35 protein-coding genes, 2 pseudogenes and 1 riboswitch are annotated in these 52,046 nt (G+C 70.0%); of the genes and pseudogenes, 23 read left to right on the forward strand and 14 right to left on the reverse strand.

Going from position 1 to position 52,046, the window contains the following annotated elements; genetic code table 11:
• The 5 genes from CLM62_RS33255 to CLM62_RS53240 all read left to right on the forward strand — a co-directional run.
• The coding region (locus CLM62_RS33255) for a serine/threonine protein kinase (protein WP_107483838.1) at nucleotides 1-1,158 on the forward strand (1,158 nt) is incomplete at its 5' end.
• A gap of 159 nt (nucleotides 1,159-1,317) precedes the next feature.
• The gene (locus CLM62_RS33260; protein ID WP_095753612.1) at nucleotides 1,318-2,997 is read left to right on the forward strand and encodes a serine/threonine-protein kinase; all 1,680 of its coding nucleotides are present in this window, start codon (nucleotides 1,318-1,320) and stop codon (nucleotides 2,995-2,997) included.
• 10 nt (nucleotides 2,998-3,007) lie between these two features.
• Nucleotides 3,008-3,301, forward strand: a complete 294-nt coding sequence (locus tag CLM62_RS33265; RefSeq protein WP_095753613.1) for a hypothetical protein — start codon at nucleotides 3,008-3,010, stop codon at nucleotides 3,299-3,301.
• A gap of 8 nt (nucleotides 3,302-3,309) precedes the next feature.
• Nucleotides 3,310-4,491 (forward strand): serine/threonine-protein kinase, encoded by a 1,182-nt coding sequence (locus CLM62_RS33270; RefSeq protein WP_095753614.1) that lies wholly within the window; start codon nucleotides 3,310-3,312, stop codon nucleotides 4,489-4,491.
• 92 nt (nucleotides 4,492-4,583) lie between these two features.
• Complete coding sequence (locus CLM62_RS53240; protein ID WP_373559212.1) at nucleotides 4,584-4,715, forward strand: hypothetical protein; 132 nt, start codon at nucleotides 4,584-4,586, stop codon at nucleotides 4,713-4,715.
• Between the two features lie 156 nt (nucleotides 4,716-4,871).
• Here CLM62_RS53240 and CLM62_RS33280 read toward each other — a convergent pair whose 3' ends face one another.
• Nucleotides 4,872-6,875 (reverse strand): glycosyltransferase family 2 protein, encoded by a 2,004-nt coding sequence (locus CLM62_RS33280; protein ID WP_095753615.1) that lies wholly within the window; start codon nucleotides 6,873-6,875, stop codon nucleotides 4,872-4,874.
• Nucleotides 6,876-7,155: 280 nt separating this feature from the next.
• On the opposite strand from CLM62_RS33280, the pseudogene CLM62_RS53245 reads away from it, so the two are divergent.
• The 3 genes and pseudogenes from CLM62_RS53245 to CLM62_RS33295 all read left to right on the forward strand — a co-directional run.
• A pseudogene (locus CLM62_RS53245) lies at nucleotides 7,156-7,965 on the forward strand (serine/threonine-protein kinase); the annotation flags it as partial.
• 954 nt (nucleotides 7,966-8,919) lie between these two features.
• Complete coding sequence (locus CLM62_RS33290; RefSeq protein ID WP_095753617.1) at nucleotides 8,920-10,533, forward strand: succinic semialdehyde dehydrogenase; 1,614 nt, start codon at nucleotides 8,920-8,922, stop codon at nucleotides 10,531-10,533.
• Between the two features lie 83 nt (nucleotides 10,534-10,616).
• Nucleotides 10,617-12,395: a GMC family oxidoreductase N-terminal domain-containing protein gene (locus tag CLM62_RS33295; RefSeq protein WP_095753618.1), complete on the forward strand. Its 1,779-nt coding sequence runs from the start codon at nucleotides 10,617-10,619 to the stop codon at nucleotides 12,393-12,395.
• Nucleotides 12,396-12,498: 103 nt separating this feature from the next.
• Here CLM62_RS33295 and CLM62_RS33300 read toward each other — a convergent pair whose 3' ends face one another.
• Nucleotides 12,499-13,563 carry an LPXTG cell wall anchor domain-containing protein gene (locus CLM62_RS33300; RefSeq protein WP_095753619.1) on the reverse strand — a complete coding sequence of 355 codons (1,065 nt, stop codon included), beginning with the start codon at nucleotides 13,561-13,563 and terminating at the stop codon, nucleotides 12,499-12,501.
• A 301-nt stretch (nucleotides 13,564-13,864) separates the two neighbouring features.
• Between CLM62_RS33300 and CLM62_RS33305 the strand changes: the two genes are divergently transcribed.
• Nucleotides 13,865-24,490, forward strand: a complete 10,626-nt coding sequence (locus CLM62_RS33305; RefSeq protein ID WP_095753620.1) for a LamG-like jellyroll fold domain-containing protein — start codon at nucleotides 13,865-13,867, stop codon at nucleotides 24,488-24,490.
• Nucleotides 24,491-24,500: 10 nt separating this feature from the next.
• Nucleotides 24,501-25,118: an SMI1/KNR4 family protein gene (locus CLM62_RS33310; RefSeq protein WP_095753621.1), complete on the forward strand. Its 618-nt coding sequence runs from the start codon at nucleotides 24,501-24,503 to the stop codon at nucleotides 25,116-25,118.
• Nucleotides 25,119-25,591: 473 nt separating this feature from the next.
• On the opposite strand, the gene CLM62_RS33315 is transcribed toward CLM62_RS33310, so the two are convergent.
• Together CLM62_RS33315 and CLM62_RS33320 are read right to left on the reverse strand one after the other, a co-directional pair.
• The gene (locus tag CLM62_RS33315; RefSeq protein WP_095753622.1) at nucleotides 25,592-25,807 is read right to left on the reverse strand and encodes a DUF397 domain-containing protein; all 216 of its coding nucleotides are present in this window, start codon (nucleotides 25,805-25,807) and stop codon (nucleotides 25,592-25,594) included.
• Nucleotides 25,804-26,682 carry a helix-turn-helix transcriptional regulator gene (locus CLM62_RS33320; RefSeq protein WP_095753623.1) on the reverse strand — a complete coding sequence of 293 codons (879 nt, stop codon included), beginning with the start codon at nucleotides 26,680-26,682 and terminating at the stop codon, nucleotides 25,804-25,806. Before CLM62_RS33320 ends, CLM62_RS33315 begins: the two co-directional genes overlap by 4 nt.
• A 198-nt stretch (nucleotides 26,683-26,880) precedes the next feature.
• Here CLM62_RS33320 and CLM62_RS33325 point away from each other — a divergent pair.
• From CLM62_RS33325 to CLM62_RS33335, 3 genes and pseudogenes are all read left to right on the forward strand, one after another.
• Nucleotides 26,881-27,323: pseudogene (locus CLM62_RS33325) on the forward strand (ATP-binding protein).
• A 205-nt stretch (nucleotides 27,324-27,528) separates the two neighbouring features.
• On the forward strand, nucleotides 27,529-28,416 hold the full coding sequence (locus CLM62_RS33330) for a helix-turn-helix domain-containing protein (RefSeq protein WP_179382336.1): 888 nt from the start codon (nucleotides 27,529-27,531) through the stop codon (nucleotides 28,414-28,416).
• A 26-nt stretch (nucleotides 28,417-28,442) separates the two neighbouring features.
• Complete coding sequence (locus CLM62_RS33335) at nucleotides 28,443-29,342, forward strand: hypothetical protein (RefSeq protein WP_095753625.1); 900 nt, start codon at nucleotides 28,443-28,445, stop codon at nucleotides 29,340-29,342.
• Nucleotides 29,343-29,992: 650 nt separating this feature from the next.
• Here CLM62_RS33335 and CLM62_RS33340 read toward each other — a convergent pair.
• Entirely contained in the window at nucleotides 29,993-30,274 is a 282-nt protein-coding gene (locus CLM62_RS33340; protein ID WP_095753626.1) for a chorismate mutase, read from the reverse strand.
• A gap of 315 nt (nucleotides 30,275-30,589) precedes the next feature.
• On the opposite strand from CLM62_RS33340, the gene guaA reads away from it, so the two are divergent.
• A complete protein-coding gene (guaA, locus tag CLM62_RS33345) occupies nucleotides 30,590-32,170 on the forward strand; it encodes a glutamine-hydrolyzing GMP synthase (protein WP_095753627.1) in 1,581 nt (526 codons plus the stop codon).
• A 12-nt stretch (nucleotides 32,171-32,182) separates the two neighbouring features.
• Here guaA and CLM62_RS33350 read toward each other — a convergent pair whose 3' ends face one another.
• Nucleotides 32,183-32,692, reverse strand: coding sequence for a pyridoxamine 5'-phosphate oxidase family protein (locus CLM62_RS33350; protein ID WP_095753628.1), 510 nt, complete (start codon nucleotides 32,690-32,692; stop codon nucleotides 32,183-32,185).
• A 171-nt stretch (nucleotides 32,693-32,863) separates the two neighbouring features.
• Between CLM62_RS33350 and CLM62_RS33355 the strand changes: the two genes are divergently transcribed.
• Nucleotides 32,864-33,673 (forward strand): class II aldolase/adducin family protein, encoded by an 810-nt coding sequence (locus CLM62_RS33355; RefSeq protein WP_095753629.1) that lies wholly within the window; start codon nucleotides 32,864-32,866, stop codon nucleotides 33,671-33,673.
• Between the two features lie 7 nt (nucleotides 33,674-33,680).
• Here the strand turns inward: CLM62_RS33355 and CLM62_RS33360 are convergent, their stop codons facing one another.
• Nucleotides 33,681-34,577: a DUF4429 domain-containing protein gene (locus CLM62_RS33360; RefSeq protein ID WP_095753630.1), complete on the reverse strand. Its 897-nt coding sequence runs from the start codon at nucleotides 34,575-34,577 to the stop codon at nucleotides 33,681-33,683.
• 164 nt (nucleotides 34,578-34,741) lie between these two features.
• Here CLM62_RS33360 and CLM62_RS33365 point away from each other — a divergent pair, with 164 nt between their 5' ends.
• Nucleotides 34,742-36,091, forward strand: coding sequence for a hypothetical protein (locus CLM62_RS33365; RefSeq protein ID WP_373559213.1), 1,350 nt, complete (start codon nucleotides 34,742-34,744; stop codon nucleotides 36,089-36,091).
• Between the two features lie 148 nt (nucleotides 36,092-36,239).
• Nucleotides 36,240-36,770 carry a DoxX family protein gene (locus CLM62_RS33370; protein ID WP_095753632.1) on the forward strand — a complete coding sequence of 177 codons (531 nt, stop codon included), beginning with the start codon at nucleotides 36,240-36,242 and terminating at the stop codon, nucleotides 36,768-36,770.
• A 17-nt stretch (nucleotides 36,771-36,787) separates the two neighbouring features.
• Here the strand turns inward: CLM62_RS33370 and CLM62_RS33375 are convergent, their stop codons facing one another.
• Entirely contained in the window at nucleotides 36,788-37,051 is a 264-nt protein-coding gene (locus CLM62_RS33375; RefSeq protein WP_095753633.1) for a hypothetical protein, read from the reverse strand.
• Nucleotides 37,038-38,474, reverse strand: a complete 1,437-nt coding sequence (locus tag CLM62_RS33380) for a PspC domain-containing protein (RefSeq protein ID WP_095753634.1) — start codon at nucleotides 38,472-38,474, stop codon at nucleotides 37,038-37,040. The genes CLM62_RS33375 and CLM62_RS33380 overlap by 14 nt, the downstream gene beginning before the upstream one ends.
• Before the next feature lie 179 nt (nucleotides 38,475-38,653).
• Between CLM62_RS33380 and CLM62_RS33385 the strand changes: the two genes are divergently transcribed.
• Both CLM62_RS33385 and CLM62_RS33390 read left to right on the forward strand, forming a co-directional pair.
• On the forward strand, nucleotides 38,654-39,946 hold the full coding sequence (locus CLM62_RS33385; protein ID WP_095753644.1) for an ATP-binding protein: 1,293 nt from the start codon (nucleotides 38,654-38,656) through the stop codon (nucleotides 39,944-39,946).
• Nucleotides 39,943-40,668 (forward strand): response regulator transcription factor, encoded by a 726-nt coding sequence (locus CLM62_RS33390; RefSeq protein ID WP_095753635.1) that lies wholly within the window; start codon nucleotides 39,943-39,945, stop codon nucleotides 40,666-40,668. The genes CLM62_RS33385 and CLM62_RS33390 overlap by 4 nt, the downstream gene beginning before the upstream one ends.
• A 54-nt stretch (nucleotides 40,669-40,722) precedes the next feature.
• On the opposite strand, the gene CLM62_RS33395 is transcribed toward CLM62_RS33390, so the two are convergent.
• Nucleotides 40,723-41,790 carry an NlpC/P60 family protein gene (locus CLM62_RS33395; RefSeq protein ID WP_095753636.1) on the reverse strand — a complete coding sequence of 356 codons (1,068 nt, stop codon included), beginning with the start codon at nucleotides 41,788-41,790 and terminating at the stop codon, nucleotides 40,723-40,725.
• Between the two features lie 457 nt (nucleotides 41,791-42,247).
• Here CLM62_RS33395 and CLM62_RS33400 point away from each other — a divergent pair, with 457 nt between their 5' ends.
• Nucleotides 42,248-42,601: a hypothetical protein gene (locus CLM62_RS33400; RefSeq protein WP_095753637.1), complete on the forward strand. Its 354-nt coding sequence runs from the start codon at nucleotides 42,248-42,250 to the stop codon at nucleotides 42,599-42,601.
• Nucleotides 42,602-42,623: 22 nt separating this feature from the next.
• Here the strand turns inward: CLM62_RS33400 and CLM62_RS33405 are convergent, their stop codons facing one another.
• A complete protein-coding gene (locus tag CLM62_RS33405) occupies nucleotides 42,624-43,784 on the reverse strand; it encodes an NlpC/P60 family protein (RefSeq protein ID WP_095753638.1) in 1,161 nt (386 codons plus the stop codon).
• An 8-nt stretch (nucleotides 43,785-43,792) separates the two neighbouring features.
• Nucleotides 43,793-43,962: riboswitch (cyclic di-AMP (ydaO/yuaA leader) on the reverse strand.
• A 245-nt stretch (nucleotides 43,963-44,207) separates the two neighbouring features.
• On the opposite strand from CLM62_RS33405, the gene CLM62_RS33410 reads away from it, so the two are divergent.
• Together CLM62_RS33410 and pcrA are read left to right on the forward strand one after the other, a co-directional pair.
• Nucleotides 44,208-44,411 carry a hypothetical protein gene (locus tag CLM62_RS33410; RefSeq protein WP_095753639.1) on the forward strand — a complete coding sequence of 68 codons (204 nt, stop codon included), beginning with the start codon at nucleotides 44,208-44,210 and terminating at the stop codon, nucleotides 44,409-44,411.
• A 53-nt stretch (nucleotides 44,412-44,464) separates the two neighbouring features.
• Nucleotides 44,465-46,951, forward strand: coding sequence for a DNA helicase PcrA (pcrA, locus tag CLM62_RS33415; RefSeq protein ID WP_095753640.1), 2,487 nt, complete (start codon nucleotides 44,465-44,467; stop codon nucleotides 46,949-46,951).
• A gap of 59 nt (nucleotides 46,952-47,010) precedes the next feature.
• Here pcrA and CLM62_RS33420 read toward each other — a convergent pair whose 3' ends face one another.
• Both CLM62_RS33420 and CLM62_RS33425 read right to left on the reverse strand, forming a co-directional pair.
• Nucleotides 47,011-48,531 carry a M23 family metallopeptidase gene (locus CLM62_RS33420; protein WP_095753641.1) on the reverse strand — a complete coding sequence of 507 codons (1,521 nt, stop codon included), beginning with the start codon at nucleotides 48,529-48,531 and terminating at the stop codon, nucleotides 47,011-47,013.
• 208 nt (nucleotides 48,532-48,739) lie between these two features.
• Nucleotides 48,740-49,618: an alpha/beta fold hydrolase gene (locus CLM62_RS33425; protein WP_095753642.1), complete on the reverse strand. Its 879-nt coding sequence runs from the start codon at nucleotides 49,616-49,618 to the stop codon at nucleotides 48,740-48,742.
• 435 nt (nucleotides 49,619-50,053) lie between these two features.
• Between CLM62_RS33425 and CLM62_RS33430 the strand changes: the two genes are divergently transcribed.
• Nucleotides 50,054-50,470 carry a cobalamin B12-binding domain-containing protein gene (locus tag CLM62_RS33430; RefSeq protein WP_095753645.1) on the forward strand — a complete coding sequence of 139 codons (417 nt, stop codon included), beginning with the start codon at nucleotides 50,054-50,056 and terminating at the stop codon, nucleotides 50,468-50,470.
• A 149-nt stretch (nucleotides 50,471-50,619) separates the two neighbouring features.
• Here the strand turns inward: CLM62_RS33430 and CLM62_RS33435 are convergent.
• On the reverse strand, nucleotides 50,620-52,046 hold a 1,427-nt coding region (locus tag CLM62_RS33435), incomplete at its 5' end, for a DUF5691 domain-containing protein (protein ID WP_095753643.1).

A 52,046-nucleotide genomic window follows, 5' to 3' on the forward strand; every position in this document is an offset into this window, starting at 1 on the left:
GTGCACGAGAACTGGCAGTTGGCGGCGCCGATCGGGCCCGCGTCCGACCTGTGGGCGTTGGGCGCGCTGCTCTTCCGGGCCGTACAGGGGCATGCGCCGTATCCGGAGGAGTCGACGGCCGAGCTGGTGCAGATGGTGTGTGCCGAGCCGCCCGCCTTCGCCGAGGAGTGCGGGCCGCTGCGGCCGGTCGTGGAGTCGCTGCTGCGCCAGGACCCCACCGAGCGGCTCGACTTCGAGGAGTTGCGCGGCTGGCTGCGTTCGCTGGTGCGCTCGGCCCCCGAGCCCGAGGCCGGCGCGCATGTCGTCGCGGCTCCGCCCGCCGACACGAGCCGGCTGCCGATCGTACGGCGGCGGGGCGAGCTGGTACGACGGCGGCGTGCCGGGCTGCCCGCGCACCACGGGCGGCACAAGCGGGCCCGGGAGGAGGTCCGTTCGCCGCGCAGACTCGGCCGGAACCTGCTTGTGCTGATCCTGCTCGCACTGGCCGCCGCGATCGTGTACGCCATGTACTTCATGCCGAAGACGGAGCCCGCCGCGGAGGGCGGCACGGACCGGACCGGTGCCGCAGGTGAGGTCAGCCCGGCGCCCGAGCCGTCCTCGGAGGCGAACAGCGAGCCCCGGCCCGACCAGACCTCGCCCGGGACCGACGACAGCCCCTCGTCGTCCGCCGATGCCGGCGAGACGCAGGCCACCGGCCCCGAGGTCGCCGACGGCTTCACCCTGCGCAAGGACGCGGAGGGCTTCCAGGTCGCCGTAGCCAACGGCTGGGACCGCACCCCGGTGAACGGGCGCGGTCAGGTCGTGTACACGCACGGGAACTTCGAGCTCATCGTCGTACCGGGACGGGACACCGCCGACGAGGACGGCAGCGATCCCATGGTGTACCAGCGGGAGAAGGAGCCGGAGCTGCAGCCGTACCGCGACTCCAGCTGGGCCACCGCCACCGGACTGAAGACGATCCAGGTGGGCGGACGGACCATGGCCGAGGGGCAGTTCACCTGGACCGGCGACGACGGGCGCGAGTTGTTCGTGCGTAATCTCGCGATGCTGATCGACGGGAAGTACCACGTGGTGCAGGTGCGCGGCCCGGAGGCCGAACGGGACGAGGTGACCCGGCTGTACGAGCAGGCGTCGGCGACGTATCAGGTCACCGGCTGACGCCGGACGGGACGCCGGTGGCGGCCCCTGGGTTCACTTGTGTCGCTGGAAGCGACAACCGTCACAGTGCGGTCACCTTGGCGTCTCCGTGGTTCCCCTCAGTACGGCAAGGTCCTTAATCTGACCCTGTCAAGAACATTGCGGGGCAACGTGAATCAGATGCAGGGCCTGCTCCTCGCGGGGCGCTACCGGCTCGCCGACCCGATAGGCAAGGGCGGCATGGGCCGGGTGTGGCGTGCCCACGACGAGGTGCTGCACCGGGCCGTAGCGATCAAGGAGTTGACCGCCGCGCTCTATGTGTCCGAGAGCGACCAGGCCGTCCTGCTCGCCCGCACCCGGGCCGAGGCGCGGGCGGCCGCCCGGATCAACCACTCCGCCGTCGTCACCGTGCACGACGTGCTGGACCACGACGGCCGGCCGTGGATCGTGATGGAGCTGGTCGAGGGCCAATCGCTGGCCGACGCGGTCAAGGAGGAGGGGCGCGTCGAGCCGACGGAGGCCGCGCGCATCGGGCTGTGGGTGCTGCGGGCGCTGCGCGCCGCGCACGCGGCCGGCGTGCTGCACCGGGACGTGAAGCCTGGCAACGTTCTCCTCTCCCGGGACCGGCGGGTCCTGCTCACCGACTTCGGCATCGCGCAGGTCGAGGGCGACACCGCCATCACCCGTACGGGAGAGATCGTCGGCTCGGTCGACTACCTCGCTCCCGAGCGGATCCGCGGCCACGACCCGGGAGCGTCCTCCGACCTGTGGGCGCTGGGCGCCACGCTCTACACGGCGGTCGAGGGCAGGTCGCCCTTCCGCCGCACCACGCCCCTGAACACCATGCAGGCGGTCGTCGACGAGGAACCCGCCGAGCCGCGGTACGCCGGTCCGCTCGGGCCGGTCATCACCGCACTGCTCGAAAAGGATCCGGCCAGGCGGCCCGACGCGTCCGAGGCCGAGCAGATGCTCGCCGAGGCGGCGGAGGGGCGGCGGCCGAGCGCGGCGCAGGCGTATGTGGTGACACAGCATGTGGGACAGCTGGGTTCGCACCATGAGACGGAGGCCCGCACCGGGCCGAACGCAGGGGCGCACACTCCCGTGACCGGCACGCCGTACCACCACGGCACGGGGCCAATGGGGCCGACGGGTCCGGTGGGTCCGACCGGGACCGGTCCGGCGTACGCCCCCTCCGGCCGCCCCCCGTCCAAGCGCCGCCGCCTGCGCACGCTGGCCCTCGTCGTCGCCCTCGCGGCGATCATCGGCGGGGGCACGGCCGTGGCGCTGCAACAGTGGGACGAGTCGCGGCAGAAGGAGTCCGGCGCGTCCGTCGCGCCGAGCCCCATGCCGACGAGCGGGAACACGCAGAGCGCCGGGGGCGCCATTCCGGCCGAGTGGGAGCGCCGCGACGACCCCGTGGGCTTCAGCCTCTACCTGCCCAAGGGTTGGAAGCGGGAGGTCTACGGCGTCGAGGGCGACCTCACCCAGATCGACTACACACCGGACGGCGGCAAGCACTTCGTCCGTATCGCCGTCGACACCTCGCCGGACTTCAGTGACCCGTACCGCCACCAACTCGACATGGAACAGCAGGTCCAAGGGCTGCACAAGTACGAGCGCGTGAGCCTGGAGGAGGACCTCTACCGGGACCGCAAGGCGTCGCGGTGGGAGTACACCTGGACCGCGTTGGCGAAGGACCCGCCCTATCATCCCGGGCCGCGGCGGGCCGTGGACGAGACGTACATGTCCCGGGACGGCGTCGAGTACGCGATCTACATGTCGTCGCCCGCCAAGGACTGGCCGACCACGCGCAAGCAGTTCAAGGCGGTGCTGCAGGGCTGGCAGGAGAAGACGGGCTGACCCCGCCCGTGTGGTGACGGTCCTAGCCGGTGTGGTGACGGTCCTGGCCGGTGTGGTGACGGTCCTGGCCGGTGTGGTGACGGTCCTGGCCGGTGTGGTGACGGTCCTGGCCGGTGTGGTGACGGTCCTGGCCGGTGTGGTGACGGTCCTGGCCGGTGTGGTGACGGTCCTCGCCGGTGTGGTGACGGCCCTCGCCGGTGTGGTGACGGCCCTCGTTCGTGTGAGGGCGGTCCGCGCGCGTGGCGTGACGGGGCTCGTTTTGGCCGGTCGACGCCCCGGAGGGGGTCCGTCCGGTGCGGCATGATGAGGCGCATGGGGACCGAGGGGGACGAGGAGACGGGCAACGCCCGTGTGATCGCGGGCCGTTACCGGCTCGAGGTGCGGCTCGGGCGCGGCGGCATGGGCGTGGTGTGGCGGGCGACCGACCAACTGCTCGGTCGGCAGGTGGCGGTCAAGGAACTCCCCCTCGACGAGACCCTCTCCGCGGACGAGGCCCGGTGGCGGCGGGACCGCACCCTGCGCGAGGCACGCGCGGTCGCCCAGTTGAGCCACCCGAACATCATCGTCGTTCACGACGTCGTCGAGCACGACGAACGCCCGTACATGGTCATGGAGTTGATCAACGGCGGCTCCCTCGCCGACCGGATCGCCGGCCGCGGCCCGGTCGACGCCGCCGAGGCCGCCCGGATCGGCATCGCCCTGCTGGGCGCGCTGCACGCGGCGCACGCGGCCGGGGTCCTGCACCGTGACCTCAAGCCCGCGAACGTCCTGATCGAGGACGGCACCGACGGCGACGGCACCGACGGCATCGGCCGTATCGTGCTCACCGACTTCGGCATCGCCCAGGTCGCGGGCGCCACCACGCTCACCGAGAGCGGGTCCTTCGTCGGCTCGCCCGAGTACACCGCGCCCGAACGCATCTCCGGGGCCAGGACCGGACCCGAGTCCGACCTGTGGTCGCTGGGCGCGCTGCTGTGCACGGCCCTGAGCGGCGAATCGCCGTTCCGGCGCGACTCGTTGGGCGGCATCCTGCACGCGGTCGTGTCCGCCGAGGTACGGCCGCCCGCGCAGGCGGCGCCGATCCTCCCCGTCGTACAGGGCCTTCTCGAACGCGACCCGGTCCGACGGCTCGACGCGGCTGAAGCCGAGCGGATGCTGCGGGCCTTCTTGGACACGGGCCGTATGCCGAAACGGTTCGGCACGGGGGACCGGCGTGGGTACTCATCCCGCAGCGTGCTGGTGAGCGCGCTGCTGGTCGCCGCGATGGCGGGGGCGGGCGTGTCCGCGCTGGCGCTGCTCATGGACCGGGACGGGGACGGGGGTGTGGTGCCTGCGAGTTCGCCGCCGGAGACTTCCGTCAGTACGCCGAGTGGGCCGAGTAGAGCGAGTACGCCGAGTACGCCGAGTACGCCCAGGCCCTCGAGCACGCCCCCCTCGCCCAGCCCCAGTCCCCGCCCCTCCGGCTCAGGCTCCGCCCCCACGAACCCCAGATAAAGGGGAGATAAGCGGCAGTCCGAGTCACGGCTCTGTGACTGGAAAGAACCAGACGTGGAAGGGGAAGCGCTTGGCGCGATATGGATGAACCCATGAGCAGCAACGGGGGAGCCCCTTACGGGTCCGACGAACCAACGAATACGACGCACGAGGGCAAGAAGGCCGCCGAGACCAAGGTCGTCTACACCACCGACGACACCCAGAATCCCCGCCCCGCGAGCTGAGGATCTTCTACTACAAGACGTCCGCCGGCGACATGTACAAGCTCACCATCAGCTACCCGGGCAAGGGCGACTTCACGGAGCGGGGCCGCGAGGTGGCTCGGACGGCCATCGCGAACCTGGACATCGACAAGCTGTGATGACGGGTGACAAGGCCCGTCACTTCAGCTTGCCGACCATCGCCTTCACCAGCTCGGTCTTCGCCACCAGCAGCGCGAACCGCTGCTTGCCGGCGTCCGGCGCGGGCTTGGCGTACCGGGGCATGGCCCGTCTGCGCCACTTGGCCGCGGGGAACCTCTCCGGCAGGGCGGGCAGCGGCACCGACCAGCCGCCGAGCCGGAGTTCGCCGGTCCAGAGGCCGGCGGACAGCTCGGCGACGTCCACGCGGGCGGTGAAGAGGTCGGTGTACGGGGTGCGTGCGGCGGGGACGACGGCTCTCTCGCCGCGGTCGTTCGTCAGTACGACGGTCAGGTCGCCGTCGGGATACGCGTCGAGCCTGCTGTGCCCGGTGACCACCAGCTGGGTGGGGTAACTAGCCGACCAGCGCGGCGAGTCGAGGGCGAGACGCGGGGCCACCTTGTGCTTCTTCTCGCCGAGGTCGAGCGTGAGGTTGCCGTACGGCTTGGTGGTGTAGAGCGTGACCGCGCGCAGGCCGCCGGGCGTGACGACGACGCGGGTGCGTGCCGTCGGGGAGACGGTGTCGGCCCGCTTGCTGCCGACGCGGACCTCGCGGGAGACGCCCTGGGCGCCGACGGCGAGGGAGATGTCCCACAGGCCGTCGACGAGGGGCTTGCCGTCGGCGGCCGTGCCGATGTCCAGGGAGGCCTCGAAGCCCGCGTACTCGTACCGGAGCCGTCCCTCGTCCTCGTCGGCGCCGAGGCCGGGAGTCGCGGTGTGCGTGACGGGTAACCGGTACTCGGTTCCGCTGTCGCGCTCGCGCAGGACGAGTTCGGTGGTGACGTCGGTGGCGGCGTGGGTCTCCACGCGGTGGAGGTAGGCGTGTCCGGCCAGGCGCAGGGTGGTGCCGCGCAGTTCGGCGCGGGTGATGAGGTGGCGGACGCTCAGCTTGTCGGTGACGTCGTAGCAGCTGTCGGGGACGGCTCGGGCGGGGTCGCGGAGGAAGGGATAGCGGGTGTAGGCGCGGCCGTTGTCGCACAGCAGCGGGGTGGTCGCCTGGATGCGGGCCGGCTCCTTCTCGAAACGGGTCAGTTCCAGCACCTCGTCGAGCATCCGGTGCCGGATGAGGTGCAGTCGCAGCCGGGCCATGGCCGAGAGCTGCTCGTTCATTCCCTCGTGCCACAGCGGGGCGATGACCTCGGCGAGCCGGTCGAGGGCCTTCTCCTGGGTGGCGCGGGATTCGCGCGGCAGGTGGTCGAGGAGCTGCTGTATCTCGACGGTCAGATGCCGGTGGGCCAGGTGGTCGCGGCCGGGACCGGGCGGCACGTTCTCCAGGACCATGTCGACCACGCGCGGTAGGAACGTCAGCCGGGGCTCCGTGCCCCCGGTCCGCAGGGTGATGTTGCCGCTGTCCTCGCGCTCCACCCAGAACAGGCAGTCGTAGTCGGCGAGAACCGAGATGCCGGACGCGTGGAAGTAGGCCGGGCCCACGAAGAGCTGGTCCTCGCCGATCTTCAGGTCCGTGGGGAAACGCAGCCCGAGCCGCTGCAGCAGCTCCCGGCGGAAGAGCTTCATCGGGTTGAGCGTCCAGTAGACGCGCGAGGAGAAGACGTCCGTCTTCGGCTGGTTGCGCTGGAACATCGACTTGGGCGCGCCCCGGCCGCCGACGCCGACCATCTTGCCGAGGACGATGTCGGTTCCGTTCTCCTCGGCCATGGCCACCATGCGCTCCAGGGCCTCGGGGCCCAGATGGTCGTCGGCGTCGAGGAAGAAGACGAACTCTCCCCGGGCCTGGTCGAGCCCTCTGTTCCGCGGGGCCGACGGGCCCCCGGAGTTCTCCTGGTGGATGACCTTCAGCAGACCCGGATGGACCCCGGACAGCCGGTCGAGCTCCTTCGCCGTGCCGTCGGTGGAACCGTCGTCGACGACGACGACCTGTAACGCGTCCTGGCCGATGCTCTGTTCGGCGACAGAGGTGATGCAGCGCGTCAGATAGGGCATCGCGTTGTAGGCAGCGATGATCACCGAAACGGTGGGGTCGGCCATCGTCACGTTCTCCCAGGGCAAGTACGGGGCACGCCCCGATTTATGGCCGACTTCGCTGGTCAGTGCGCGGCATGTGGTTGCTCAGGGAATGCGCCGGAAAGAAATGTGAAGATATCATGATAAGCATGTTCATGTCGTGTTCTGTAACCTCGTGGTGAGGCAGCTGTCCCCGGTTCGTACGGAACGCCGCGCCTTTTGGTTCAAACGGCGACCCTGATGGTGCACTTGTGACACCTGCCCCGCGTCGACAACCAGCCGCCCCGCACGGTACTGATGGGACATGAGCAACGACGGGGACGGCGCGGACCCCAAAGGCCTGCTGCTCGACGGGCGCTACCGGCTGATCGAGCGCATAGGCGCCGGCGGGATGGGCACCGTCTGGCGCGCGCGTGACGAGCTCATGGAGCGCGAAGTCGCCGTGAAGCAGCCGCGGTTGCCGGGTGACCCGGAGGACGAGAAGCACCGGCGCGCGGCCCACCGCCTCTACCGCGAGGCCCGCGCCGCCGCCCGCGTCGACCATCCCGCCGCCGTCTGCATCCACGACGTCGTCGTCGAGGAGGAGGACGGACTCCCCTGGATCGTCATGGAGTTGATCCGCGGCGAGTCCCTGCACGAAGCCCTCCGGCGCGGCCCGCTGCCGCCCGCCGAGGTCGCCCGCATCGGCCTCGCCGTCCTCGGCGCCCTGCGCGCCGCGCACACCGTCGGCATCGTGCACCGGGACATCAAACCCGCCAACGTCCTGCTCGGCCCCCATCGCCGGGTCGTCCTCACCGACTTCGGCATCGCCCACATCCAGGGCGAGGAATCCCTCACCGCCACCGGCGAGTTCGTCGGCTCGCTGGAGTTCGTCGCCCCCGAGCGGATGGCGGGCACCGGCGCCGGCCCCGCCTCCGACCTGTGGTCGCTGGGTGTCCTGCTGTACGCCGCCGTCGAAGGCGGTTCCCCGTTCCGCCGTACGACACCGGAGGCCACCCTCGCCGCGATCGTCACCGCCGACCCGCCCGAGCCGACGCGGGCCGGACCACTCGGACCGCTGATCACGGGGCTGTTGGCGAAGGAACCCGAGCGGCGACCGGACGCTGAGGAGGTCGCACGGGCACTGGAGGGGGTGGCGGGGGAGCGGCGGCCGGAGGGGGACGTACAGCAGGAAAGGGACGTACAAGGAGACCTGCCGGTCGACGCCGTACCGCCACCCGAACCTGACCTTGCCCCTGCCCCTGACCCGGCCCCTGCCCCTGCCCCTGACCCCGCCCCTGCCTCTGACCCGGCCCCGGAGTCCGACTCCGCCCCCGAACCGCGCCCCTCTTCCACCCGCCGCACCCTCGTCCGCACCGCTGTCGCCTCCATCGGCGTCCTGCTCGCCGGAGGCATATGGCTCGGCACCTCGTTCGCCGACGGAACGGCGGGGCAGGGCGGCTGGGTCGCCCACCGGGAGCAGGGCATGAGCGCCGTCCTTCAACTCCCCCCGCAGTACAAGGAGATGTACCAGGTGGGCGAGGCCGACGACGACACCCGACTGGCCGTCTACGGCGACGGGGACGCGATCGAGGTCCACCTCGCCGAGTGGGACAAGGCGCCCGGCTCCCCCCTGGGCGAGGCGAAGGACACCGCGATGGGCCGGGAGGGGCAGGAACGTTCCCCTGGCCAGTACACCCCGACCACCTTCCACGGCCACGAGGCCGCCCTCTCCGACGTCACATACGACCCGCACGGCACGCCGACCCGCGTGATGCGGCTCATCGTCCGCACCGACGACAGCCGTATGTACGAGCTGCGTGTGGACATGCCCAAGGGAACGCCGGACGAGAAGAAGGGCACGGCGGTGTTCAAGGCGGCCCGTGACCGTCTCGAGATCGGAAACAACTGAATCACAGCCGACAGCCACCGATCGAAACGGACCGCCACGGACCGACACGGACCACCACCGGTCAACGCCCTGATCAGCCGGTTTGTTGCCAGTGACCACTGGCGCCGTGTGAGCACTCGGTGAATCCCGATTACCGGCGGGTACCCAAAGCCCCCGCTCCGGAATACCCTGCGGCTCATGACGGACGCGCAGGCCCCGGCCAAGACCGGCACGAACCCCATCGCCCCCGCCCCGGCGGGCGCCCGTACCGCCGCCGACGTGGTCACCCCCGAGCTGGTCGCCCAGCTCACCAAGGGCGTGGTCGGATCGGGCCGGACCGCCAACCACACACCGTTCAGCGGCGAGAAGCTGGCGGACCTGCCCGAGTCCACGCCCGAGGACGTACAGCAGGCCTTCGAAGCGGCCCGCAAGGCGCAGTCCGTGTGGGCGCGGACTCCCGTACGGCAGCGCGCCGCCGTCCTGCTCCGTTTCCACGACCTGATCCTGGAACGCCAGGCCGAGGTCCTCGACCTAATCCAGCTGGAGACCGGCAAGGCGCGTCTGCACGCCCACGAGGAGGTGCAGTCCGTCGCCGTGGCGGCCCGGCACTACGGCCGCAGGGCCGCCGCGTATCTGAAGCCGAAGCGGCACGCGGGCGCGGTACCGACGCTGACAAAGGTCACCGAACTCCGCCACCCGCGCGGTGTCGTGGGCCAGATCGCCCCCTGGAACTACCCCCTGGAGCTGTCGGTCGGCGACGCGCTCCCGGCCTTCGTCGCGGGCAACGCGGTCGTGATGAAGCCCGACACGGAGACCTGTCTCACCGCGCTGTGGGCCCGTGACCTGCTGATCGAGGCCGGTCTGCCCGCCGACGTCTTCCAGGTCGTCCTCGGCGAGGGCCCGGTCGTCGGCCCGGAGGTCGTCCGGCACGCCGACTACGTCTCCTTCACCGGCTCCACCCGCACCGGCCGCGAGGTCGCGCAGGGCGCCGCCGCCCGCCTGATCGGCGTCTCCCTCGAACTCGGCGGCAAGAACGCCATGTTGGTTCTCGAGGACGCGGATGTGGAGAAGGCCGCGGCCGGTGCCGTCCGCGCCTGCTTCTCCTCGGCCGGCCAACTCTGCATCTCCATCGAGCGGTTGTACGTCCACGAGTCGATCGCCGACACCTTCGTCGAGCGCTTCGCCGCCCGCACGAAGGCGATGCGGCTCGGCACGTCGCTGGCGTACGGCGCCGACATGGGCTCGCTGGTGGGCGAGCGCCAGTTGGAGACGGTCACCCGGCATGTGGAGGAGGCCGTCTCGAAGGGCGCGAAGCTGGTGGCCGGCGGTGTGGCCCGTCCCGACATCGGCCCGTACTTCTTCGAGCCGACGATCCTCGACGGCGTGACGGAACCGATGTCGGTCTGCACGGAGGAGACCTTCGGCCCGGTCGTGTCGATCTACCGCTTCAAGACGGAGGACGAGGCGGTGGAACTCGCCAACTCCACGCCGTACGGCTTGAATTCCTCGGTCTGGACGAAGGACGGCCGCCGCGGCCGCGAGGTCGCCGCCCGCCTGCGCACGGGAACGGTGAACGTCAACGAGGGCTACGCGGCCGCGTACGGCAGCGTCCAGTCCACGATGGGCGGCATGAAGGACTCCGGCCTGGGCCGCCGCCACGGCTCCGAGGGCATCCTCAAGTACACGGAGGCCCAGACGGTGGCGCAGCAGCGGTTGCTGCCGTTGGCGCCGTCGCTGGGGATGGACGACGAGAAGTACGCGCAGTTCATGAGCCGCAGCCTGCGGGTGATGAAGGCATTCCGGTTCCGTTAGCCAACACTTGGCCGACCGCGCGGACCGCGCGGACAGCGCCGACCTCCCGGCCGACTCGCACGGACACTCAACGAGGAGCACACGTGCCCCAGGACGCTTACGACTATGACGTCATCGTCGTCGGATCAGGCTTCGGCGGTTCGGTAACCGCCCTCCGCCTGACCGAAAAGGGTTACAACGTAGGCGTCCTGGAGGCCGGCCGCCGCTTCACACCCGACACCCTCCCCAAGAACTCCTGGGACCTCAAGAACTACCTCTGGGTCCCCAAACTGGGCATGTTCGGACTCCAACGCATCCACCTGCTCGGCAACGTCATGGTCCTGGCCGGCGCAGGCGTGGGCGGCGGCTCCCTCAACTACGCCAACACCCTCTACGTACCGCCGAAGCCGTTCTTCGAGGACCCGCAGTGGCGGCACATCACGGACTGGCAGGAGGAGCTGAAGCCGTACTACGACCAGGCGCGGCGCATGCTCGGCGTACGACTCAACCCGACGATGACCCCCTCCGACGTGCACCTCAAGGCGGCAGCGGAGCGGATGGGCGTCGGCGACACCTTCCACATGGCACCGGTCGGCGTGTTCTTCGGGGACGGCGAGGACGCCGACGGCTCGGTGAAGGCTCGGCCGGGCGAGCAGGTCGCGGACCCGTACTTCGGCGGCGCGGGCCCGGCCCGCAGGGCCTGCAACGAGTGCGGCGAGTGCATGACCGGCTGCCGTCACGGCGCGAAGAACACCCTCAACGAGAACTACCTGTACCTCGCCGAGAAGGCGGGCGCGGTCGTGCACCCCCTGACGACGGTCGTGTCGATCACGGACGACTCGCAGGGCGGCTACGCGATCGCCACCCTCCCCACGGACGACCGCCGCAAGGCGAAGGGCAGGACCTTCAAGGCCCGCCGTGTGGTCCTCGCGGCCGGCACGTACGGCACCCAGACCCTCCTGCACCGCATGAAGGCCGGTCGTCAACTGCCGTACATATCCGACAGGCTGGGCGAGCTCACCCGCACCAACTCCGAGGCGCTGGTCGGCGCGCAGACGGACAACCGCCGCTACCGCAAGGTGACGGGCGAGAAGAAGGTCGACTTCACGCGCGGGGTGGCCATCACGTCCTCGATCCACCCGGACGCCAACACCCACATCGAGCCGGTCCGCTACGGCAAGGGTTCCAACTCGATGGGCGGCCTGTCGATCCTCCAGGTCCCGTACGCGGAGGGCTCGTCGAGGGTCATGGCCTGGCTGGCGAACGCGGCCCGCCACCCCCTGCAGGTCCTGCGCTCCCTCTCCAACCACCGATGGTCGGAGCGGACGATCATCGGCCTGGTCATGCAGTCCCTGGACAACTCCCTGACGACGTACCTGAAACCGGACGGAGTCGGCAAGGGCCTCCTCACGGCCCGCCAGGGCCACGGCTCCCCGAACCCCAAGCAGATCAAGGCGGCGTCGGAGGGCGCCTCCGCCATCGCGGCCGAGATCAACGGCTTCGCCGGCTCCAACGTGGGCGAACTGATGGGCACCCCCCTCACCGCCCACTTCCTCGGCGGCTGCCCGATCGGCTCCTCCCGCGAGACGGGAGTCATCGACCCCTACCACCGCCTCTACGGCCACCCCGGCATCTCGGTCGTCGACGGCGCCGCGGTCTCGGCCAACCTGGGCGTGAACCCGTCCCTCACGATCACCGCCCAGGCCGAGCGAGCGATGTCGTACTGGCCCAACAAGGGCGAGACGGACCCGCGTCCGGCGCCGGGCCGGCCCTACGAATGCCTGAAGCCGGTGGAGCCGAAGTCACCGGCGGTCCCGGCGGAGGCGTTCGGGGCGCTGAAGCTGCCGTTCTTGGGGGTGCCGGCGGTGCCGCCCAAGAAGTGACCGGTGAACAAAAAGAAGGACCTGCGCCCCCCTCCGAGCGCAGGTCCTTCTCGTCCGTGCGTGAAGCTCTCGCGTGGGGCGTCAAACCCTCGCGACGTTGCGTTTACGCGTCGGCACCGGCCCTACGGCGCTTCATCGCGAACACGACACCAGCACCGGCGACGATGGCGATCCCGCCGACCGTGCCGATGACCGGCAGGTTGGAGCTGGAACCGGTCTCGGCGAGGTTGCCGCTGATCTCCTCGACCTGGCCCTGCGGCTTCTTGCCGTCGACGCCGGTGGGCTTCTCGCCGTTCGGCTTGGCGTCGCCGACGTTGCCCGGCTTGCTGCCCGCGGCGAGCACCGTGAAGTCGTAGAAGTCACCGTTGCCGTAGCAGGCGGACTCCTCGCCCGCGTAGATCGCCTGGCTCAGGGCGAATGACGCACCGGCCGGGGCGGACTCCTTCACCCGTACCCGAAGGTCCAGCGTTGCGGTCGAGTTCTTCTCCAGGGAGCCGAGGGTGGCGACGAAGCTACCGGTGAAGACGACCTTGCCGTCCTCGTCCTTGTAGAAGTCCTGGTACTTGCTCGTCCACTTGCCGTCCTCGTTGGCCTGGATCTCGGCCAGGCTCGCGAACAGCGAGTCGTCCTCGTTGGTGTCGTCCGCGTACTCGGTGAACGCCTCCATCCAGACGTTCTCCAGGTCCTTGTCGGAGTTGTTCTCGACGACGAACTGGAAGTTGTGCCAGCCGGAACCTGCGACGATCTTGTTCGGCAGGCCCGAGATGGTGGCCGTGAGGTTGTCGTCCAGGTTGAAGGACTCGCAGTCCTCGTACGGGTTCCACGGCTCGTCGCCGCCCTCGCCCGGGGCCGGGGTGCTCTCCTCCGCGGCCGGCGTGGACTCGTCCGCGGCCGGCGTGGACTCGTCCGCGGCGGGGGTGCTCTCCTCAGCAGCCGGCGTCGACTCCTCGGCGGCCGGGGTGGACTCCTCCTCGGTCGGAGTCGACTCCTCGCTCGTGGGTGTGCTCTCTTCGGCGGCGGGGGTGCTCTCCTCCGCAGCCGGCGTGCTCTCCGACGCGGTCGGCGTCGGCGTCTCGTCCGTGGCGAACGCGGCGGGCGCGGACAGCAGTGCGAGCGGCGCGATGACGGCCGTAGCGGCAGCCGCTGCCATGGCACGGCGAAGCTTCATGAAGACCTCGTGAATCCGGTGTACCGCGTGTCGCGGCAACCCTTGGGGGAGGCCTCCGCGTGTGGGGCGCGGGTGTGGCCCTTGGTACGTCGTGTTTGATCCGTGAATCCTGTGAATGGTTGTGCCCGCACTCACAGAATTCTTATGTGACCTGAGTCACTGTCCGGAGCGCCCCGTTTCGGCTGAGATTGTCATGTGACTGTCATCGCATTGGTGATCGGGAACCATGTGAAGGGCTTGTGCGTACGCCGCCGATCGTTTTAAGACTCTCACTCTTTGTTCCATCCGGGTGGGGGGATCCGTGCGACCAGCACGTCCGTTTGTTGCCGCTGTTGCCTTCGTGCTGGCCGTACTGGCCGGAACCGAACATGTCGCCCTGGCCGCAGACCAGTTGACGAGCGGTTCCGCGGGCGAGACCCCCGACCAGTCCTGGGGTTCGGCTGCGGGGCGCCGGCATGCCGCTTCCGCGGACGCCACGGACGCCTCCGCGAAGGGGGGCCACGACGGTCCGCTCACCGGCCGCGGTGAGCTCCCCGCCGAAGAGCCGGTCGGCGTCACCCGGTTGCCGAGCACGGCGAAGACACCCGAGCCCGGGATGGTCCGGCGGGTTGACGCCCCTGACGCGGCTACGCCCAAGGGCTTCGACGCCAAGCACAGCAAGGAGGTCAAGGCTGAGCGCGAGGAGCAGCGGCGCACGTACCGGAACCCGGACGGTACCTACACCACGCGTTTCTACAATCAGCCCGTCAATTTCCGCGCTCCGGACCATAGTTGGCAGGCGATCGACGCCACTCTGGTGCCCCGGGACGGCTCGGGCCCGCGCACGATGGGCCTGGGCGGCGACGGCTGGGAAACCCGGTCGACCGAGGCGGAGATCCAGTTCGCGGGGTCCGCCGACGCCGACGCGCTGGTGCGGATGCAGGTCGGCGAGGGCCTTGCGGTCGGATACGGCGTCGATGACGCACACGCCACGACCGGGACGGCCCACAGCAGTACGGTGACGTACCGGAACGTGCGCGACGACGCCGACCTGGAGTTCGTGGCCGGCGGCGACTCGGTCAAGGAGACCCTGGTCCTCAACGACGCGAGTGCGCCCACCGAGTGGCGGTTCCCGCTGCACCTCGAAGGACTCACCGCGGGCCTCGACGACCACGGCAACGTGCTGTTCACCGACGGGGAGGGCGTCGATCGTGCCTGGATGCCGGCCGGCTGGATGGAGGACTCGAACTTCGCTACCGGAGCCAACGAGGGAGCCATCTCCTCCGGTGTCCGCTACCGCCTGGCGGAGGAGAACGGCCGTCAGGTCCTCGTCGTCACGCTCGACAAGGAGTGGCTGAGCGCACCCGAGCGCGTGTTCCCCGTCCGGGTCGACCCCTCGGTCCAGTCCTTCGACTCCACCTCCGGCACGTATGTCGAGTATCCGTACGACCAGAACTTCGCCTCCAGCACGGTACTGAAGACCGGCACGTACGACGGCGGCAGCCACAAGGCCGCGGCCTTCCTCCGGTTCAGCGGCGTCGAGAGCACGCTGAAGAACGCCTGGGTGCTGAGCGCCAACCTCGCCCTCTACAACACCTGGTCGCAGTCATGCACCGCCCGCCCGGTGACGGTGCATCCGATCACCTCGAACTGGTCGGAGTCCACTACCAGCAAGTACCCGGGCCCCGCGACCGGCGCGTCCCTGGCGTCGAAGAGCTTCGCGCACGGCTGGCGACCCGCGGACACGGAAGCGTGGGCCTGCGGTGCGGCCTGGGAAAGCATCAAGCTCGGCTCGGCCGGCCGCAAGCTGGTGGACGACTGGACACACGGCCATAAGAAGAACTACGGCCTGGCCGTGAAGGCCTCCACCACCGACTCCAAGGGCTGGAAGCAGTTCGGCTCCGACGAGTACCCGAACGGCAAGCCCAGCCTGGACGTGACCTGGACGAAGTACGGCGCCACCTACAAGCTCGGCGACTTCACCGCCCCCGTGACGGCGACCAGCGAGGGCGTGCAGAAGGTCACCGTCACCAACCGCGGGCAGGCGACCTGGCCCGCCGGCGGCAACTACAAGCTGCGCTACAACCTGTACGACTCCGCCGGCAAGGAGATCACCGACAGCGCGAAGATCCGGTGGACGGCGATGCCCGAAGCGGTGTCACCCGGCGAGAGCGTGACGCTGGACGCGAAGATCGCCCCGCTGACACCCGCCACGTACACCGTGCAGTGGACGATGGACGACGTCGGCGTCAGCCGCTTCACGAGCGCCGGCGTACCGGGCCCCGCCGTCAAGATCGCCTCGGTCAACATCCCGCCTCAGCTGACCGCCGAGTCACCGGGCACGGGCGTCACGGTCGACACGCTGACCCCAACCCTGTGGGCGAAGGGCACGGACGCCGACGACTACCCCACGACGACCCTGCAGTACACCTTCGAGGTCTGCCAGGTCGAGGGCAGCAACCTGCGCAAGAACTGCAAGAAGGGCACCCGTAGTGATGAGCAGCAGTGGGCGGTGCCGACGGGCTGGCTCTCCTGGGGCAAGCCCTACGCCTGGTACGCGTACGTCTATGACGGTGCCGCCACTTCGGCTCAGCCCGGCCCCGCCCTGCTGACCCCGCAGGTGCCGCAGCCGACGGTCACCAGCCACCTGGGCGGCGCCGACGACGGCAAGGAGATCGGCACCCGGGCCGGAAACTACGTCACCGCGGCGACCGACGCTGCGCTGACCACCGTAGGACCGGAGCTGTCCGTCACCCGCACCTACAACTCCCTCGACCCACGCCGCGACGGCTCCTTCGGCACCGGCTGGTCCACCCGCTGGGACATGCGCGTGCGAGAAGAGCCCGAGACGTCGACCGCGCTGGTGACGCTGGCCGACGGCTCCCAGGTCCGGTTCGGCGAGAACGCCGACGGTACGTACGCCGGCCCGTCGGGCGGCTCGTTGACGCTGACCAGGCAATCCGAGGGCTGGGCGCTGCGCGAGCGGTCCGGCACGACGTACACGTTCCTGATCGGTGGTGCGCTGGCCACGGTCGCGGATGGCGCCGGACGGGTGCAGCGGCTCACCCACGAGTTCGAGGACGGCGGTGAACTGCGCGAGGTCACCGACGTCATGTCGGGTCGTTCCCTGAGCTTCACGTGGACCGGCGGACACGTCGACTCGGTGACGACGAGCGCGATCGACGCGAACACTCCGGGACTCACCTGGAAGTACACCTACACCGGCGGCCGGCTCACCACTGTGTGTCCGCCGTCGTCCACCACCAAGTGCACGGTCTACGAGTATGGCGACGGCTCCGTGTACCGCAGCGGCGTCCTCGACGCCGCCCCCGCCTCGTACTGGCGCCTCGGTGAGCGCGAGGGCGCGACCGCGACGAGCGAGGCCGTCTCCAACACCGGCCTGAACGAGGCTCTGTACCGGGACGTCCAACTCGGCACCGACTCCGTCGTCGCGGGGACGACCGACACCTCCGTCGCCTTCGACGGCACCGACTCGGTGATCGAGCTGCCCGCCGATACCCTGAAGGCCGCTGCCTTCCCGGCGATCGAGCTGTGGTTCAAGACCAGCACGCCCTCCGCCGTCCTCGTCGGCTTCCAGGACACCGAACTGGGCGACAAGCCCGCCTCCTGGCGGCCGGTGCTGAACATCGACGGAGCGGGCAAGCTGCGCGGCGAGTTCTACCTCTCCGGAGCCACCGGGGCGACGCCCATCGTGTCGACACGGACCGTGACGGACGGCACGTGGCATCACGCGGTGCTGTCCGCCGGGGCGAGCGCCCAGACCCTGTACCTGGACGGTGTCAAGGTCGGTTCGCTTAGCGGCACGCTCACCGAGCAGTCCCGCACCTACGCCTACCTCGGCGGAGGCTATGGCAGCTCCGGCTGGATGGGCCTGGCCGCCGGCGAGTACCGCTTCAAGGGCCAGATGGACGAGGTGGCCGTCTACCACCACCCGCTGGATGCCGCGACGGTCGCCGAGCACTACGCGGCCCGCACCGCGATCGGGCAGGTCAAGAAGGTCACCCTGCCCTCCGGCCGCATCCACGCGACCGCCACGTACGACCCGGCAGACGGGCGACTGACGCAGCACACCGACGCCAACGGCGGTACCTGGAAGGTCTCCGCGCCGTCGTACTCCAACGCGTCGTCCTCTTACGCCGACGTGATCCAGCGCAGCGGCCCCAAGGGGTACTGGCGGCTGGGCGAGGGCAGCGGCGCGGAGGCGACCAGCCCGCTGGGCGACGCACTGGCCGGCGGTTACCTGGGCGACGCCAGGCCCGGCACAGCGGGCATCTTCACGAACGGCGACGACACCTCGGCGAGCTTCAACGGCGACGGCGCCGTGGAACTGCCCGTCGAGTCCCTGGGCACGAACGCCCAGATGTCGGTTGAGCTGTGGTTCAAGACCACGGATCCGGGGGTGCTGGTCACGAACCAGGACGCGGAACTCGGCGACACGCCAGGGCAGTGGCGGCCGATGCTGCTGATCGACGCTGACGGCAAGCTGCGGGGCAGGTTCTCGGGCGGCGCGAGCAGCATCCTCTCCAAGAGAGCCGTCACCGACGACGAGTGGCACCAGGTGTTCCTCACCGGCGCCGCCGACGCACAGGCTCTCTATCTGGATGGCGAGCTGCAGGGCACGGCGCAGACGGGCGTAGACACCACGCGATTCGCGCGTCTGTTCGTCGGCGGTGGCTACTCCTCCTCGGGCTGGGACGGTCAGGCGGCCGGATACCGCAACTTCGTCGGCCAGATAGACGAAGTCGCCGTGTACGACCGTTCCCTGGTGCAGTGGCTCAAGCCCTCGGCGGAGTGGCTGGGCTGGACACCGGTCGGGACCGCGCCCCGCGACCACTACCAGGCCCGCAAGTCCCTGGTGACGGGCACCGGCGGGCAGTACCGCGGAGTAGCCGTGGCTGACGCCCCGGCCGCCTACTGGAGGCTGGACGAGACCGACGGTCCCACTCTCTCCAGTGAGGTGGGCGGTGCCGGCATGGCCGCCACCTACCATCCGGGCGGTTCCTCCGGACTGGATACCGGCGGCGTCTTCGGACCGGGCGACGACCGGGCGCTGATCCTGGACGGCAAGAGCGACGTCCAGGTTCCCGGTGACGTGTTCGCCGGTGCGACCAATCTGTCGGCTGAAATGTGGTTCCGCACCACCAGCACCGACCCCGCCGTCCTTCTGGGCTTCCAGAACGCGCCCCTCGGCCAGACGCCGACCTCGTGGCGGCCCGCGCTGAACATCGACGGAGCGGGCAAGCTGCGCGGCGAGTTCTACCTGTCCGGCGCCTCTGGAGCCACCCCCATTGTGTCGGCGCAGGCGGTGACGGACGGTGCCTGGCACCATGTCGTGTTGTCCGGCGCCGGCACGACACAGACTCTCTACCTGGACGGTGTCAAGGTCGGTTCACTGAGCGGCACCATCACGGACCAGTCCCGCCCGTACGCCTACGTCGGCGGGGGCTACGGCAGTTCCGGCTGGATGGGCGTGAGCGAAGGAACTTACCGCTTCCAGGGGACGCTGGACGAGGTCGCCCTGTACCGCAGCACTCTCACCGCCGACCAGGTCTCCGCCCACTACCGGGCCCAGGCCGAGTCCGCGGGCTCAGGGCTGACCGCCAGTGTGCAGGTCACCGACCCTGCCCAAAAGACCAGCAGCACCAGTTACGACGCCCTGCACGGCCTGCGCGTGGTCTCCCGCACCGACGCCACCGGCGCGCTCACGAGCTACGCCTACGACACCGCTGGCAACCTGCACACCGTCACGGATCCGAACGGCCACGCCACCGTCACCGGCCACGACACGCGGGGCAACACCGTGTCGGCCACGACCTGCCGAGACGCCGACTCCTGCTGGACGAGCTTCAGTTCCCACTACCTCAACGCGAGCGACCCGCTCGACCCGCGCAACGACAAGCCGCTCACCTACCGCGACCAGCGCTCGACCGACTACAACGACAACCGGTACCGCACGGCCTACACCTACAACACCCTTGGTCTGCCCCTCACCGCCGTCCGACCGGACGGCAGCACCGCCGCCACTACGTACACCGCGGGTACCGAGGCGGCGGTCGGCGGCGGCACCACCCCGGCCGGGCTGGTGCTGACCGAGACCACGCCGGGCGGAGCGAAGACGTCCTACCGCTACTTCGCGAGCGGCGACTTGGCCGAGGTGACCTCTCCGTCCGGACTTGTCACGAGCTACACCTACGACGGGCTGGGTCGGAAGACCTCCGAGAAGCAGGTCTCCGATACTTTCCCGGCCGGTGTGACCACGACCTTCGGCTACGACAAGGCCTCGCACGTCGTCACCGAGACCGGTGCGGCGGTGAAGAACGAGATCACCGGCACTCTCCACGCCGCCAGGATCACGCGTGAGTACGACGAGGACGGCAACCTGCTGTCCGAGGCGACCACGGACACCACCGGCGGCGACGCCGAGCGCCGCACCGTCCATCACTACGACGCGCACGGTCTGAACGACAGCGTCACCGACGCCGAGCAGAACACGACCCTCTTCGACCATGACGAACTGGGCCGCGTCAGCGGGACGACCGACCCGGCGGGCACGCACCTCACGTACACCTACACGGCACGCGGCCAGCACGCCACGACGGTTCTGGACGACTGGACCGGCGACCCTTCCGGCACCGTCCGGGACCTGACCGTACAGTCCAACGCCTACGACCCGGCCGGCCGCCTGGCCTCGACGACCGACGCGATGGGCGCCACCACCGCCTACACCTACTTCGACGACGGACTACCGGCCACCACCACGGCCAAGCAGGTCACCCAGGCCGACGGCACCCGCCGCGACATCGTCCTCGAAACCCACACCTACGACGCCGCGGGCAACCTCAGCCAGCAGGTCACCGGCGGCGGCAGGACCACGCAGACGTACACGGTCGACGCGTTGGGCCGCACCACGACCAGCGTCCTCGACCCCGGTGGCCTGAACCGGACCACCACCTTCACCTACGACGGCGACGACCGCGTGAAGGAACAGACACGATCCATCACCGCTGACAAAAAGCTCTCCGTCTCGTCGGAGTACGACACCGGCGGCAACGTGACGAAGCAGACCGTCACGGACGGCACCAGCACCCACATCACCACGCACACCTACGACGACCGCGGCCTGACACTCACCACCGTCAGCCCGCGCGGCAACGTCACCGGCGCCGACGCGACCGCGTATACCACCGCCTACCGCTACGACGCCCTCGGCCGCCTGGTGGAGCAGACCGCTCCGTCGGTGCAGGCCGAGGAGAACGGCCAGGCCGCCACTACGGTCAAGCCCACCACCTCGGTCGGCTACAACACCTTCGGTGAGACCACCGAGACCAAGGATGCCCGAGGCAAGGTGACCCGCACCGCGACCGACCGCCTCGGCCGCACGACCGCGGTGACCCTGCCCGACTACATCCCGCCGGGCGGCACCAACGCGCTGACGGCAACCACACGCACCACTTACAACCCGCTCGGCCTGCCGCAGGCGGTCACCGATCCGCTGGGCCGCGTCACCCGCTACGGCTACGACCAACTCGGCCAACTCACCAGCAAGACGGACCCCGTGGCCGACGCCACCGCGGCCGCCTTCGCGCCGGACACCGACCTGACCCCGGAATCCCTCGCGAGCGCCGACGGCGGCGGAGTCACCGCCTACACCTGGACGCCCACCGGTCTCCAGCTGTCCGCCACCGACCCGACGGGCGCCCGCTCGGAGGCGACGTACGACCAACTGGGACGGCAGCTCACCGCGACCACGATCGAGCGCTACCCGAGTCTCCAGAACCTGATCAGCCGCTACACCTGGGACGACGCGAGCAACCAGACGGCATCGGTCACCCCGAGCGGGATCACCGCGTCCGCAACCCACAACCCGGCGGGAGAAGTCCTCACCACGAAGGACGCGTACGGCACCACCCGGTTCGGCTACGACGGCCTGGGCCGTCGGACCGAGACCACGGACGCGACCAACCGCCGTACGACCACCACCTACGACGCCCTCGGCGACGTCACCGCGACCACCGACTACGGCACCGGCATCACGGCACTGCGCACGGCGGCGGCCGAGTACGACGCGGAGGGCAACCGCAAGGCCGTCATCTCCGCGCAGACCAAGGCCCGTACGACGTTCGCCTACGACGCGCTCGGCCGTATGACGACGCAGGTGGAGCCGGTCACCGCCACCGAGTCGATCACGACGACCTTCGGCTACGACGCGGCGGGCAACCGCACCCGGCTGACGGACGGACGCGGCAACAAGACCGTCTACACGTTCAACAGCTGGGGCCTGCCCGAGTCGACGATCGAGCCGTCCACGACGGCGCACCCGGCCACCGCCGACCGCACCTGGACCATCGCCTATGACCAGGCCGGACAGGCCGTGACGGAACTGCTGCCGGGCGGTGTGAAGCGGGAGCGCGCGTACGACGGCCTCGGCCGGCTCACCGGCGAAACCGGCACCGGCGCGGAGGCGGCCACCACCGCCCGTACGCTGGAGTACGACCTCGCGGGCCGTCTCACGGCGGTCGGCACGGCCGGGGGAGCAACCCCGAACACCTACACCTACAACGACCGCGGCCAACTCCTCACCGCGGACGGCCCTGGCGGCACCGCCGGCTACACCTACAACGCCGACGGCGCCATGACCCTGCGCAAGACCACGGCTGGGACCACCAGCTACGGCTACGACCTGGCCGGCCGTCAGGACTGGGCACGGGACTCCATCACCGGCAAGGACATGTGGTACGACTTCGACGCGGCCGGCCGGCTGCGCCTGGAGCAGTACGTGACGAGGCCCGACGGCACCACGTCGTACACGACCACGGCCAATCGCACCTTCACCTACGATGCTCTGGGCCGCCTTGGCGGCGACACGGTCACGAGTGCCGACGGCACGACCACGGTCGCGTCCACGACGTACGACTACGACCTGGACGACAACCTGACGTCGAAGAAGACGACGGGCACAGCGGGAGCCGGAGACAACACCTACGGCTACGACTATGCGGGACGCCTGAAGTCCTGGACGAAGGGCGCGACGACGACGTCGTACGCGTGGGACGCCGCCGGCAACCGCACCCAGGCCGGCTCGACCACGGCGACCTTCGACGCCCGCAACCGCCAACTCACCGACGGCGCGACGAAGTTCACGTACACCGCACGCGGCACCCTGGCCACGGTCGACAGCGGGACCCCGCGCACCCTGACCTTCGACGCCTTCGAGCGGAAGATCACCGACGGCGGCACGACGTACACGTACGACTCACTAGACCGCGTCCAGACCCGTGGCTCGACGACCTTCACCTACGACGGAGGCTCCAACAACCTCGCGGGCGACGCCACCACCAGCTACAACCGCACCCCCGACGGCACCCTGCTCTCCACTGCCACGGGCACGACCAAGCAGTGGGCCGTCACCGACCAGCACACCGACCTGGTCGCCGGCCTCGCCACCGACGGCAAGCAGGTCACCGGCTCCACGGCCTACGACCCCTTCGGCACGGAAACCGCCACGGGCGGCACCATGCCCGCCATCGGCTACCAGTCCGGCTGGACCGACCCGGCTTCCGGCGACGTCAACATGGCCGCCCGCTGGTACCAGCCGGGGACAGGCTCCTTCGCCTCGCGGGACACATGGCAGCTGGACCCGGTGCCCTCGGGGCAGGCCAACCGTTACAGCTACGGCAGCGGTGGCGCACTCAACGGAACGGACCCCAGCGGGCACTGCTTCTGGGACGCGTGCGTGATGGAGGCATACGGGGCGTACATATTGATCGGTGCGGGGGTGGCCGCGGCCGGATACCTCTCCTACGAACTCAGCCACGGCAACTACTTCTCCAGCAGCGGTTCGGGCACGACGACCGGCCACTACTCGTACAGTCACACGACCGCGCTGTCCCAGTCCTACGCCGGCAACCTGTCCGGCTCGCTCTCGGCCCAAGCCGACGCCATGTACCTGGGCTCGGGCAGCTCCTACCTCGTCTCCACCGGGACCGGGGCCGGCACCGGCAGCTACGCCTGCACCTACTCCTGCCGCGGCGGCACCCTCACCTACGCCCAGCCCCGCGTGATCACCCCGCCCAAGCCGCCCATCGACCAGAACCCCAACAACGGCCCACACCCCCGCCCCGCCCCAACCCGGCCCAAGCCCGAGCCGGACTGGGATCCCAATGGGGGCAAGTGGGAGCCCGGCGATGCCGTCAAGATGATCGTCGGCGCCCTCAAGATGCTCGACCTCGTCGACAACGAGCAGTACACACCAGAGCTACAGGACGCCTATGAGACAGCGCCCGCCGAAGGCAGTGACCCGGGCACCCGGAGCCACGACGGACAGGACTGCCGACGCGGCGGCGGCTGGGTGGAGTATGGCGACCTGGACAGCGCGCACGGTGGCCGCGCCACGGGCGTGGAAGCCTGCTTGGACAGCGCCTACCTCGCAACCCATCAAGGCTCAGCGACTCAGCCGGACAAGGTGGCGCCTCCGGGATATCAGTGGGCGCGGGCGTACGCTGGTTACCTTGGAAACCGGCCACCCGGCCAGTGGGTCAACGCCTGTCATCTGCTCGGCGCCGACTTGAGCGGCGACGGCACCGAGCTCGAGAACCTCTCGACGTGCGCCCGGTCGGCCAACGCCAACCGCGTCTCTTCGAACGACCCGGGGATTCCCGGGCACATGTACAACTTTGAGCGGCAGGTAAAGAGTGCGATTGACAGCGGACAGGTCGTGCATTACCAGGTGACCCCCGTGTACTCGGGACCGAGGACGGTGCCCGTGGCTTATGAGATGACTGCTCGAGGAACCGTGAACGGTAAGCCGGGACTGGAGCTGGACGATGTCGTCCCCAACATGATGTACAGCAACAAGTTCGGCAACTGGCGCAACATCGGTCTCGTCTCCTACAAGGGCAAGCCTGTCCCGCCGGTCGGCACGCCATAGGGAGGTAACTGTGAGCGACCCGTTTGGACAGCTGAGGCAGGTCGTGACCCCGCTGCACGCGGTGGGAGACACGGTGGACTGGCGCGCGGCTGCAACCGAGCTCAGTGTCGAGGCCTTCCCCGGCGACTATCGAAGATTCGTCTCGGCCTACGGCGCGGGATCGATCGAGGACAGCCTCTACGTGTCAATCCCGCGCCCCGGTGAGTCGACGGCGCCGCTAACGGTGGGGCGGTTGCCGGACGATACTCTCCGGGCTGAGTCGATGGGCGGCTGGCGGGATCGGGGGGCAGCCTCCCGTTACGAGCTGGAGGACATGGTTGTTTGGGGGCAGACGAACGGTGCGGACGCCCTGTGCTGGGCGACTGCGGATCGAGACCCGGATCGCTGGCCGGTGGCGGTGTGGGCACGCCAGCAGGGTGGCTGGTCCGTTTACGACTGCGGCTTCGCGGAGTTCATCCTGCGGCTGTTGAGAGCTGACTTTGCCACCTGTCCAATCAGCGTCGCGTCCTTGTGGGGTAAGGGGACAGCCCGCTTCTTGAACCTCAGGGAGGAGGAGCGGCTCCGCGACGAGGGGCTCGATCCCTGGACCGGTGAGCCGGACCCGTTCGCAGGGATGGAATTCGACTGAGGCCTGCGGTCTGCCAAGGAGGCCCAGCCGATAGAGCTATGCGGATATGAGGCGTTGCCGGGTGCGGAGGGTGACGAAGGAGAGTTCTGGTTCGGCCCCGAAAGACCGAGCATGCCGGACCGGGCGGTATGAGCCCCGCATAGAGCGCGAGGGAAATCGCCAAGGATCGCGGTCGCGTCGCTGATGAAGGGCGACGAGGATGCCATCGCGGCACAGGTCCGCACCGGGGAAACGGTCTACCCCCGGGGCATCCCGCCCTACGAGGGCAGCAGCCCCGCCGCCAACTACCTCACCATGACCTGGGCGGGCAGTTCACCGATTCCTGTGGATGGCCTTCCATTCCGGTGTTTGACGGCGAGCCGACGCTTCGCTCATCGGCGGAGTGGAGCTGTGATGTAGGCACCACTCCGACTCTGCGTGCCCGCCAACGATCCGAAGGCGGAAGAGTGGGCGGCGCGCGGTCTGCCGACGGATTACAGGGAACTCGTCGACGCGTACGGCACGAAGGCTGACCAGGCCTCCGGCGTCAGGGCCAGCCGAGGGCCAGCGGTGTTCTTGGAATCGCGTACGTGGACGGTGCCGGGGGCGGTGGCAACCTCGACGCAGGAGTCGCCCTCGCTGCCGCTGCTGTAGCTGCTCTTGAACCACGCCAGGTCGGAGTGGTCCCCGGCGGAGGTCTTGCGGATCATGTTTCCCCCAGCAGTTGCTCGATGAAGGCGGTGGACTCACGTGGGGTGAGAGCCTGAGCGCGGATGATGCCATACCGCAGTTCAAGGATACGGAGCTGCCTGGGCTCGGCGACCGGCCGGCCGTTGGCCACCACGGGTGACCGTCCCACCGCTGATCCGTCCTGGAACTTCAGAACCTCGATCCCACCGTCCACCCCGGCGTGCTCCTCGCGATCCATCGGCATCACCTGAAGCTCGACGTTCCGCAGCTGCCCCGTCTCCAGCAGGTGTTCCAGCTGGCGTCGCAGCGCCGCCTTCCCTCCGAGCGGACGTCGCAGTGTCCATTCCTCCAGGACGAAGCTGATTTCCGGCGCCGAGTCCCGTTCGAAGAGGGCCTTGCGGGCCACGCGGGCGGCGATGAACCGCTCCACCTCGTCCTCGGTGTACGCGGGGCGCCGCATCAGCAGGAGCCCGCGTGTGTACTCCGGCGTCTGCAGCAGCCCGTGGACGTTCAGCGGATCGTAGAGCTGGAGCTCGACCGCCTTCGCCTCCATCTGCGCCAGGTCCCGCACCTTCTTCGGGTACCGGACCTTCTTCACGTCCTCCTTCATCGCCGCGAGCAGCCCACCCGCCCCCAGCACGTCGTCGGCCTTCTCCAGATACTCGGGCCGGGGGATCCGCTTCCCGGCCTCGATTTTGTACACCATGTCCTCGCCGTACCCGACCGCGTCCCCGAAGTCGGCGGCCCGCATGCCCACCGCCTCCCGCCGCAGCCTCAGCTGCCGCCCCACGGTGGCGACGACCGCCACACCCCAGTCGTCGTCCGGGTCCACCTTCCAACCCGGCTCGTCCGCCTCGGTCTTGAGCCGCCCCGCTACGCCGTCCACCTGCTGCATCCGCACCCCTCCGTCGTACGACCGTGCCGCGACGCCCCCTACCCGTACGGCCGGTCTCGATAGCCTGGACACGACCGGACAACGCCCGGACAGTCACCGTACGCAACGGGTTCGTCACTATTCACGGTAAGCGTGGACCGCCACTCTGAGTGACGTGATCCACGAAATCGCCGCCCCGAGGGCCGACTCGCCTACCCCATCCGCAACTTCAGCGTGCAGCTGTCCCCACACCACGCGGCGCCCGCCTCGCCTGCCTCCTGGCCACCGAGCAAGTCCGCGTCTCGGAGCTGCCGTTGGGCCCGGCACGCCAAGTCATCGCCGAACTCGCGGCCAACGCGGCCACGCACAGCCGCGTCCCGGGCAGGGACTTCCGGCTCGTCCTCTACGTCGTCGGCGGCATCCTGCGCATCGAAGTGACCGACACCTGCGGCGACCGCCTGCCCCGCCTGCAGGTCACCACTCCCGACGCGGAGTCCGGCCGGGGCCTCCTCCTCGTCGAGGCCCTCGCCCACCGGTGGGGCGTCGCCCAAGGGCCGTATCCGCGCAAGACGGTCTGGGCGGAGCTGAACCTCGCACCACCGGAGTACAGAAACGCGTGCTCCGGTGCGAGGGGCGCTCTTCCCCAAGAACCACGACGGTGAAAGGACCCCCACCAAGCCCCACCCCACCCTCCCGCCGCCCAGCGCGCCGCTCACCCACGCGAGTGAACATCACCAACTCGGCTGGATTCCCGGCCGGTTGCCTGCCCTACGCTCAGCGCAACACAACCGCAGACATGCGACGGCCCCCGCCGGGACGGCAATCCCAATGCGAGGGCCTGACCACCGAGGAAGAGAGAGCTTCCCGATGGATGTGCAAGACCTTAGCGTGCCCTCGCACGCCCAGTCCCGGCATGCCGCCAACAACCACCCGAACCGGCGGCACCCCCACTCCGGCCACTCCGGCGGCGGACTCGACCACGACCACACCCGCCACACCACCCGCTTCACCGTGGTCGGCAACCACCTCGCCCAGCACCCCGAGCTCTCACTCGTCGCGATCGGGCTGGCCCTGCACATCCAGTCGCTGCCCAAGGGCGCCCGCGTCGACATCAAGACCCTCGCCGCCCGCTTCCCCGAGGGCACGACCCGCATCGCCGCCGCCCTACGGGAACTGGAAGCCCACGGCTACCTGCGCCGTGTCCGCGAACGCATCCCCGGCGGCCGCATCATCACCCGCACGATCTCCTGCAACCAACCGGGCCATCACCGCGCCGACGACCACGATGCCGAACGGCCGCCGGCACACCCGGCCCCGAGGAAGCGAGCACGGGCACCCCGCAAGCCCCTCCCCGCCGTACCGCAGCCCGCCTGCCCGGCCCCCGCCCTCCTCCAGACGGCCACCGACCTCCTGGCCGACCTCCGCCGCCATGACCCCCACCTACTGCTGTCGTCCTGCGACACGGCCCACCTCGCCCCCGGCGTCGCCGCCTGGCTGGAACGCGACATCACCCCCACCGCCGTACGACAAGCCCTCACTGCCGAGCTGCCACCGGAAGGCCCACGACGCCCCGCCGCCCTCCTGGCCCACCGCCTCACCGCCCAGCTGCCACCCCCACCCCCATTCCGCGCCCCCACCCCACCGCCAGCCGCCCGGCACCCGCTCCAGAACTGCGACGGCTGCGACCGCGCCTTCCGCGCGCCCCACCCAGGCCACTGCCACGACTGCCGGTCCAAGTCGCCCGCAGTCCTCTGAAGATCCGTCCAAGCACAAGGAACCGCATGGTCAACTCGTCCCACGAGGCGATGCACCGCATCTTCCAGGAGTACCCCGGCCTGTTCGCCGGTGTCTCCAAGGTCCTCAACCTCCCGTTCATCCCACCCGAGTCTGTGACGGTACTGACGACCGATCTCACCGAGATCCAGCCCGTTGAACGCCGTGTCGACACACTGTTGCGCTTCGACGGCGCCCAGCCGATCCTGCTGGCTGTTGAAGCGCAGAGCGCCAAGGACCCGAACAAACCCGCCAGCTGGGCCTACTACCTGTCCTTCCTCTACACGAAGTACAAGATCCCGCCCCTGCTGCTGGTCGTCTGCCAGGACCGGGCCACAGCCGAATGGGCCGCCCGCCCCGTAAGCATCGGCCCTCGGTGGTGGGCCACCCTCACCCTGCGCCCGCTCGTGGCCGGTCCGCACAACATGCCCTTGATCACTGACCCGGACGAGGCCCGCGCCGACCTGGCGCTGGCCACACTGTCCGCCATCACCCACGCGAAGGATCCGGCCGTCGATGGGATACTGAAGACCCTGTCCACAGCTCTGCAGGGCGTGCCCGAAGCCGTCGCCGACCCGATCATCGAATTCACCGCACAAGGCCTGGGTGGCAACCGCCAGGCCGCAGAACTCTGGAGGAACCTGGTGGCCGTGGACCTCTCTTTCTACAAGTCGTACCTCGCCGAGGAGATCCGGGATGAGGGCCGGGACGAGGGCCGGGCAGAAGCTCTCGTCCAGAAGGGTGTCGAGGACGTCCTCCTCGTCCTTGAGACACGCGGCATCGACGTCCCCGACGAGATCCGCGAACGCATCACAGGCTGCGACGACCCCGACCTCCTACGCCGCTGGCTCACCCGCGCCGTAACCGCTCCGTCCGCCGAAGCGATCTTCACGGAAGAAGGCGCCTGAGCTTCGGGTCGAACATGCGAAGGGCCCCGCGGGGACGGACCGCGGGGCCCTTCTTTCGTCAGCACCGACGTCAGGGCAGCGTCGGTGCCTGGGGAGCGGCGCCGGGGGGTTGCGCCGCTGGTCTTTTGGTTGTCGGTATTCAGTCGGCCCTCAGTGCCTCCGGTCGGCTCCCCGGCGCGTTCGGGGCGCGCAGGTGGTCTGAACCTTTGGCAGTGCGACTGTGCAAATCAATGCGGTTGTCCGGGATGGGACTTGGGGGCTTTCTAGGCATCGTGCTGGATGGACGCGGCCGCCGCAACCGTTTGACTCAGACTTGGACATTTTGACTCGACGTTTGGCTTGGGGCGTTCCCGCCGGTCGGCCCCGGGCGTCCCCGGAGCCGACCGGTCTCTTGGGTGACCGGGCTGCTGTCCCCTGCCGTCCGGTCACTTCGCCGGAGCGAGGTCCCACGACGCACAGCACGATCCGTACGTCTCATCGCTCCAGCGAGCCACGCGTGGTTCTTTCGGGCCCGCCCCTGGCCGGCACGGACACCGGGACCAACGAAGCGATTCCGGCGGCGGTCACGCGCCGTACGGGTGAGAGGGCATGCGTACGTCTGTGCCGGGAACGGGGATTCAGCAGGCCCGGGATTCAGCAGGCCCGCCGCTTCAGATCTTGCCCCGGCACAGCTCCAGCAGCGTCATCGCCAGCGACGTGCCCGGCTTGCCCAGCGCCTCCCTGTAGTGGCTGAGGACGTCCATCTCGCGGGAGAGGTTCACGCGCCGGCCGCCGGAGGCGATCCGGGCCTCCTGGATGACGGCGGACACGGCCATCCGTTCCTGGATCAGCCCGATGATCCTGTCGTCGAGCGCGTCGATGCGTTCACGGGCGCCGGTGATCACGTCGGCGGCCTCGGGGGTGCGGGCGCCGGTCAGGTCGGTGGCGGTCATTGGGGGCTCCTCGTCGGTTCGGTAGGGGTGCGGTGCCCCGGAGCGGCAAGGCCCGGAAAACGACAGGCGCCCCGGGCCTTGTCGGCCCGGGGCGCCTGGGAAGTCGCTTGTCAGTTGCTCAAGCAGCACGACCATGGCAGCCGGCGGGCCGGTTGCCATAGGTAAAGACGAAGGTCGGGTGCGTGAGCATGGGGCCAGTATGCCACGGGATCATTTCGGTGCCGGTCGGCATCACACAGCACACGGGACACGTCCGACGCCCACCTCGGTAGAATTGGCCAGCACAGAGACCCCGCCCACCGCCGGAAGGCCCCCGTGTCATCAGCGACCCCCGCTGCCGCCGCCCCCGACACCGTCCTGGTCGTCGACTTCGGCGCGCAGTACGCCCAGCTCATCGCCCGTCGCGTCCGTGAGGCCCGGGTCTACAGCGAGATCGTGCCGAGCACTATGCCGGTCGCCGAGATGCTCGCCAAGAACCCGGCGGCGATCATCCTCTCCGGCGGCCCCTCCTCGGTGTACGCCGACGAGGCCCCCCGCCTCGACCGCGAGCTCTTCGAGGCCGGCGTCCCCGTTTTCGGCATGTGCTACGGCTTTCAGCTGATGGCGCAGGTGCTCGGCGGGACGGTGGACAACACCGGCGCCCGCGAGTACGGCCGTACGCCTCTGCATGTCTCGAAGGCCGGCTCCACCCTCTTCGAGGGCACCCCGGACGAGCAGTCGGTGTGGATGTCTCACGGCGACGCCTGCTCCGCCGCCCCGGAGGGCTTCACCGTGACGGCCTCCACCGACGTCGTCCCGGTCGCCGCCTTCGAGAACGACGAGAAGAAGCTGTACGGCGTCCAGTACCACCCCGAGGTCATGCACTCCACGCACGGCCAACAGGTGCTGGAGCACTTCCTGTACCGGGGCGCGGGGCTGAGCCCGAACTGGACCACCGGCAGCGTCATCGACGAACAGGTCGCCGCCATCCGCGAGCAGGTCGGCGACAAGCGCGCCATCTGCGGGCTGTCCGGTGGCGTGGACTCCGCCGTCGCCGCCGCCCTCGTCCAGAAGGCCATCGGCTCCCAGCTGACCTGCGTGTACGTCGACCACGGCCTGATGCGCAAGGGTGAGACCGAGCAGGTCGAGAAGGACTTCGTGGCCGCGACCGGCGTGCAGCTGAAGGTCGTCGACGCGGAGGAGCGGTTCCTGTCCGCTTTGAAGGGCGTCTCCGACCCCGAGGAGAAGCGGAAGATCATCGGCCGGGAGTTCATCCGGGTCTTCGAGCAGGCACAGGCGGAGATCATCGCGGACGAGGGTCCGGCGGTGGAGTTCCTCGTCCAGGGAACCCTGTACCCGGACGTGGTCGAGTCCGGTGGCGGTACCGGCACCGCCAACATCAAGTCCCACCACAACGTGGGCGGGCTGCCGGAAGACCTCGAGTTCAAGCTGATCGAGCCGCTGCGCAAGCTGTTCAAGGACGAGGTCCGGATGGTCGGCCAGGAGCTCGGGCTCCCGGAGGAGATCGTCCAGCGCCAGCCGTTCCCCGGCCCCGGCCTGGGCATCCGTATCGTCGGCGATGTCACCAAGGAGCGGCTCGACCTGCTGCGTGAGGCCGACGCCATCGCCCGCGAGGAGCTCACGGCGGCCGGCCTCGACCGGGACATCTGGCAGTGCCCGGTGGTCCTGCTCGCGGACGTCCGCAGCGTCGGCGTCCAGGGCGACGGCCGGACCTACGGCCACCCGATCGTCCTGCGTCCGGTGTCGAGCGAGGACGCGATGACCGCCGACTGGTCGCGGCTGCCGTACGAGGTCCTCGCGAAGATCTCGACGCGGATCACGAACGAGGTCAAGGACGTCAACCGGGTCGTGCTCGACGTGACCAGCAAGCCGCCGGGGACCATCGAGTGGGAGTGAGCTCCTTGCGGGTCAGGTCCGCTTGAGCGTGCGCACCGGCTCTCCGGGCTTCCAGACCTGGACGACCAGGTACTTGTCGTCCTCGACGTAGGTCCGTACGACCTCCGTCAGCTCGGTGCGGAAGAGGTGGAACGGCTCCGGCGGTTCCACCTCTTCGGTGTACCTGGCCTTCGTCTCCGCGTCCTCCACCTCGATCGCCCGGCCGCTGATCCGGACGTCGCCGCCGCCCATGCCCGTGCCCTCTCCCGGGTTCGCCTGCAGCGCGAAGCGCGGGTCGCGGCGCAGATCGAGCGCCTTGAGCGAGTCCGGCATCATGCCGAGCCACAGCTCACCGTTCAGGAAACGCACCTCCAGGCCGGTGGTGCGCGGGGAGCCGTCCTTGCGGAGAGTCGCGAGGACGTGGTGCGTGAAGGCACCGAAGCGCGCCTCGACGGTCCTGGCCAGGTCCGGTTCGGCGGCGGAGAAGGCGGCCCAGTTCGTAGCGGCCCAGTTCGTTGCGGCCGAGTTCGTCCGGGTGCTCATACGCGGGTTCATACGAGCCAGTCTCGCGCCGATACCCGACATCTTCTGTCCGGTATGGCTCGATCTTGTGTCCGGTACGGCTCGCGCGCGGCATCTTTACAAACCAGCGCTGTTCTCTTGTGCTGACCGACGGTAGCTTCCGGCCCGTAAAGCAACGTGCTGGAGGACGACATGCACGGGACGCCCGGGGCCGGGCACACTCCGCCCCCGCCCCTTCCCACCGACCAGCTGCGGTTCGCGATGCCGCCGATGCACGAGTCGCTCGAGGACGAGCGCCGACATCGCAAGGAGCGGCTCGCGGGCGCGCTGCGGATCTTCGGGCGGTACGGCTTCGAGGACGGGGTGTCGGGGCACATCACCGCGCGCGATCCGGAGTTCAGCGACTGCTTCTGGGTCAATCCCTTCGGGATGCCGTTCAAGCACGTCACCGTGAGCGACCTGGTGCTGGCCAACTCCGACGGGCAGGTGATCGACGGCCGCTACCACGTCAACCAGGCGGCGTTCACCGTGCACTCCCAAGTACACGCCGCCCGCCCCGACGTCGTCGCCGTCGCCCACTGTCACTCGGTGTACGGGCGGGCACTGTCGGCGCTGGGGGACCTTCTGGACCCGATCACCCAGGAGAGTTGTGCCTTTTATCAGGACCACGCCCTCTACGACACCTACACCGGGGTCGCCGTCGACGCCGACGAGGGCCGCCGGATCGCGGCCGCCCTCGGGTCCCGCAAGGGCCTCGTGCTGCGCAACCACGGGCTGCTGACGGTCGGCGACTCGGTGGACGCGGCGGCCTGGTGGTTCCTGTCCATGGAACGGTCCTGCCAGGTGCAACTGACCGCGAAGGCGGCCGGACGGCCCGTGCTCATCGACCACAAGCCGGCGGTGGCGACGCGGGAGCAGACGGGCGGGGATCTGGTGGCTTGGATCAACTACCAGCCGTTGTGGCAGGACATCAGCCGGAGTGAGCCCGACTTGTTGAGCTAGAACCCAGCTAGAACCCTCGGAGTACGGCAGCCTTGGTCATCGCGAACTCCTCGTCCGTGAGGACCCCGTCACGGTGGAGTTCGCCCAACTCCCGCAGCCTGCGCAGGAGTACGTCGTGATGGTCGGCCGGCGGCGGAACGGACGCCGCCAGCCGGGGGCGGGCGGCGCGCCGCTCGTCCTGCTCGATTCCGGTGCGGGTGGACGGGTGCGGCAGCCGGGCGGTGACCGCGGTGGCGACGAGGGCCGTGAGCAGGTCGCGGCGGGCGCTGCCCCACAGGTCCAGGGCGTACGGGTCCTTCTCGGGGGGCAGTTTGGAGAACACCGTCTCCTGGGTCACGAAGCGCAGGAAGCCGTCCTCGTAGCCGGAGTTGGGCAGCCACTCGACCTGGACGAGGTCCCCGAGGTTGACGATCCGCGGGCCGGTGGCGCGTTTGACCCGCTCGGAGGTGTCGGACCAGTCGATACGGACCTGGGTCCCGTCGAAGGAGACCGTGCCGTCGGAGGAACGCACCGACACCGGGACCGGCGGGCCGGGCAGGAGGTAGGCCTTGGTCGGTTCTTTGGGGATCTGGTCCAGGAGCAGGGCGTTGCGGATCTCCTCGGCCACGTACTCGGCGACTCCGGCGCGGTCGATGTCCACCAGCAGACGGTACGGGTCGGCCGGATCGGGCAACCGTCCGCCGGTCGCCTGGAGGAGGGGATCGGCACCCTCGCGCAGCCGCATGCGCAGCCGGCCGCGCTTGCGTTCGGGCTCGAAGACGACGCCCGCGACGGCCTCCAGGGGCACGGCGATCTCTCCGTACGTCTGCCGGAACAGCGGCACGGAGCGGTGGAGACCCGGCGTGATCCTGACCGTGCTGCCGTCGAAGGCCCAGGTCCCGTCGCGCTGGATGATCTCGGCCATGGACAAATTCTCGCAGCCGGGTCAACACGGCGGGCCCGGCTTCACCCACGCTGAGCAGAGCCGGCGGACGGGGCGGAGTGAGGTAGGGCACAATTCGCTGTCGGTGGTGGGGAGTTGTGGATGTGACACAGCCTCTGAGGGTCCTGGGAAGGCGGGCGTCGGGCGTGGCGGTGCAGGAGGCGAGACAAGGCGATCCGGGTGGTGCTCGCGGTGGTGCGTCCGGGGGTTCGTACGGCGGGCCGTATGGCGGCGCGCACGGCGGCGCGTATGGGGTTGCGCACGTGGGCGGTTGCACCTGCGGGGACTGTCCGCACGGGGCGCGTGCGGGGCATCGGCAGGCGGTGGCGGAATTCCTGCTGAAGCGGGACGGGTTCGCGGCGGGGCAGGGGCTGCCCGCGGGCGTGGCCCACTCGGCGTCCGCCTCGCGGCAGTGGGTCTCGGAGGAGCTGACCCAGTCCGCGGAACTCGTCGCCGAACGCGCCCGGGCCGAGGGCGAGGCCTGGCTGGCGCTGCTCTGGCGCCGTACGGCGTGTGCGGTGTGGGCGCTGGTCGTGGTGTTGCTGCTGGTGCAGGCGTTGACGGCGATCGGGGCCGGCTGGACCGCCGCGCGTACGGCTGGGCTGCTCGCGGCGTTGGTGATGGCCGGCGCGCTGACGGCTGCGTCGTGGTTCCACCGGGCGCGGGGCGGTGCGCTCGCGCCGGTGATCGGCGAGGACAACCGGCTGTCGACCTCGCGTGCGGTGGCGGCGGGCTGGGTGCTGTTCGTCGCATACGCGGTGTTGGTGCTGGTGGGCCGTCTGGCGGCTGCCTCCGGGCATGCCGAGCGTGACGCGCTGATCTCCGGGCTCGGGCTCGCCCGGGGCGCGGGTGTGGTGACCGTGCTTGCCGTGGTGTGCGCGATCGCCGTGCTGGTGCGGCGGGTGGTCGGGCTGCGGGTGCTGGGGCAGCGGTTGCAGAAGGTGCGGGCGGACCGGCCGAGGGCCGCCGATCTGCTGACGGACGATGCGGGGCGGGGGACCTTCGCTGACATTCAGTACGTCGTGATCAGCGGTGTGGCTCTGTTGTTCGCGGCGGTGCGGTTGGGCCGGCGGCCGGATCAGCTGCCGGATCTGCCGTGGGGGCTGGCCGTGGTGGTGCTGGTGTCGGCGGGGACGTATCTGGCGGGCAAGTACGCGGAGGGAGGCCGGCCGGTGATTCTCTCCGTGGTGCGCGCGCGGGAGGCCGGTGACCTGGACGGTCCGATCCGCACCGGCGACGACGTCGAGATCCGGGGGGCCGGGTTCGTGCCGCCGGGGGCGCAGGAGGCGGATCGGTTGTCGCGGATGGTCGTGCGTATCGGTGCGGTGAATGTGCGGGTGCCGTTGGTGCCGGTGACCGGTGGCTTCAGCAACCCTGCGGACGCGGTCCTGACGGTGCCGGTGCCGGTGGATGTGGAGCCGGGGCGGGTGGAGGTGCAGGTGGTGACCGCGGCGGGGGTGGAGACGAATCGGTATGCGATCGATGTGACGGAGTAACACTGCGGGTGCGCGGCATCTCCGACCCAGGAACGCGGTCTCAAGTCTGAGAACTTTGGTCGCGACAGGAGTGAGCGGGTTTCGCCTGTCGTACGTATCGTCTTTTTGAGGGGTCACGGCACGCGCGGGCGAGAGGCGGCTACGAGCGATGACTCACGGCATTCGTACGGACACGCACACCCCCTATCTGAACGGCGGCCGGGACTGGCGGGACACCGCCACTCGTTACGCCCTGCTCCCACTCCGCGTCTTCCTCGGCGTCACCTTCATCTACGCCGGCCTGGACAAACTCACCGACAGCGCCTTCATGAAGGACGCCGGATCCGGCTCGGTCGGCGACCTGATGCGCACCGTCCGGGACTCCTCGGCCATCCCGGCCCTGGTCGACCTGTCCCTGAAGAACCCCGTCGGCTTCGGTTACGCCATCGCCATCGGTGAGCTCGCCGTCGGTATCGGCATCCTGATCGGGCTGCTCTCCCGTCTGGCCGCGGTCGGCGGCGCGCTGATCTCGCTCAGCCTGTGGCTGACGGTGAGCTGGGCCACCGAGCCGTACTACTACGGCAACGACCTCATCTACCTCATGGCCTGGCTGCCCCTCGTCCTCGCGGGCGCCCCCGTCCTCTCCCTGGACGCCGCCCTGCGCACACGGCGACGACAGCGGGCCGGGGCCTACCGGTAGCCGTAACGCCGCCATCGTCATAGGGGCGGCTCCGGTTGTGTCCCGGAGGGATTCGGCTGTGCCCCGACCTGCTCCGTACGGCCCGGTCCGCGGCGTTTGCGGATGGCCCGGGTCAGGACGCCGACCGCGCCTGCCAGGCAGAGGCCGACCGTGACGAGCGGGATGATCGCGAACCACGGGGTGTCCCAGAGGCCGCCCGCGTCACCGGAGTAGATGACGCCCGCGAGGATGAGGAAAAGCCCGGCGACCAGCTTTCCGGGCTGGAACTCATGACGTAGCACGGCTCACCTCCGCCTGCCCGATGCCGACCCTGAGGTCGAGGTCGAGTGTGCCGGTGTCCTTCGCGACGGTCGTCGGCCGCAGGGTCACCTCCTCGTGCTTGCCCGGTGCCACGTCCACGTCCTTCTCGTCGTCGCCCGGCAACTGGATGTCGCCCACCCCCACGTCCATGCTCACTTTCACGGTCACGTCCGCGGGCACGATCACCCGCAGGTGGCCCATGCCGACGTCGGCCTGTGCGGCCACCGTCTGCCCCTTGGCGAGGTCCAGTCCGCTCAGGTCCAGGGTGCCGACGCCGGTGCCGAGTTCGTAGTGCGGCTGGACGTTCGTCGCCGTGGCGGGCCGCCAGGTCGTGCGCTCCCAGTGTGTGCTGATGTCCTTGGGCAGGGCCGCCGAGGCGGCGAGCAGGGCCGCAGTGACGATCGCCAGGAAGATCGACCCCGCCCCGGTCCGGCCCAGGAACGCGCTGACCGCGATGCCCAAGCCGAAGACGACGAGCGCGCACGCCAGGCCGGTCTGCAGGCTGGTGCCGAGTGTCTGGTCGTCCCACGTCAGGCGGGTGCCGAGGCCGCCCGCGAGCAGGGCGAACAGGAAGACCCAGCCGCCGATCCAGCGGGGGCCGCGCGGCTTGGGCTGGCGGGCGCGCGGGGGGTGTATGTCCGGGCGGTCGCCCCACGGGGTGCGCAGGCCGATGTGGACGGCGGCCGCCAGGTCCCGGTCGCGGGAGTCCCCGGGGCCCCACAGATAGCCCGTGCCGCCCACGTGCGTGCCGTCCTTGACGATGGGGTCGCGCCACCACGACTGGTAGGCGGCGGGCACCGGCGGTGCCTGGGCCTCCGGCGGGGCGTCGGCGACGGCCTGGGCCGCCAGCGGGTCGGTGTCGGGGGCGCCGCGGTGCCGCGACCAGTACCCGGCGCCCGCGAGGAGGAGGGAGAGGACGATGGCGAAGGTGAGCACGCCGCCGTTGCTCAGCAGCGTGAGGAACACCCCGCAGCCGATCAGCGCGAACAGCACGGCCGTCAGCGCCTGGCCGTCGACGCGGCCGGTCAGCAGCTTGCGCACCTCGTTCTCGTCCTCGTCGTCGTACGGGACGAAGAGCCAGGCGAAGCCGTAGAAGAGGAGGCCGATGCCGCCGGTCGCGGAGAGCACCGCGAGGGTGATCCGGAAGATCACCGGATCCATGTCGCACTGCCGCCCGAGCCCCGCGCAGACCCCGGCGAGCATCTTGTACCGCCGGTCGCGCCGGAACTTGCGGGGCAATTCGGCCACGCCGGCCTCGCCGGGCGCCGCCGCGCCGGATCCGTCGGCCACGGTCGGCTGCCTGGCGGGCGCGCGCGATTCCTCACCGGCCTTGGCTGCGGCGCCCGCGTCGGACGAGGTGCCCTCGCCGGGCACGGCGTCCGCGGCGTGCTGGTGCTCTGTCATGTGTCCATGGTGACGGGCGCCGCGTCGCGGCGGCAGTCGGCATGACCCTGGCCGGACCCTGATATCTGCCCTGAGCCGGCGCCGGGGAAGCGTTCGACGGGCCTGGGCGCCGAAGATCAGGGGAGTCTCCGGGGCCGACCCTGATGCCCGGGCCCTCCGGCCGTGTGAACATCGATGGCATGCCGGAAGCCGCAGCAGCGCCACTCGTCGAACCGCGGCCGCCGCGCAAGCTCTACCGCAGCAGTGACGGACGCTGGCTCGGTGGCGTGGCGCGGGGGCTCGCCGGACACCTCGGGCTGCCCGTGATCTGGGTGCGGCTCGTCTTCGTCGGCCTGTTCATGGCGGACGGCCTCGGCGCCCTGCTGTATGCCGCGTTCTGGTTCTTCGTGCCGCTCGGGGTCGGCGGGGTCGGCGGCCAGCGGCCCCCTTCCCTCGTCACCGCCGAGACCGCGCCGGACGGCCGCCGCAGACTCACTGCCCGCAGGCCGGACAAGGGCCAGATCGTGGCCCTGCTCCTCATGGTCGTCGTGGCCATGGTCTTCGTGGGCAATGTGAATCTCGGCAACGGCGCCAGGGCCTACCTCTGGCCGACCGTTCTCGTCGGCGCGGGCGTCGCCCTCGTCTGGCGCCAGGCGGACAACGCCCGGCGGGCCCGCTGGGCCGAGGTCGGCCGACGCCGCCGTACGCTCACGCTGCTGCGCGCAGGCGCAGGTGTACTCCTGGTCACCGCAGGTGTCTCCGGCATCTTCGTCCTGCAGGGCTCCGCCGCCCACCTCGGCTCGGTCCTCCAGGCGGCACTCGCGGTCCTCGTCGGCATAACGCTGCTGGCCGGCCCCTACCTGGTGCGTATGACCCAGGACCTCTCCGAGGAGCGCCTGATGCGCATCCGCGCCCAGGAGCGCGCGGAGGTCGCCGCCCACGTCCATGACTCGGTGCTGCACACCCTGACCCTGATCCAGCGCAGCGCGGAGAACGCGGCGGAGGTGCGCCGCCTCGCCCGCGCCCAGGAGCGCGATCTGCGCACCTGGCTCTACAAACCCGAGGGCACCGGCAAGGACGAGGCCGACGAGCCCACCACCCTCGCCGACGCGGTGCGGCGCAACGCCGCGGAGGTGGAGGACAAGCACGGTGTCCCCATAGAGGTGGTCGTGGTCGGCGACTGCCCGCTCGACGAGAGAATCGGCGCACAGATGCAGGCCGCACGCGAGGCGATGGTGAACGCCGCCAAGTACGGTGGCGAGGGCGGCGCCGTCCAGGTCTACGCCGAAGTCGAGGGCAAGACGGTCTTCGTGTCCGTCCGCGACCGCGGCCCCGGCTTCGACCTCGACTCGATACCCGCCGACCGCATGGGCGTTAGAGAATCGATCATCGGCCGCATGGAGCGCAACGGCGGCACGGCGCGGCTGCGCGCGGTGCCGGACGGCGGCACGGAGGTCGAGCTGGAGATGGAGAGGGCGGAGAAGACGTCATGAGCGACCCGACCGAGACGAACGCGGAGCCCACGGAGCCGACGCCTGGTGGCGGCACGGGCGAGCGGCACGTGCGCGTGGTGCTCGTCGACGACCACCGCATGTTCCGCACGGGCGTCCAGGCCGAGATCGGCCAGACCGAGCAGACCGGCGTCGAGGTCGTCGGCGAGGCCGCGGACGTCGACCAGGCGGTCACGGTCATCACCGCGACCCGCCCCGAGGTCGTCCTCCTCGACGTCCACCTCCCGGGCGGCGGAGGCGTCGAAGTCCTGCGCCGCTGCGCCCCGTTGATGGCCGACAGCGAGCAGCCCGTCCGTTTCCTCGCCCTGTCCGTCTCGGACGCGGCGGAGGACGTGATCGGCGTGATCCGCGGCGGCGCGAGGGGCTACGTCACGAAGACGATCACCGGCACGGATCTGATCAACTCCATCTTCCGCGTCCAGGAGGGCGACGCCGTCTTCTCCCCGCGCCTGGCCGGCTTCGTCCTCGACGCCTTCGCCTCCACCGACGCCCCACCGGTCGACGAGGACCTCGACCGCCTCACCCAGCGCGAGCGCGAGGTGCTGCGGCTCATCGCCCGCGGCTATGCGTACAAGGAGATCGCCAAGCAGCTCTTCATCTCGGTGAAGACGGTCGAGTCCCACGTCTCGGCGGTGCTGCGGAAGCTCCAGCTCTCCAACCGGCATGAGCTGACGCGGTGGGCGACGGCCCGGCGACTGGTGTGAGCCCGACGGGCGGCAGGTCCGGCCGGGAAGTCCCAGAAACGGGCGCAGGGCTCCTCAGGCCACCCGCGTAGCCCCCGAGAACGGCATCTCGTCGAGCGGCGCCGCCCGCACCGGCGCCGACGGCCTCGGGGCGTGGATCATCTGGCCGTTGCCGATGTAGATGCCGACGTGGCTGATGCCGGAGTAGAAGAAGACCAGATCGCCGGGGAGGAGTTCCGAGCGGGAGACGCGGCGGCCGGCGTCGATCTGGGCGTAGGTCGTGCGGGGCAGGGAGATGCCCGCGGAGCGGTACGCGGCCTGGGTCAGGCCCGAGCAGTCGAAGGCGTCCGGACCGGTCGCGCCCCAGACGTAGGGGCTGCCCAGCTTGGCGTACGCGTACGAGACGGCCGCCGCCGCACGGGAGCTGGGCGCCTGGGACGTGACGGATCCGGGGGCCGCGAGGCCGTCCCGTGTGGCCGTCGAGGACCGGGAGGCGCGGGCCGCGTCGCCGCCCGCCCCGAGCCGCGCGCGCTCCTCCGCCGAGAGCTGGGACATCAGCCGTCGTGCCGCACCCAGCTTGCCGTTGATCGTCTTCTTGTGCCGTTGCAGCTCCGCCTGACGCGATGTGAGCGAGGTCAGCTCGATGTGAGAGGCCCCGCGCAACTGCTCGATCTCCCGCAACTGCTCGCGGACCCGTGCGACGGACGAGGCCTGACGGCTGCCCGCCCGCTCGGCGAACTCGGCCCCGTCCAGGTACCGGTCGGGATCGGCGGAGAGCGCGAGCTGCAGCGCGGGGTCCAGGCCGCCGTCGCGGTACTCGGCGGCGGCCATCGAACCCAGCGCGTCCCGCGCCGAGTTGAGCTCCTGCGTCCTGCGGGCCGCCTCGTCCTGCAGCGAGTTCAGCCGCGTCCGGGCCGCCTCCGCCTTCTCCTTCGCGCCGTTGTACTTCTCGGTGGCGACCTCCGCCTCCTGGTACAGCTCGTCCACCTTCGCCTTGACCTGCGCCGGCGTCAGCCGCGGCTCGGCGTGTCCGGTCCCGTCGAAGCCCGTCGCGGTCGCCGCGCCCGCCAGGGCGATCGTCGCCGCTGTACGGGCCTTGGTGCCGCCGGCCGGGCGTTGTCGGGGCTTGCGGTGCGCTGCCACGTGGACTGCACGTCCTTTCGTACGACTCGTACGGCCGCCTCGTCCGTACGGCGCCGAGCGGAGCGGACGTACGGCCGCCCGAGGGCGGATGGCGCGTCCGGCGGCGGCCCGCACAGGGGAAGCGGACCGCCGCCGGACCTTCTCGGCGGTGGTGGCCGACTGCCGCCCCTGGCCCGGGCGGCGGTGGGGAGCCGGTCACCTGGTGGAGGACGCTAAACCTCGCCGTGTCGGCGCGGTAACGGGTTGTGCGGAAGTGCCGGGAGCGGACCGCCGGGGACCGTATGTGACCGTGATCCCGTGTCGCCGCCGTCGACTTCACGCAGCGCGATGACCGAAGTGCCGATTCAGGACACGCGCGAGTGAGGGGGTGCTATGGGCCGCATATATGCAAGATCCAGGTAAGGAGGGGTGGCCCGGTGTCAGGAGGCGCACAAGCCCCTCATTAGGCTCCGGCCTCATGGACGTACTCATCCATCTCTTCGTCGGCCTGCACATCATCGGCATCGCCTCGCTGCTCGGCGGCTTCCTCACCCAGATGAAGGCGATGGGCGAGGGAACGGCCCGGTTCAACCCGGCGATGCTGCACGGCGCCCTGACGATGCTGGTCACCGGCGCGATCCTGGTCGGCCTCAACCAGGCCGACGACCAGAGCGTCAACAACGTCAAGATCGGCGTGAAGCTGGCGCTGCTGATCGTGATCCTCGGCCTCGTCTATGTGAAGCGGGACGACGAGAAGGTGGACAAGGGTCTGTTCGGCCTGGTGGGCCTGCTGACGACGGCGAACATCTTCATCGCGGTGCTGTGGACGTGATGCCGGCCCCGACGCCGGTGTCTCAGGCCGGTCGCACCACGCTGTGGATGGCCGACTCGCCGTCGTAGTAGATCGACTCCTCGCGGACGTACGCGCCCGGCTTCGGGGCGTGGATCATCATGCCGTTGCCGATGTACATGCCGACGTGGCTGACATCGTCGTAGAAGAAGACCAGGTCACCGGGCTGGGCGGCGGCGAGGGAGACCGTGGTGCCGGCGTTGACCTGGTCGTAGGTGACGCGGGGGATGTCGACGCCGGCCGCCTTCCACGCGGCCTGGGTGAGGCCGGAGCAGTCGTAGGAGCCGGGGCCGGTGGCGCCCCAGACGTACGGCTTGCCGATCTGGGCGCGGGCGAAGGCGAGCGCCTTCTCGGCCTTGGTGGTGTAGGAGGCGTCGGTCGCGGGAGCGCTGGGAGTGGCGGCGTCCGCGGAGCTGTTCTGCTCCTGCTGGGCCGCGGCCTCCTGCCGGGCCCTTTCCTCCGCCGCCTGCTGCCGCGCCAGCTCCGCGGCCTTGCGTGCCGCCTCCTGCTGCCTCTCCTTCTCGATCGCCGCGAGCCGCGCCTTCTCCTCGGCGGTCAGCTTCGACAGGAGTGCGCGCGCATCGGCCAGCTTCTTCTGGACGGTCGCCTTGGCCGTCTTCAGGTCGCCCTGCGACTCGGTGAGCGTCTCGAGGCTCTGGGCGGCCTCCTGGCGCTTCTTCATCGTCGCGGACTGCTCGGTGATGTAGTCGTCGACCGCGCCCTTCTGCCGACTGGTCATGCGACTCATCAGCTGGGTCTGGTCGAAGTAGTCCTGCGGGGAGTCCGCGAGCAGGAAGGTCGAGGTGTCGGGGGCGGAGGCCCCGGTACGGTACTGGGCGGCGGCGAAGGAACCCAGCTCCTCCCGCGCCTCGTTGAGCTTCTGGGTGCGCTGCGCGACGTCGTCGAGGAGGGTGTCGACGCGCCCCCGCTGCTTCGCGGTCTTCTCCTTGGCCGCGTTGTACTTGTCGGTCGCCGACTCCGCCTGGCGGTACAGGTCGTCGACCTTCTTCTCGACCTCTTCGAGGCTCGGTTTGTCATCGGCCGGGGCGGCGTTGGCCGACTGGGACAGCAGGGCCACGGAGGTCAGGGCCGCCGTGGCGAGGGCGGGGGTCCGTATGCCTGCTACGCGCGTACCTGAAGGACGCGACTTGCGGTGCGACGCCAAGGGAGGCGACTCCTTCCATGTTCCGCCTACCGAGTTAGCTGTCGGGTTCGGGCGGGTGGTTAGGAAGGTTTGCCCTACGGCCCTGCCCCGGAGGGCATTCGGGCCGATTCACCCCAATTTTCGGTGGGTCCCCGGCTCCGGTCGCGCGGCGGCGTACCGGACTCGGCGGAGGCCGTGCGGCCCGGCGACGTTCGCCGGTGGGTGTCGTACGGCCTGCCCGGCACGGTAGCCAACGCGTGTGGCCCCTGTGAAGGTTGATGTTCGATATGCCCGATACATTTTCGTGACCTAGGGTCAGGGCGTCGCGCATCGTGGCCGATCCGGAGTGATCTGCGGTGACCTGTGCGCATTTTCGCCGGAGTGATGCCATCCGCCCGGTTCGGGGGGCTAGGTCCCAGCCGGCCCTGCAAGATCCTCGGCCAGATGACCAAGGTCTCGCACGGCACACGTACGAGCGTGAAGGTGCCGTGCCCGGCGGGTGTGGCCGTCGACCCGTACGACGGCAAGGTCTACGTCTCGGCCTGGTCGATCGCGGAACGTGACCGTACGGTCATGGAGGGCGAGAAGCGCCGGGCGGGCGGCTCTGGAAGATCCTCGGCTTCTGAATCCGGCCAGGGAAACCGGTGATGTTCTCAGGGCGGCGGCGGACTGTCAGTGAGGCGCCCTAGACTCGGAGAGCGATGAGCAGCCTCTTTGACGACAGCTTCCTGGCGGACCTCCAGGCCCCCCGTGGCCACGAGGAAGAGACCCCGCCGCCGCCCGAGGACGATCACGTACCGGAGCCGGTTCCGGACGATCTGTTCGGCGGGAAGTTCGACGTGCCGCCGGACCGGGACGCGTACTACAGGGACGGCGCCCCCCGCCCGGCGGTGGACGCGGCCGCGCTCCTGGAGGGGCTGAACGAGAACCAGCGTGCCGCCGTCGTGCATCACGGCACTCCGCTGCTCATCGTGGCCGGCGCCGGCTCCGGCAAGACCCGTGTGCTCACGCACCGCATCGCCCATCTGCTCGGCGAGCGGAACGTCCACCCGGGCCAGATCCTCGCGATCACCTTCACCAACAAGGCCGCCGGTGAGATGAAGGAGCGCGTCGAGCACCTCGTCGGCCCGCGTGCGAACGCGATGTGGGTGATGACCTTCCACAGCGCGTGCGTGCGGATCCTGCGGCGGGAGAGCAAGAAGCTGGGCTTCACGTCCTCCTTCTCGATCTACGACGCCGCCGACAGCAAGCGTCTGATGGCCCTGGTCTGCCGCGACCTGGACCTCGACCCCAAGCGCTTCCCGCCGAAGTCCTTCAGCGCCAAGATCAGCAACCTCAAGAACGAGCTGATCGACGAGGAGGACTTCGCAGCCCAGGCCACCGACGGCTTCGAGAAGACCCTCGCCCAGGCCTACGCCCTGTACCAGTCGCGGCTGCGTGAGGCGAACGCCCTCGACTTCGACGACCTGATCATGACGACGGTCAACCTGCTGCGCGCCTTCCCGGACGTCGCCGAGCACTACCGCCGCCGCTTCCGGCACGTCCTCGTCGACGAGTACCAGGACACCAACCACGCCCAGTACGCCCTGGTCAGGGAAATCGTCGGCACGTCCGAGCACCCGGTGGACGTCCCGCCCAGCGAGTACGACGTGCCGCCCGCCGAACTCTGCGTCGTCGGCGACGCCGACCAGTCGATCTACGCCTTCCGCGGTGCGACCATCCGCAACATCCTCCAGTTCGAGGAGGACTACCCGGACGCGACGACGATCCTGCTGGAGCAGAACTACCGCTCCACCCAGACGATCCTGTCCGCCGCCAACGCGGTCATCGAGCGCAACGAGTCCCGCCGCCCCAAGAACCTGTGGACCAACGCGGGCGCGGGCGCGCGCATCACCGGCTACGTCGCCGACACCGAGCACGACGAGGCACAGTTCGTCGCCGACGAGATAGACCGCCTCACGGACGCGGGCGAGGCGAAGGCCGGTGACGTCGCCGTCTTCTACCGTACGAACGCCCAGTCCCGTGTCTTCGAAGAAGTCTTCATCCGCGTCGGCCTGCCCTACAAGGTCGTGGGCGGCGTCCGCTTCTACGAGCGCAAGGAGGTCCGGGACGTCCTGGCCTACCTGCGCGTGCTGGCCAACCCGGAGGACTCGGTCCCGCTGCGGCGGATCCTCAACGTCCCCAAGCGGGGCATCGGCGACCGCGCCGAGGCGATGATCGACGCCCTGTCCCAACGGGAGAAGATCAGCTTCCCGCAGGCGCTCAAGCGCGTCGACGAGGCGTACGGCATGGCCGCGCGGTCGACCAACGCCGTCAAGCGGTTCAACACGCTGATGGAGGACCTCCGTACGATCGTCGAGTCCGGCGCGGGGCCGGCCACCGTCCTGGAGGCGGTGCTCGAACGGACCGGCTACCTCGCCGAGCTGCAGGCCTCCACCGACCCGCAGGACGAGACCCGGATCGAGAACCTCCAGGAACTCGCGGCCGTGGCCCTGGAGTTCGAGCAGGAGACGGCCGAGGGCGAGGCGTCCGGCTCGCTCGCCGACTTCCTGGAGCGGGTCGCGCTGGTCGCCGACTCCGACCAGATCCCCGACGAGGACGAGGACGGCTCGGGCGTCATCACGCTGATGACCCTGCACACCGCCAAGGGCCTGGAGTTCCCGGTTGTCTTCCTGACCGGGATGGAGGACGGCGTCTTCCCGCACATGCGCGCCCTCGGCCAGACCAAGGAGCTGGAGGAGGAGCGGCGCCTGGCGTACGTCGGCATCACGCGCGCGCGGGAACGGCTGTATCTGACGCGGTCGTCGATGCGGAGCGCGTGGGGGCAGCCGTCGTACAACCCGCCGTCGCGTTTCCTGGAGGAGATTCCGCCGCAGCACGTGGACTGGAAGCGGACGGGGGCGACCGCGCCCGTCTCCTCCGGCCCGGCGTCCGGGGTGGTGGCCTCGCTGTCCTCCTCCCGTTCGCGCTCGTCGGCGTCGGGCGCGTCGGGCTTCGCCACGCGCCGGGCTTCGGAGAAGCCGGTGGTCTCGCTGGCGGTCGGGGACCGGGTGACGCACGACCAGTTCGGGCTGGGCACCGTGACAGCGGTGAAGGGCACGGGGTCGAACGCGGAGGCGACGATCGACTTCGGGGACGAGAAGCCGAAGAGGCTGCTGTTGCGGTACGCGCCGGTGGAGAAGCTGTAGCTCTCCGCAGTGAGCTCCCGCTGAACGGCGGGAGCTCACAAGGGGTTGCTCACGGTTGCTTACGTCGGGTCGACGCCGTGGCTGCGCAGCCAGGGAAGCGGGTCGATGGCCGAGCCGCCGGCCAGGTGTACCTCGAGGTGCAGGTGGGGGCCGGTCGAATTGCCCGAGTTGCCGGAGTACGCGATCGGGTCGCCGGCCTTCACGGTCGTACCGGAGGAGACCCGGTAGCTGGAGAGGTGGCAGTACCACGTCTCCGTGCCGTCCTTCGCCGTCACGATCATCATGTTGCCGTACGCGCTGTTCCACTCGGTACGGACGGTGCCGTCGGTCACGGCCATCACCGTCGTGCCGTAGGAGACCGGGAAGTCGATGCCGGTGTGCACGGACATCCAGTTGATGCCGGACTGGCCGTAGTAGGCGCTGAGTCCGTGCTGTGCGACCGGCAGCGCGTACTTGGGGCGCAGCCGCTCCTTGCGGGCCGCCTCCGCCGCCGCCCTCTTCTTCTCGGCGAGCTGCTGGGCCTTGAGGTCGATGCGCTCCTGCGTACGGCTGACCCGGTCGCTGAAGGCGTCCGCCTCGGCGGAGAGGCTCTCCAGCTGGGAGTCCAGCTTGTTGTTCGCGGCGGACGGCTGCACGGGCGCCGCGGCCGCCGCGGTCGTCGTCGCTTCCTTGCCGTTGTCGGTCAGGGTGCCGACGGAGGCGGCGGCGATCCCCGCGACGCCCATCACACACGCCGAGGGCACGGCCACCGTGAGCAGCGCGGAGCGCTTGGGGGGAGGACGGCGGCGGGAACGCGCCGCGCCACGAGTGGCCGCGCGGGATGCCGGTGCCGGGACCGGAACGACCTCTTCCTGGTCGTCGAGGAGGGGGGCGTCGGCTGCGGCGGGCATGTCGCCGGGGGTGGCCGACTCGCCGTCGTGCGGGGCGGTTTCGCCGAACGTTTCTTCGTAGGTGACCTGCTCGAAGGTGGCCGTCGCCTGCTGGTCGAAGGACGCGGACTCGGCCTGCGGCTCGTACTCCTCGGTGGACGACGTGGCATGGCCGCCGTCGGAGTTCCACTGCGTGGCGTCGTACGCGCCGGTGTCGAAGGCCTGCGTGCCCCATTCCCACTGCTGCGTCGCGTCGGCCGGGCCGCCGGACTGGTCGGACTGGTCGGGCTGGAGCCAGGCGTTCGCATCCCACTGGCCGCTCGCGTCAGGGCCCGTGGCCTGCGACGGGATCACGGCGAGCGGCTGGTGGCCGGCGGCCCAGGCGGTGGCGTCGTACACGCCGGTGTCGTAGGCGGCGTGGTGCTGGGCCGCGTACATGTCGTAGTTCGGGTTCTGGTGGCCGCCCGTGGACCACGTCGTGGCGTCGTACGAGCCGGTGCTCTCGCCCGGGAGGCTGCCGAAGAGGGGGTCGGCCTCGAAGGTCGCGGTGGCGTTGCCACCCGTGTCAAAACCGGTGGCGTCGTAGTTGCCGTACGTGGTGAAGTCGCCGTACTGGGCTTCCTGGGTGCCGTACGACGCGTAGTGCGACGAGTCGGCGTCGGAAGCCGGAGCCGGGGAGGTCATGGTCCCCGACGGGTGACGGTCGTTCACCAACTTCTCTTTCGCCTCGACAACAGGGGCTGCCAGAGCAGTGCGGCGACTGTACCCGGCAGTACGCGGGCACGACAATCTTCGTCGGGTTTCCCGCGCGCAGGAAACGGGCAATCAGCCGTGTTTCGGGGGACGGCGGGCGCGGGTTTGGCTCTGTGTTCGAAGAGTGTTCGATGGCGAATGGGTGTCTGTCGGCTGGTCGGGGTCGCTACGCCACCGTCAGTCCGCCGGCATGCGCGGCGGTTTCCGCTTCCGTGTGTGCCGTGTCGAGGACCTGTCGTATCCCGGTCGCGACGGCCGGGTGCACGGGCAGGGCGAGATGTCCGATTCCGCTCACTCGCACGTTCTGCGCCATCAGGTCGGGGTGGTCGATGCAGGCGGTCTCCAGCGGGTCCATCAGGTGGTCCAAATCGCTCCAGAAGCTGACGAAATGCGTACGGCAGCCCGGTGCGGGCCGGGCGAGCTCCTCGAGCAGCGCCGAACCGGGGCGCATCTGGCGCACTATCGGGTGCGCGTTCGCCAACGGCACCACGCGGGTGCCGGAGTGCGGGGTGCCGAGCGTCACGAGCGTCCGGACGCGAATGTCACCGCCGAGGCGCTGGACGTAGTACCGCGCGATCAGTCCGCCCAGGCTGTGTCCGACGATGTCGACCCGTTTGCTGCCTGTACGTTCACAGATGTCCTCTATGTGCCTGCCGAGCAGCTCCGCCGCGGTGCGGATGTCGCAGGTCAGCGGCGAGTAGTTGAGCGACTCGATCTGCTGCCTGCCGTGCTGGGCGAGGCTGCGGCGCAGCAGGACGAAGACCGAGCGGTTGTCGATGAAGCCGTGCATCAGGACGACCGGGGGCTTGGCCTGCGTGGGCAGTTGTGCGGCGCCGTCCCTCGGAGCGGGGATCGGCACCGAAGCCCGGCGCTCCTGTGTGATGCCGGAGGGGTAGAGGAGGAGGTGTCCCGCCAGGATCGCGATCTCCAGGGCGGTCGCCTTCAGGAGGGCCAGGGAGAGTCCCGCCAACTTGTCCGGGAGCTTGCCCGGGAGAAGCCGCTGGCAGAACGGAAGAAAGGGCAGCGCCGCCCCGGTGACCTTCATGGTCGCCCTCCTGTCGGCACGTAGGAGGGCGAATCTGCCCCCCGGGTGCCCTCGTGGGAGGCCGCGACCGAGGTCGTCGGCGGGGCGAGAGTGGAGCGCGGTGCTGGTGTTGCGCCGATGACGAGACGAAGTCCCCTGTCGATGTGGCGACGAGGTTCCCCGCTGTCGTGCCCTACCTGTGCTGCGTGCCCTGCGTGCCGTCGCAGATGCGTCGCACCGCCGCGGCGCGTGGCATGCGGCGCGGCGGTGCGACGACCTCGGTGCGGCTCCCGAACGTGTCCCATCGTGTGATTTGCCCCTCGGTATCGACCACGAAACTGCCGGTTGCGGGATGCTAAGCGATAACGTTCGTTCACTTTCCCGGCGGGTGGGTTACTTGTCGGTATCGGCGGATGTATCGGTAAGGATGGATGTAGTCGCTTCATGGAGGCAGTGATGGGTGTGGCAGCCGGTCCGATCCGCGTGGTGGTGGCCAAGCCGGGGCTCGACGGCCACGATCGCGGGGCCAAGGTGATCGCGCGGGCGCTGCGCGACGCCGGTATGGAGGTCATTTACACCGGCCTTCACCAGACTCCCGAGCAGATCGTCGACACCGCGATCCAGGAGGACGCCGACGCGATCGGGCTGTCCATCCTCTCGGGGGCGCACAACACGCTGTTCGCGGCCGTGATCGATCTGCTCAAGGAGCGGGACGCGGAGGACATTTTGGTCTTCGGTGGCGGAATCATCCCAGAAGCGGACATCGCTCCGTTGAAGGAGAAGGGCGTCGCGGAGATCTTCACGCCGGGGGCGACGACGCAGTCGATCGTGGACTGGGTGCGGGCGAATGTGCGGCAGCCTGCTGGGGCTTAGGCCGTTGTGCACTGCGGGTCGACTGGGGTGACCGTGCCCTGGGGGCTCCGCCCCCAGACCCCCGTTCGGCCTGAACGGCCTCGTGCTCAAACTCCCCCAGCCCCAGACGGGCTGAGAAATGCAGGCCGGCCCATCAGCGCAGGGACGCCCTACGCCCCCAACTCCTCGGCCATCGCCGCTCGCAACCTCAGCGTCGTGACAAGCCGCTGAAACGCCTCCGCCCAGTACCCCCCGGCCCCGGGACTCGCGTCCTCCGACTCGTCCGGCACCGCCAGCAACCCGTCGAGCCGACCCGCCTCGGAGGGCTCGAGGCAGCGCTCGGCCAGCCCCATCACGCCACTGAAACTCCATGGGTAACTCCCTGCATCCCGTGCGATGTTGAGCGCGTCCACCACGGCCCGCCCGAGCAGCGCGGCCCACGGCACCGCGCACACCCCGAGCAGCTGGAAGGCCTCGGACAGCCCGTGCGCCGCGATGAACCCGGCCACCCACTCGGCCCGTTCGGCGGCGTCCAGCGTGGCCAGCAGCTTGGCCCGCTCGGCCAGGGACACCGCGCCGGGGCCGCCGGCCTCGGGTGCCCCGGGCGCCCCGAGGAGGGCTCGCGCCCACTCGGCGTCCCGCTGCCGCACCGCCGCCCGGCACCACGCCGCGTGCAGTTCGCCCTGCCAGTCGTCCGCCACCGGCAGCGCCACGATCTCCCGCGGTGTACGGCCCCCGAGCCGGGCCGGCCAGGTGGGCAGCGGTGCCGCCTCCACCAACTGGCCGAACCACCACGACCGCTCCCCCCGTCCGGCCGGCGGCTTGGGTACGACACCGTCGCGCTCCATGCTCGGGTCGCACTCGTGCGGCGCCTCGACCGTGAGGGTGGGTAGGTCCTTCGTGTGGCTCGTATGGTCGACGGCCACGCACGCGCCCGCCCTGACCGCCATCCGCGCGGCGAGCGCCGAACCGGGCAGCGCCGACAGCAGCTCCGCCGCCGTCGCCCGGACGTTGCGGCTGCGGTCGGTCAGCGACTGCTCCAGGAACGGCTCGTCCTCCGGGCTCAGGCCGGTCCGCAGTGAGTCGAGGAACATCAGCCGGTCCTCGGCCCGTTCCGTCGTCCACGTCGTGGCGAGCAGCTCGCGCGCGGTGGCGGGCTCTCGGGCGCGCAGCGCGGAGAGGAGGGCGACGCGCTCGGCGAACAGCCCTTCCTGCCAGAGCTGTTGGATCTTGTCGGTGTCCTCGGGCCGGGGGAGCGATGTGCCGCCGCCCGGTGTCGCGCGCAGGGCGAACCGCCAGTCCGGGTTCAGCCGGGCGAGCCACACGGCACGCGGTCCCGCGAAGGTCAGCGCCGCCGGCCGCAGGTCCGTGCGTCCCCGGGCCGCGTCCAGGAGGGCGGGCAGCATCTCTGGGGGTGCGGCGAAACCACGGGCGTTCGCCGTCGCGAGCCACTGCGGCAGCAGCTCCATGAGGTCCGGTGCCGTACCTCTGCGGCCACCGCCGCCCGTGCCGGGGCGGTCGGACAGCAGCATCGACAGCCTGCGGGCCGCCGCGACGGGCAGCGGAGGGCGCGGGTCCTCGGCGGCCGGTTCGGGAC

This window comes from Streptomyces sp. SA15, assembly GCF_002291145.1.
In the GTDB taxonomy this organism is placed as follows: Bacteria; Actinomycetota; Actinomycetes; order Streptomycetales; family Streptomycetaceae; genus Streptomyces.

Bases quoted from the DNA above. Each gene is read 5' to 3' on its own strand.
- CLM62_RS33270 (WP_095753614.1), top strand. From the start codon at position 3,310: ATGGGGACCGAGGGGGACGAGGAGACGGGCAACGCCCGTGTGATCGCG.
- CLM62_RS33300 (WP_095753619.1), bottom strand. From the start codon at position 13,563: ATGAAGCTTCGCCGTGCCATGGCAGCGGCTGCCGCTACGGCCGTCATC.
- CLM62_RS33315 (WP_095753622.1), bottom strand. From the start codon at position 25,807: ATGATCCGCAAGACCTCCGCCGGGGACCACTCCGACCTGGCGTGGTTC.
- CLM62_RS33425 (WP_095753642.1), bottom strand. From the start codon at position 49,618: ATGAAGGTCACCGGGGCGGCGCTGCCCTTTCTTCCGTTCTGCCAGCGG.
- CLM62_RS33360 (WP_095753630.1), bottom strand. From the start codon at position 34,577: ATGGCCGAGATCATCCAGCGCGACGGGACCTGGGCCTTCGACGGCAGC.
- CLM62_RS33290 (WP_095753617.1), top strand. From the start codon at position 8,920: ATGACGGACGCGCAGGCCCCGGCCAAGACCGGCACGAACCCCATCGCC.
- CLM62_RS33430 (WP_095753645.1), top strand. From the start codon at position 50,054: ATGGGTGTGGCAGCCGGTCCGATCCGCGTGGTGGTGGCCAAGCCGGGG.
- CLM62_RS33340 (WP_095753626.1), bottom strand. From the start codon at position 30,274: ATGACCGCCACCGACCTGACCGGCGCCCGCACCCCCGAGGCCGCCGAC.
- CLM62_RS33350 (WP_095753628.1), bottom strand. From the start codon at position 32,692: ATGAGCACCCGGACGAACTCGGCCGCAACGAACTGGGCCGCTACGAAC.
- CLM62_RS33400 (WP_095753637.1), top strand. From the start codon at position 42,248: ATGGACGTACTCATCCATCTCTTCGTCGGCCTGCACATCATCGGCATC.
- CLM62_RS33330 (WP_179382336.1), top strand. From the start codon at position 27,529: ATGGATGTGCAAGACCTTAGCGTGCCCTCGCACGCCCAGTCCCGGCAT.
- CLM62_RS33385 (WP_095753644.1), top strand. From the start codon at position 38,654: ATGCCGGAAGCCGCAGCAGCGCCACTCGTCGAACCGCGGCCGCCGCGC.
- CLM62_RS33355 (WP_095753629.1), top strand. From the start codon at position 32,864: ATGCACGGGACGCCCGGGGCCGGGCACACTCCGCCCCCGCCCCTTCCC.
- CLM62_RS33335 (WP_095753625.1), top strand. From the start codon at position 28,443: ATGGTCAACTCGTCCCACGAGGCGATGCACCGCATCTTCCAGGAGTAC.
- CLM62_RS33320 (WP_095753623.1), bottom strand. From the start codon at position 26,682: ATGCAGCAGGTGGACGGCGTAGCGGGGCGGCTCAAGACCGAGGCGGAC.
- CLM62_RS53240 (WP_373559212.1), top strand. From the start codon at position 4,584: ATGAGCAGCAACGGGGGAGCCCCTTACGGGTCCGACGAACCAACGAAT.
- CLM62_RS33370 (WP_095753632.1), top strand. From the start codon at position 36,240: ATGACTCACGGCATTCGTACGGACACGCACACCCCCTATCTGAACGGC.
- CLM62_RS33280 (WP_095753615.1), bottom strand. From the start codon at position 6,875: ATGGCCGACCCCACCGTTTCGGTGATCATCGCTGCCTACAACGCGATG.
- CLM62_RS33260 (WP_095753612.1), top strand. From the start codon at position 1,318: ATGCAGGGCCTGCTCCTCGCGGGGCGCTACCGGCTCGCCGACCCGATA.
- CLM62_RS33380 (WP_095753634.1), bottom strand. From the start codon at position 38,474: ATGACAGAGCACCAGCACGCCGCGGACGCCGTGCCCGGCGAGGGCACC.
- pcrA (WP_095753640.1), top strand. From the start codon at position 44,465: ATGAGCAGCCTCTTTGACGACAGCTTCCTGGCGGACCTCCAGGCCCCC.
- CLM62_RS33410 (WP_095753639.1), top strand. From the start codon at position 44,208: ATGACCAAGGTCTCGCACGGCACACGTACGAGCGTGAAGGTGCCGTGC.
- CLM62_RS33390 (WP_095753635.1), top strand. From the start codon at position 39,943: ATGAGCGACCCGACCGAGACGAACGCGGAGCCCACGGAGCCGACGCCT.